Origin of the sequence: Novosphingobium sp. fls2-241-R2A-195 (genome assembly GCF_030209485.1) — a bacterium.
Lineage (GTDB): Bacteria > Pseudomonadota > Alphaproteobacteria > Sphingomonadales > Sphingomonadaceae > Novosphingobium > Novosphingobium resinovorum.
Genome location: NZ_JARVRY010000026.1, coordinates 57,672 through 115,342 on the forward strand (window position 1 = coordinate 57,672; position 57,671 = coordinate 115,342).

General features: G+C 65.8%; 46 protein-coding genes (2 of these 46 cut by a window edge). 26 read left to right on the top strand and 20 right to left on the bottom strand.

Features of this window, described 5'->3' with window-relative positions; all coding sequences use genetic code 11:
• Positions 1-2,895, bottom strand: the 5' portion of a protein-coding gene (locus QRN25_RS19505; protein WP_285020908.1) for an efflux RND transporter permease subunit. 309 nt of this gene lie to the left of the window's left edge; the window shows 2,895 of its 3,204 coding nt (coding positions 1-2,895); it begins with the start codon at positions 2,893-2,895; the stop codon falls past the left edge of the window.
• 307 nt (positions 2,896-3,202) lie between these two features.
• Here QRN25_RS19505 and QRN25_RS19510 point away from each other — a divergent pair, with 307 nt between their 5' ends.
• Complete coding sequence (locus QRN25_RS19510; protein ID WP_285020909.1) at positions 3,203-4,099, top strand: LysR family transcriptional regulator; 897 nt, start codon at positions 3,203-3,205, stop codon at positions 4,097-4,099.
• A gap of 37 nt (positions 4,100-4,136) precedes the next feature.
• On the opposite strand, the gene QRN25_RS19515 is transcribed toward QRN25_RS19510, so the two are convergent.
• Positions 4,137-5,441, bottom strand: a complete 1,305-nt coding sequence (locus QRN25_RS19515) for a replication protein RepA (protein WP_285020963.1) — start codon at positions 5,439-5,441, stop codon at positions 4,137-4,139.
• Between the two features lie 561 nt (positions 5,442-6,002).
• On the opposite strand from QRN25_RS19515, the gene QRN25_RS19520 reads away from it, so the two are divergent.
• A complete protein-coding gene (locus QRN25_RS19520; RefSeq protein ID WP_271184114.1) occupies positions 6,003-7,211 on the top strand; it encodes an AAA family ATPase in 1,209 nt (402 codons plus the stop codon).
• A gap of 168 nt (positions 7,212-7,379) precedes the next feature.
• Positions 7,380-8,357: a ParB/RepB/Spo0J family partition protein gene (locus QRN25_RS19525; RefSeq protein WP_271184113.1), complete on the top strand. Its 978-nt coding sequence runs from the start codon at positions 7,380-7,382 to the stop codon at positions 8,355-8,357.
• A gap of 213 nt (positions 8,358-8,570) precedes the next feature.
• On the opposite strand, the gene QRN25_RS19530 is transcribed toward QRN25_RS19525, so the two are convergent.
• Positions 8,571-9,392, bottom strand: coding sequence for a hypothetical protein (locus QRN25_RS19530; protein ID WP_285020910.1), 822 nt, complete (start codon positions 9,390-9,392; stop codon positions 8,571-8,573).
• A gap of 429 nt (positions 9,393-9,821) precedes the next feature.
• Positions 9,822-10,823 carry a nitrilase-related carbon-nitrogen hydrolase gene (locus tag QRN25_RS19535; protein ID WP_285020912.1) on the bottom strand — a complete coding sequence of 334 codons (1,002 nt, stop codon included), beginning with the start codon at positions 10,821-10,823 and terminating at the stop codon, positions 9,822-9,824.
• A gap of 207 nt (positions 10,824-11,030) precedes the next feature.
• On the opposite strand from QRN25_RS19535, the gene QRN25_RS19540 reads away from it, so the two are divergent.
• Together QRN25_RS19540 and QRN25_RS19545 are read left to right on the top strand one after the other, a co-directional pair.
• Complete coding sequence (locus QRN25_RS19540) at positions 11,031-12,056, top strand: alpha/beta fold hydrolase (protein ID WP_285020913.1); 1,026 nt, start codon at positions 11,031-11,033, stop codon at positions 12,054-12,056.
• 105 nt (positions 12,057-12,161) lie between these two features.
• Positions 12,162-13,118, top strand: coding sequence for a LysR family transcriptional regulator (locus QRN25_RS19545; protein WP_051586947.1), 957 nt, complete (start codon positions 12,162-12,164; stop codon positions 13,116-13,118).
• A gap of 141 nt (positions 13,119-13,259) precedes the next feature.
• On the opposite strand, the gene QRN25_RS19550 is transcribed toward QRN25_RS19545, so the two are convergent.
• From QRN25_RS19550 to QRN25_RS19560, 3 genes are all read right to left on the bottom strand, one after another.
• On the bottom strand, positions 13,260-14,705 hold the full coding sequence (locus QRN25_RS19550; protein WP_285020914.1) for an MFS transporter: 1,446 nt from the start codon (positions 14,703-14,705) through the stop codon (positions 13,260-13,262).
• 233 nt (positions 14,706-14,938) lie between these two features.
• Entirely contained in the window at positions 14,939-15,682 is a 744-nt protein-coding gene (locus QRN25_RS19555; RefSeq protein WP_285020915.1) for a maleate cis-trans isomerase family protein, read from the bottom strand.
• Positions 15,683-15,693: 11 nt separating this feature from the next.
• Positions 15,694-16,617, bottom strand: a complete 924-nt coding sequence (locus QRN25_RS19560) for an alpha/beta fold hydrolase (RefSeq protein WP_285020916.1) — start codon at positions 16,615-16,617, stop codon at positions 15,694-15,696.
• A gap of 290 nt (positions 16,618-16,907) precedes the next feature.
• Between QRN25_RS19560 and QRN25_RS19565 the strand changes: the two genes are divergently transcribed.
• From QRN25_RS19565 to QRN25_RS19575, 3 genes are all read left to right on the top strand, one after another.
• Complete coding sequence (locus QRN25_RS19565; RefSeq protein ID WP_008832654.1) at positions 16,908-17,987, top strand: LLM class flavin-dependent oxidoreductase; 1,080 nt, start codon at positions 16,908-16,910, stop codon at positions 17,985-17,987.
• A complete protein-coding gene (locus QRN25_RS19570) occupies positions 17,987-19,051 on the top strand; it encodes an LLM class flavin-dependent oxidoreductase (protein ID WP_271184106.1) in 1,065 nt (354 codons plus the stop codon). Before QRN25_RS19565 ends, QRN25_RS19570 begins: the two co-directional genes overlap by 1 nt.
• Positions 19,052-19,298: 247 nt before the next feature.
• Positions 19,299-21,602 carry a TonB-dependent receptor gene (locus tag QRN25_RS19575; RefSeq protein ID WP_285020917.1) on the top strand — a complete coding sequence of 768 codons (2,304 nt, stop codon included), beginning with the start codon at positions 19,299-19,301 and terminating at the stop codon, positions 21,600-21,602.
• A 396-nt stretch (positions 21,603-21,998) separates the two neighbouring features.
• On the opposite strand, the gene QRN25_RS19580 is transcribed toward QRN25_RS19575, so the two are convergent.
• The 3 genes from QRN25_RS19580 to QRN25_RS19590 are packed head-to-tail and all read right to left on the bottom strand — an operon-like array spanning position 21,999 to position 24,495.
• Complete coding sequence (locus QRN25_RS19580; RefSeq protein WP_285020918.1) at positions 21,999-22,919, bottom strand: polysaccharide deacetylase family protein; 921 nt, start codon at positions 22,917-22,919, stop codon at positions 21,999-22,001.
• On the bottom strand, positions 22,916-23,812 hold the full coding sequence (locus QRN25_RS19585; RefSeq protein ID WP_285020919.1) for a polysaccharide deacetylase family protein: 897 nt from the start codon (positions 23,810-23,812) through the stop codon (positions 22,916-22,918). Before QRN25_RS19585 ends, QRN25_RS19580 begins: the two co-directional genes overlap by 4 nt.
• Positions 23,812-24,495, bottom strand: coding sequence for an isochorismatase family protein (locus tag QRN25_RS19590; protein WP_285020921.1), 684 nt, complete (start codon positions 24,493-24,495; stop codon positions 23,812-23,814). The genes QRN25_RS19585 and QRN25_RS19590 overlap by 1 nt, the downstream gene beginning before the upstream one ends.
• 165 nt (positions 24,496-24,660) lie before the next feature.
• Here QRN25_RS19590 and QRN25_RS19595 point away from each other — a divergent pair, with 165 nt between their 5' ends.
• From QRN25_RS19595 to QRN25_RS19625, 7 genes are all read left to right on the top strand, one after another.
• Positions 24,661-25,905: a CaiB/BaiF CoA transferase family protein gene (locus tag QRN25_RS19595; RefSeq protein ID WP_285020923.1), complete on the top strand. Its 1,245-nt coding sequence runs from the start codon at positions 24,661-24,663 to the stop codon at positions 25,903-25,905.
• Positions 25,902-27,302 carry a 3-isopropylmalate dehydratase large subunit gene (locus QRN25_RS19600; protein WP_285020925.1) on the top strand — a complete coding sequence of 467 codons (1,401 nt, stop codon included), beginning with the start codon at positions 25,902-25,904 and terminating at the stop codon, positions 27,300-27,302. Before QRN25_RS19595 ends, QRN25_RS19600 begins: the two co-directional genes overlap by 4 nt.
• Positions 27,299-27,913 (top strand): 3-isopropylmalate dehydratase small subunit, encoded by a 615-nt coding sequence (gene leuD / locus QRN25_RS19605; RefSeq protein ID WP_285020927.1) that lies wholly within the window; start codon positions 27,299-27,301, stop codon positions 27,911-27,913. The genes QRN25_RS19600 and leuD overlap by 4 nt, the downstream gene beginning before the upstream one ends.
• 91 nt (positions 27,914-28,004) lie before the next feature.
• Positions 28,005-28,901: a VOC family protein gene (locus QRN25_RS19610; RefSeq protein ID WP_285020928.1), complete on the top strand. Its 897-nt coding sequence runs from the start codon at positions 28,005-28,007 to the stop codon at positions 28,899-28,901.
• Between the two features lie 24 nt (positions 28,902-28,925).
• On the top strand, positions 28,926-29,765 hold the full coding sequence (locus QRN25_RS19615) for an alpha/beta fold hydrolase (RefSeq protein WP_285020930.1): 840 nt from the start codon (positions 28,926-28,928) through the stop codon (positions 29,763-29,765).
• Positions 29,766-29,781: 16 nt separating this feature from the next.
• A complete protein-coding gene (locus tag QRN25_RS19620; protein WP_211150956.1) occupies positions 29,782-30,441 on the top strand; it encodes a hypothetical protein in 660 nt (219 codons plus the stop codon).
• Between the two features lie 25 nt (positions 30,442-30,466).
• Positions 30,467-31,195 carry a DUF3108 domain-containing protein gene (locus QRN25_RS19625; RefSeq protein ID WP_285020931.1) on the top strand — a complete coding sequence of 243 codons (729 nt, stop codon included), beginning with the start codon at positions 30,467-30,469 and terminating at the stop codon, positions 31,193-31,195.
• A gap of 126 nt (positions 31,196-31,321) precedes the next feature.
• On the opposite strand, the gene QRN25_RS19630 is transcribed toward QRN25_RS19625, so the two are convergent.
• The 4 genes from QRN25_RS19630 to QRN25_RS19645 are packed head-to-tail and all read right to left on the bottom strand — an operon-like array spanning position 31,322 to position 36,734.
• Complete coding sequence (locus tag QRN25_RS19630) at positions 31,322-32,143, bottom strand: cupin domain-containing protein (protein ID WP_285020932.1); 822 nt, start codon at positions 32,141-32,143, stop codon at positions 31,322-31,324.
• 7 nt (positions 32,144-32,150) lie between these two features.
• Entirely contained in the window at positions 32,151-33,743 is a 1,593-nt protein-coding gene (locus QRN25_RS19635) for an FAD-binding oxidoreductase (RefSeq protein ID WP_285020933.1), read from the bottom strand.
• A gap of 1 nt (position 33,744) precedes the next feature.
• Positions 33,745-35,073, bottom strand: coding sequence for an MFS transporter (locus QRN25_RS19640; RefSeq protein WP_285020934.1), 1,329 nt, complete (start codon positions 35,071-35,073; stop codon positions 33,745-33,747).
• Positions 35,070-36,734 carry an alpha/beta fold hydrolase gene (locus QRN25_RS19645; RefSeq protein ID WP_285020935.1) on the bottom strand — a complete coding sequence of 555 codons (1,665 nt, stop codon included), beginning with the start codon at positions 36,732-36,734 and terminating at the stop codon, positions 35,070-35,072. The genes QRN25_RS19640 and QRN25_RS19645 overlap by 4 nt, the downstream gene beginning before the upstream one ends.
• Before the next feature lie 91 nt (positions 36,735-36,825).
• Here QRN25_RS19645 and QRN25_RS19650 point away from each other — a divergent pair, with 91 nt between their 5' ends.
• From QRN25_RS19650 to QRN25_RS19670, 5 genes are all read left to right on the top strand, one after another.
• Complete coding sequence (locus tag QRN25_RS19650) at positions 36,826-38,082, top strand: MFS transporter (RefSeq protein ID WP_285020965.1); 1,257 nt, start codon at positions 36,826-36,828, stop codon at positions 38,080-38,082.
• Positions 38,083-38,263: 181 nt separating this feature from the next.
• Positions 38,264-40,519: a TonB-dependent receptor gene (locus QRN25_RS19655; protein WP_285020936.1), complete on the top strand. Its 2,256-nt coding sequence runs from the start codon at positions 38,264-38,266 to the stop codon at positions 40,517-40,519.
• Between the two features lie 353 nt (positions 40,520-40,872).
• Entirely contained in the window at positions 40,873-41,616 is a 744-nt protein-coding gene (locus tag QRN25_RS19660; RefSeq protein WP_285020937.1) for a GntR family transcriptional regulator, read from the top strand.
• 86 nt (positions 41,617-41,702) lie between these two features.
• A complete protein-coding gene (locus tag QRN25_RS19665) occupies positions 41,703-42,719 on the top strand; it encodes a zinc-dependent alcohol dehydrogenase family protein (RefSeq protein WP_285020938.1) in 1,017 nt (338 codons plus the stop codon).
• Positions 42,719-44,095, top strand: coding sequence for an MmgE/PrpD family protein (locus QRN25_RS19670; RefSeq protein WP_285020939.1), 1,377 nt, complete (start codon positions 42,719-42,721; stop codon positions 44,093-44,095). Before QRN25_RS19665 ends, QRN25_RS19670 begins: the two co-directional genes overlap by 1 nt.
• A 144-nt stretch (positions 44,096-44,239) precedes the next feature.
• On the opposite strand, the gene QRN25_RS19675 is transcribed toward QRN25_RS19670, so the two are convergent.
• The gene (locus tag QRN25_RS19675) at positions 44,240-45,064 is read right to left on the bottom strand and encodes an SDR family NAD(P)-dependent oxidoreductase (RefSeq protein WP_285020940.1); all 825 of its coding nucleotides are present in this window, start codon (positions 45,062-45,064) and stop codon (positions 44,240-44,242) included.
• Positions 45,061-45,369: a RedY/HapK family protein gene (locus QRN25_RS19680; RefSeq protein WP_211150948.1), complete on the bottom strand. Its 309-nt coding sequence runs from the start codon at positions 45,367-45,369 to the stop codon at positions 45,061-45,063. The genes QRN25_RS19675 and QRN25_RS19680 overlap by 4 nt, the downstream gene beginning before the upstream one ends.
• A gap of 78 nt (positions 45,370-45,447) precedes the next feature.
• Here QRN25_RS19680 and QRN25_RS19685 point away from each other — a divergent pair, with 78 nt between their 5' ends.
• The 5 genes from QRN25_RS19685 (at position 45,448) to QRN25_RS19705 (ending at position 51,130) form a co-directional block, all read left to right on the top strand.
• A complete protein-coding gene (locus QRN25_RS19685) occupies positions 45,448-46,674 on the top strand; it encodes a class I SAM-dependent methyltransferase (RefSeq protein WP_285020941.1) in 1,227 nt (408 codons plus the stop codon).
• Positions 46,674-47,033, top strand: a complete 360-nt coding sequence (locus QRN25_RS19690; RefSeq protein WP_271183655.1) for a hypothetical protein — start codon at positions 46,674-46,676, stop codon at positions 47,031-47,033. Before QRN25_RS19685 ends, QRN25_RS19690 begins: the two co-directional genes overlap by 1 nt.
• Complete coding sequence (locus QRN25_RS19695; protein WP_271183656.1) at positions 47,030-48,418, top strand: FAD-dependent oxidoreductase; 1,389 nt, start codon at positions 47,030-47,032, stop codon at positions 48,416-48,418. The genes QRN25_RS19690 and QRN25_RS19695 overlap by 4 nt, the downstream gene beginning before the upstream one ends.
• A gap of 88 nt (positions 48,419-48,506) precedes the next feature.
• The gene (locus tag QRN25_RS19700) at positions 48,507-50,126 is read left to right on the top strand and encodes an FAD-binding oxidoreductase (protein ID WP_285020942.1); all 1,620 of its coding nucleotides are present in this window, start codon (positions 48,507-48,509) and stop codon (positions 50,124-50,126) included.
• A complete protein-coding gene (locus tag QRN25_RS19705; RefSeq protein WP_285020943.1) occupies positions 50,126-51,130 on the top strand; it encodes a zinc-binding dehydrogenase in 1,005 nt (334 codons plus the stop codon). The genes QRN25_RS19700 and QRN25_RS19705 overlap by 1 nt, the downstream gene beginning before the upstream one ends.
• 187 nt (positions 51,131-51,317) lie before the next feature.
• Here QRN25_RS19705 and QRN25_RS19710 read toward each other — a convergent pair whose 3' ends face one another.
• Positions 51,318-53,510 carry a TonB-dependent receptor gene (locus QRN25_RS19710; protein ID WP_285020944.1) on the bottom strand — a complete coding sequence of 731 codons (2,193 nt, stop codon included), beginning with the start codon at positions 53,508-53,510 and terminating at the stop codon, positions 51,318-51,320.
• Between the two features lie 126 nt (positions 53,511-53,636).
• Positions 53,637-55,094 (bottom strand): flavin monoamine oxidase family protein, encoded by a 1,458-nt coding sequence (locus QRN25_RS19715; RefSeq protein WP_285020945.1) that lies wholly within the window; start codon positions 55,092-55,094, stop codon positions 53,637-53,639.
• A 229-nt stretch (positions 55,095-55,323) separates the two neighbouring features.
• Between QRN25_RS19715 and QRN25_RS19720 the strand changes: the two genes are divergently transcribed.
• On the top strand, positions 55,324-56,223 hold the full coding sequence (locus QRN25_RS19720) for a LytTR family DNA-binding domain-containing protein (RefSeq protein WP_081799074.1): 900 nt from the start codon (positions 55,324-55,326) through the stop codon (positions 56,221-56,223).
• On the opposite strand, the gene QRN25_RS19725 is transcribed toward QRN25_RS19720, so the two are convergent.
• Positions 56,209-57,462, bottom strand: coding sequence for an MFS transporter (locus QRN25_RS19725; RefSeq protein WP_285020947.1), 1,254 nt, complete (start codon positions 57,460-57,462; stop codon positions 56,209-56,211). The genes QRN25_RS19720 and QRN25_RS19725 overlap by 15 nt on opposite strands.
• On the bottom strand, positions 57,459-57,671 hold the 3' portion of the coding sequence (locus QRN25_RS19730; protein WP_285020948.1) for a c-type cytochrome. The gene runs 138 nt beyond the window's last position; 213 of the gene's 351 nt are visible here — the last part of the coding sequence; the start codon falls outside the window, past its right edge — the gene reads right to left on this strand; its stop codon occupies positions 57,459-57,461. Before QRN25_RS19730 ends, QRN25_RS19725 begins: the two co-directional genes overlap by 4 nt.

Below are 57,671 nucleotides of genomic sequence, written 5' to 3' on the forward strand. Positions count from 1 at the left end.
GCTGACGACGAGGATCGAGTTCGCGGTTGCCACGCCCATGCACATGATCGCGCCGGTAAGGGCAGGCACCGAAAGCGTGGTCCCCGTGGCGAAGAGCATCCATACGATCCCGGCAAGCGCGGCGGGCAGCGCGGTGATGATCACGAAGGGATCGACCCAGCTCTGGAAGTTCACGACAATCAGCAGGTAGATCAGGAAGATCGCCCCCAGCAAGCCGAAGCCGAGGCCGGAGAAAGCGGTGTTCATGGTCTGGTACTGACCGCGGATGGTGACGCTGGAACCCTTGGGCTGTTCCTTCTCGAGCGAATCTATGGCCGACTGTACGGCGGCCGCGACATTGCCGAGATCACGGCCCTGCGTGGTCGCATAGATGTCGATCACGGGCTGGATGTTATAGTGCGAGACCACCGAGGTCGTGCTCGACCGGGTAAGCGAGGCCAGCGCGCCGAGCGGCTGCGTGGGCGTTCCGGCAGTGCCCGAGACCGGGATGTCCGACAGCGCGTTCATCGAACCGACCTGATACTCCGGCGCCTGCGCCACGACCGGATAGGACACGCCGTTTTCCGGATTCACGAAGAACAGAGGGGCGGTCTGCGCCGTGCCGGCCAGCGAACTGGCAAGGCTGGTCGTCACGTCCCTTTCGCTCAGTCCGTACTGACCGATGCGTGCCCGATCGACCTCCACGTCAAGCTGCGGCGAGCGCGCGGGCTGCTGCAGCCGCATGTCGGCGATCCCGGGAATGCGCGAAAGTCTGGTCATCAGCTTGTGCGCGTAGATACGCGCGGCGTCCTGGTCCTTGCCCGCGATCTGGATGTCGATCGGCGAAGGCGAACCGAAGTTGAGGATCTGGCTGGTTATGTCGGCGGGCAGGAAGGCGAACGTGGCGCCGGGGAAACGGCGCGGCATTTCCACACGCAGACGATCGACGAATTGCTCGGTCGGCTGGTGACCTTCCTTGAGAGTGACCAGAACGTCACCATCCTGCGGACCGATCGTTCCGCTGTTCGAATAGATGGTGTTGAGCGGGCTGACCGGCAGGCCGATGTTGTCGGTGACGGTGCCAAGCTGTTCTGCCGGAACGATCCGGCGGATCTCGCTGGTAATCGCCTCGAACCGCGAGGCCGAAGTCTCGATGCGGGTTCCTGCGGGCAACCGCACGTGCATGGCGATCTGCCCGGAATCGACCGCCGGGAAGAAGTTGCTGCCCAGGAATGGCATCAGTCCGAACGAGACGAGCACGATCGCAAGGAAGCCGATCATGAAGCCCTTGCTCGATCCCAACGCCCGGCGCAGCAGGCTGATGTAGACCGCCCTCACCTTTTCGAACCGCGCCTCGAAGCCGCGCTGGAAGCGGACGAACACGTTGCGCGAGCCTGGCTCTCCGGCGTTGTGATGGTTCTCGCCGTGCGGGGCATGCGGCTTGAGCAGGTACATCGCCATGGTCGGCACCAGCGTGCGCGACAGGATGAACGAGGCGATCATCGCGAAGACCACCGACAGCGCCATCGGCACGAAAAGATAGCCCGCGACGCCCGGCAGGAAGAACATCGGCACGAAGACGATGCAGATGCACAGCAGCGAGACGAACGCCGGCGTCACGATCTGCGCCGCGCCGTCGAGGATGGATTCCACGACGCCCTTGCCCTGCTCGAGGTGCCAGTTGATGTTCTCGATCGTCACCGTCGCGTCATCGACGAGGATGCCGACCGCGAGCGCAAGGCCGCCCAGCGTCATCACGTTGAGCGTCTGCCCGAAGATCGCCAGCGCCATGACGGCGGCCAGCACCGCCAGCGGGATCGACAGTGCGATGATCACCGTCGAGCGCCAGGAGCCGAGGAACAGGAGGATCATCAGCGAGGTCAGCGCGGCGGCGATCGCGCCTTCGTGGATGACGCCACTGACCGCCGCCTTCACGAACAGCGACTGGTCGCCCACGATCAGGACCTTGAGCGTGTCGGGCAGCGTCTGCTGGATGGAAGGCATGGCCTCCTTCACCCCGTTAACGATGGCCAGCGTCGAGGCTGCGCCGTTCTTGAGCACGGTCAGCAGTGCCGAGCGGCTGCCATCGACATGCACGATGTTCTGCTGCTGCGCGCTGCCATCGCGCACGTAGGCGACGTCACGCATATAGATGGTGGCGCCGTTGACGACCTTGACCGGGATGTCGTTGAGCGCGTCGATCGTGCTCGGCGAGTTGTTGAGGCGCACGCTGTACTGGGTCGCACCGATCTTCACGAAACCAGCCGGGTTGATCTGGTTCTGTGCGGCAATGGCGTTGCCGACGTCCTGCGCTGAAAGCCCGCGCGCCTGCAGCGCTTGCGGATCGAGGTCGATCTGGACCTGACGCTGCTTGCCGCCGGACGGGAACGGCATGGCAAGGCCGGGCACGGTGACGAGGCGCGGACGAATCTGGTTCTGGCCCAGATCGAAAAGCTGCTGCTCGGTCAGCCCCTTGCCCGATAGCGCAAGCTGCAGGATCGGCACGGTGGAAGCGGAATAGTTGAGGATCAGCGGCGGCGTCGCACCCGGCGGAAGCTGCTTGAGGATCGTCTGCGAGATCGAGGTGACCTGCGCCGTCGCGGTGCGGATATCGACGCCCGGCTGGAAGTAGATCTTGACGATGCCGATGCCTTGGTAGGACTGGCTCTCGACGTGTTCGATGTCGTTGACGGTGGTGGTCAGCACGCGTTCGTAAGGGGTGATCATGCGATCGCCGACGTCCTGCGGCGGCAGGCCCGCATATTGCCAGGCGACCGCGATCACCGGAACCTTGATCTCGGGAAAGATGTCGACCGGCGTTCTGAACGCCGCAAGGATGCCGCCGACGGCAATCAGGATGGCCATGACGATGAACGTCAGCGGGCGGTTCAGGGCAACTTTGACGATACCGATCATCGACTTCTCCATGCGCCGCGAAGGCACGGTCGATCCGCGCCTCACGGCCCCTTCACCGCCATCCTCGTCGCAAGCCGGTCGCACCGCCCTGCCCCGCCGCGACTGAAGCGCAGGACGAAGGCCCGGCCGGTGGCTCCGGCGTCAGGAAACGGATCGGTCACCCGCCTTGTTGTTCGGGAGCGGTGTTGTCCGGCCGCATCGTGAGAGGAACCCCTCACGAAACCGCCGATGCGCGCTTGGATCTTTTCTGTCCAATATATATGGAGGCACGATCAATATCGAAAACCTCTCAATCGGAGCGTGACCTTTGGAGCTGAGGCACTTGCGCTACTTCGTCTGCGTGGCCGAAGAACTTCACTTCGGGGCAGCCGCGCAGCGTCTGGGCATATCGCAGCCTCCCCTCAGCCAGCAGATCCGTGCGCTGGAGGAGGAACTCGACGTGCGCCTGTTCGACCGTACGAGCAGAAGCGTAAAACTGACGCGCGCCGGGCTGCAGTTCCTGCCCCAGGCGCGCGAGACGCTGGCACAAGCCGACCGTGCCGCCCGCATCGCCAAGCTGGCGGATTCGGGAGAAGTCGGCCGCCTGAGTCTGGGCTTCTCGCCTTCTGTGCCGTTCACGCCTTATGTCGTCGACGCGCTCGCGCGGTTTCGGGCGCAGTTCCCGGAAGTGCATGTCGAACTGAGCGAGCTCCCGCGCGAGGAACAGATCAGCCGCGTCGAGCGCGGCACCCTCGACATCGGTATCTTGCGCGCCTTCTCACCGCTGGCGCTGCTGCCGCAGATGCAGGTCCTTCCGCTCCAGTGCGAAGGCATGATGGTGGCGATGCGGCGCGATCACCGCCTTGCGGAGCACGATCGGCCTTTGTCGCTTGCCGACATCGAGGGCGAGCAGCTCATCCTCTTTGGCTCGATGAACGGCGCGGGTTTCAATGAGATGCTGAGCACCCATTGCGAGGAACTCGGCTTCCGTCCGACCGTCGCGCTGGAAGCCGACAGTTTCGGAACCCTGGTCGGGCTGACCGCCGCAGGGCTCGGCATAACGATCTTGTCCCGGTCGCTGGCCCGCCTGAATGTCGACACGCTGACGTTCAGGCCCATCGACATGCCGTTTTCCAGCCAGCTCGTGCTGTTCCATCTGCGCGACGCCTCACCGACGACGCGCAATTTCCGCAGCCTCATAGAACCGGTCGGCGATCGACCATAGCGCAGCCCTGACCGTCAAACGGCTCGGACATCATCGGTCACTCGCCCTCGGCTGCTCCCCTGCGCTTGGCATAACTGATAACGAAAGCATCCCATACGCGCAGCCACTCGGTTTCGCTGCGCTTGCGCGAAATTCCGGGGAACCCGGCGCGGAAGGCGTCGGCCATCTGGTCCACCGACCAGGGGTGTCCCTTGTCGAGGCCGATCTTGCGGTATGCCGCCTCGCGCGTGCCGAAGCTCATGCTGCCGTTCGGGAATTCGAGCAGGGGTCCCTCGTTGGCGGCCTCCTCCTTGCGGGTCTTGGCCTTCGGCATGACCGATGATCTCGGTGCCTCTTTTGCCGCCGGCGCACCCAGCAGCCGCAGATGAGGCCCCACCAGCTTGCGTTCCAGCGGCGCGGGCGAAGGATAGAGCACGACCTTGCGGCCGGACATGTCGATGTTGGCGTTGGGATAGACGGCCGAAACCAGTTGCATCGTCTCGCGCACGGTCTGCCGGAAACGCTTGCTGTCCGCATCGTTGCCTAGGTGGCGCGCCAGCTGATCCCAGGAAATCGTCTGCCCCTTGTCGGCGGCGATGCGCGGCAGACGATAGGCCAGATAAGTATAGAGGTCTAGGGCGGTAGGCGTGCCCTTCAGCTCGCGGATCGCCACTTCGTTGAGCGGCACCGCATGGTCGATGAGGTGCGCATAGAAGCCTTCCGACATCCGGATCTCACGGGCGAAGGCACCGTTCTTCTCGAGCGAACCCGCATATTCGTTGGAAATCTTGACGTCGCGCACGGCGAAGGCGTTGTCGTCGGCCTCGGTGCCATCCCAGCGAATCTGCCATTCGCAGGCGAGAAGCCTGTCGACCTGCTCACGCATGCGGTTGGCCGTACCGCGCGGCCCATAGGACACGGTCTGATACCCGAGTCGGCGCATCCACTCGGTAAAGTTGCGGCCAAGATAGACATCGCGCGAACGCTTCGAGACCGCCTGCGACAAAAGGTAGATCAGCGCGACGCGGGGATAGGCGCCGTAAGGTACGCCAAGGCTCCGCAGGAGCGGCTTGCCATCCACCGTTTGCAGGACCGGCCGCGGGTTGATCGCCAGCGCATACTTGCCGTCTTCGCGCAGGATCGGCTGGGTCTCGTCCTTCGGTCGCTTCGTCGGCAGCGACATGGCACAAAGCGCAGAATGCAGGAACGCCGGCACCGGCTCTTCGTCATGGACGCGCAGAAATGCATCCATCGTCAATTGCGACCCTGCGGCCCGGGCAAGCGAACGCACCCGTTCCTCGCCGCCATCGATCATGGCGAGGGCATACTGGTGCCCAATCGGCTTGCTGCTATCCGAGTTCATATCGCCCTGCTTTGCCCGACTCATGGGGCTGTCATCTGCCGCTTAGACAACAGGTTTCGCCCGGATTGGCAAGGAGCTTGGCAGTTTCGGCAGGAATTAGCGGTTCAAACCTACAACCTCACCGATGATCTCGGTGCGTTTTGCAGGTTCGACTCAATTTCCCATGCTTTTCAATCGAACCGATTCGCGAATCGGATTTTGATTAGGGATTCTTGTATAGGTTTGCGCTCCGAGATCATCGGTCCAAACGGCTCCGAGATCATCGCTGTTACGCACTGAGATCATCGCTGGGCACCGAGATCATCGGTAGCGGGGGAAAACGGCGATCTCAGGACGACAGAAATGCGAATCGGATGGCGCGACAGAGTCATTTCACGGCTCCGGATTCGCTAACGGCACCGAGATCATCGGTCATTCGACTCGTGCATGTGTCTCGTGCGACTCGGAATGGGGCAAAAAGCACGGAGATCATCGGTGGTTTTGTAACACTGGTGGACGGGTCGTTGCTCGAAACTTCCAACGCGGGTAGGGTTGGGCCTCAAACTCACAAGACGGGTATCTATGGCGACGACCCCTGCTCCTTCTGAAATCAGCGGTGACGAACTGCTGGAAGATAGCCTTGGCCTGCTTCATCGCAAGGCTCTCACTATTCTCAAGCGTATCCGCGACGGCGCGCTCGATCCGGAGACGGGGCACAAGGTCGGCCCTTCCTTCCCGATCTCCAAGGCAGCCTCGCTGGTCGGCCGCACTGCGTCCGCCATTCGGGAGGCCGAACGCGATGGACGCCTGCCCGAACGAGACCGCACGGCTTCGGGACACCGCGTGCAATATACGCTGGAGGAACTCGATCATATGCGGGCCGTCTTCGGCACGCGGCCGTGGCGTGCACCGGGCGATACCCCAGCCATCCTCTCGGTGTCGAATTTCAAGGGCGGCGTCGGCAAGTCCACCCTCGCTTTGCACATGGCGCAGCACTTCGCGATCCGCGGCTACCGCGTCCTGTTCATCGACTGCGACAGCCAAGCCAGCTCGACCATGATGTTCGGCTATCGTCCCGACGTGGACCTGGGAGAGGATGACACTCTCTATGGGCACTTCCATAATCCGGAACTGCTGGGCGTCCGCTCGATCATTCGCAAGACGCACTTCTTCGGGCTCGACCTGATCCCGGCCAATCTGAAGCTCTATAATCTGGAGTACGAGATCGCCGGCTACCTGGCTCAGAACCAGAGCTTCGACGTCATCGACATCATTGCCCAGGCCATCGACGAAGTCGTCGACGATTACGACATCGTCGTGATGGACCCGCCGCCGGCGCTCGGCATGGTATCGATGGCGGTGCTCCAGGCTGCCAATGCAATGGTCATTCCGGCGCCGCCGAGCGTCATCGACTTCGCATCGACCGTCTCGTTCATCGACATGGCCCGCACCACCATGAAGCAGCTGGAGCAACTGGGCGGGCGAGTGCGCCCTGCGTACAATTTCATCCGTCTGGTCGCGAGCCGCGTGGATGACAGCAAGTCCATGCACCGCGAGATCCTGGGTATGATGCGGCAGGTATTCGGCGGTTCGATGATCAACTCCGTGCTCAAGGTCAGCGCAGAGATCGACAATGCCAGCTCGCGCATGAAGACGGTCTTTGAACTCGATCGCCCGGTCACGTCGCATGAGGTACACAACCGCTGCGTTCGCTTCCTCAACGATGTCTGCCACGACATCGAACAGGACGTTCTGCGAACCTGGGCGAGCCGGGCAGGCCGGATAGATTGAGCAGTTGCCACGTGGCAACGAGTAGGAAAATCGCCTGAATTCAAGGTGATGTGAGTTTCATCCGGTTGTTGTCTGCATCCGGATCGAGAGTAAAAACGGGAATGTGTGTCGGTGTTGCCACGTGGCAACCGGCACTGGAACAGGCGCTGCGGCGGACGGGAAGTGACTATGGCAAAGGGCAATCGCGGATTTGGGAGCAGCCTCACCGATGGGCTTGATGACGCGGATCTGGACAACTCGGCGCCGTCGGAAAGCATCATGGCCAGCCGGAGCCAGACCCTCGCACGGCTGGCTTCGGGCAAGGTCGTCACTGACCGGACCGAGTGGGTGGACCCGGCACGGTGTCGCCCCTGGCGTCTTCACAACCGCGACCTCGACCACCTCGACGAGGAGAGCTGCCGTGACCTGATCGATGCATTCCTCTCGGCGAAGAAGCAGCGCATCCCGGCGATCGTCCGCAGGCTGACGAACGACCCTGACTACGACTACGAGATCATCGCCGGCGTGCGTCGCTGGTGGACGGTCCAGTGGCTGCGGGCGCACCACCATCCCGAGTACGAATATCTCGTCACCATCCAGCATGTGTCGGACGAAGAGGCGTTCCGCGTCTCCGATATCGAGAACCGGTCGCGCAAGGACATCTCCGACTGGGAGCGTGCCAACGAATATCTTCGCGCGCTCGACGAGTTCTATGACGGCTCGCAGAGCGAGATGGCCGAGCATCTCAAGATTTCCCGCTCGTGGCTCAGCCGCCTGCTCGACGTGGCGCGACTGCCTGCAGAGATCGTCGAGATCTTCGCCGATACCCATGACCTGACGGTACGCGTGGCGCGCGATATCAAACCGCTGACCGGCGATCCGCGCGCACTGGCGCTGATGATCGAAGAGGGCAGGGGCGTGCGCGAAGATCGCGCGGACCTTGGCGTGAAGCTGTCGGGTCCGGAAGTGGCGAAGCGGCTGATTGCGGCGACCGTCGCAAAGACCAAGACGGGCGGCGGCGAACTGGTGGTCAAGGCCGCGAACGGCAAACCGATGCTCCGTTACGCCCGTTCGGCACGCAGCGGACTGACCCTGAAGATCGTTCCGCGCTCCGGCGCATCGACCGATGAACTGATGACCGCGATTCGTGGGCTCATCGAAGGCTGACATATATTCGGGGCCGATGCGCATTGTGTTGGCCCCGAATTTTCGATTTTTGCCCTCAGGGCCTCGTAGGGCGCCGCGGCGACATTTATGACCCGCAGGTTGTCTCCAGATTGTTATGGCGCTGAAAGGCCCATTTCCGGGGAGGTCAAAAACCGGGCAATCCGGTTAAATTGACGCCATTTTGCCGTGGGAAGGTTTTCAGGCGCCGGTCGATCAGGTGGAGCCGTCATCCTGTCGTGCGTCATCGCGACGTGCCAGAAGGCGGTCGATGGCTTCCATCGATGACTCGTAGTCGGCGAGAACCGATGTCGAGAAAGCGGGTGCCTCTGGTCTCGGGGATTGTACTGATGCTCGTTGCATGGTTCGCATTTCCAGCAGGTGCGAACCCGAGATCGTCGTCCGGCTGATCGCACCCGAGGCTTCCCAACTTTCGATCATTCCCGCGACGCCGAGGCGCGACGCGCCAAGCATCGTCTCGATCTGCCGTGAACGTAGCGGTCCGAAGCCGGCCAGCAATTCCATCAGTAAGGGTGCTCTCGAATTGCCGCGACGGCCCGGTGCCGGAGCATGGGCGAAGCGGGCGAGAGCATCGGCGTTCTGCATCATCGTCAGCATCGGGCCGACCGCGCGCTGCATGGCGTCGGCGAAGATGAGCCGCCGCTGCAGGACGTCCGCTTCACTGATAGCGTTGGCTCGGGCGAGGCCGGAAAGGGGGAGGGCGGCGCGCAAGTTCCGCTGCTCGAACAGGCGCCGCGAGAAGGCCAGGTCGATCGCCCAGAGTGGCGCCTTGAGGGACGGGGCCTCGATCTTGAATTGCCGCAGTGGCGTGGCAAGGCGCGAAGGTGTTCGCTCCGGCGGCGCGAAGTCGATGTTGCCGGCAATCGCGGCATGCAGCGCTGCCATGTCGGCAAGGGGGGAGGTCTGCGGTGCCGGCAGGGTGCCGATCAGCAGGCGCGCGGCTTCGAGAATGCGATTGGCTTCCGCGTTCGCGTTCTCGTCGTGGCCCTCCAGTGGCGCGAGCAGGGCGGTCTTCAACTGGCCCGCTGCTGCGGCGATCGCCGTATCACCCCAGTTGGCAAGCTCGGTCAGGATCGCGTTGCACAAGGCGCGGGCGGGGCGGGCGCTTCTCGGGCTGTCTTCGGAGAGCGTGGTCAGCCCTGCGAACCAGGCGTGAAAGCGCATTTCCGTAAAGGCATGCCCCTCCTGCCGAAGCGCCGCGATCAGCGTGTGGCGCAAGGCCTGCCCGGCAAAGACCCGCAGGGTTGCTTCAGGGCAATACGATAAGGCGCCGCACATATGGCCGAACGCCATGAGAGCGTCAGCTTCAAGGGGGGCTGCCGGGGCATCCTCAGGAGCGGAATTCATGCTTGAACTACTCGATAAAATCGCGATTTCACGCGAATTTTCGAGCATATAGGTAGCTAAATATGATTAGCTATGCAATCGCTCGGATGCATAACCCGTTCAGCCCCAGTGCGCGTTCAACTTGCGCCAGGTATCCGCCTCCGTGGCAGCGAGATCCTCGAACGTCGATGGTGCCTGCGCCGGCCATGCGTTGCGGGGCCAATGGAGGTGCGGGTCCGGGTGGATCGTCGTGGCCGGCTGGATCTGGGCGAGGAAATTGGCGGCTGGCGCTCCGCGCCACGCTTCCATTGCGGCGATGTCGATCGTGGCGAGGGTGATCTCGGGCGCACCCTCGACAGGCTCGGCGATCGATGCGCCCTTGTAGTCGAAGATGATCGACGGGGGGGTGTCGGCCGGTCCGGCGATGTTGGCGGTGGCAAGATAGACCATGTTCTCGAAGGCGCGCACGGATCGCACGTGGAGCGCGCCCGGTCGCTGCAGATAGTCGAGGTGCGGCGCCGCTGCTATGGGGTTGAGTACCACTTGGGTGCCGTTGAGTGCCAGTGAGCGGCACACTTCCGGCCAGTGCAATTCGGCCCCGATCACCGCGCCGAGGCGGCCGATCGGCGTGTCGATCACGGGGTGGAATGCCTCCTCGCCGAAGACCTCCACGAACTGTTCATGCACGTCGATCGGGCTGGTGCGCAGCGAAAGGGAATAGCCTTTGCGGTGGACGAGGGCGATGCCGTCGTCAGGACCGACGATGACGCAGGAAAGGAAGTGGCGACCCGGAAAGGCGTCGTGGCGCTCGGGCACCTGGACGGCGATCCATGCGCCGGTGCGGCGGGAGGCTTCGGCGATGCGCTCGATCTCCGCGCCGGGGAGCGCGAAGGCGGCGTCGTGCCAGGCCTCGGGGGAAACCATGGCATAGCCGGTCAGGCCGAACTGCGGGAACACGACCAGCCGCGCCCCGTGATCACCGACCGCCCGCTCGGCCAAGGCGATGGTCTGCGCGATGTTGTGGTCGATCGCGGCGCGGTCCACGGCGCCATTCGCGAACACGCACTGCGGCGCCGAGGCGCACGTGGCGAGGACATAAGGCGGGGGCGGGGCGTGGCGCATCTTGATCTCCCTCTGTCGGTTTGGAGTGTTCGATAGCGCGATTCTCCGCCGCTCATTCTTGGGTCAGGCGCCGTTTGCCCACCTGCTGGAGACATTGGCTCGCGGAGTGTGGCGCCATGCGGTGCGGGTATGGCTCATTGCAATCTACTGATTGGAGCCGCGCCGCGCTCCCCGTCATCATCGGCGTTTCAGCACAGGGGATCATGGATGAGCGTCAGGGATCGGGCCGAAAGCAGTTCCGCAAAGGGCAGCCGCCGGGTGGGCAGGATCGTCGGCGGCGTGGTGGCGGCAGTGGCGCTCGTCGCGGCGGGTACGCTCGGCACTATGCGGCTTGGCTGGTGGAACCCCAGCTATGAGGCTGTGGCGGTCGAGCAGGCGACCGGGCCGTCGAAGTTCGAGATGGTCGGCGACGTCAAGCTGCATGTCCGCGACGAAGGGCAGGGGCCGGTCATCCTGATGCTGCACAGTTCCATGTCGAACCTGCGGATCTGGGACGGCTGGGCCGACCAGCTCAAGGGCTCCTACCGCGTCATCCGCTTCGACTGGCCGCCCTATGGTCTCTCCGTCGATCCGCGTCCCTCGCAGGGGATGCCGAGCGTCGTGGAACTGATCGAGCGTTTCGTGAAGCAGAAGGGCCTTGGCAAGTTCGTCATCGTCGCCAGTTCCAGCGGGGCGACGATCGCGACGATGTACACCGCGCGCCATCCCGAGCAGGTTCGCGCGCTGGCGGTATCCACCCTGCCGCTCAAGGCGCCGCCTCCGACCGAGACTTCGGCTCTCGTTTCATCGGTCCTGTGGGTGCACACGAACCTCGTGCCCAACTACATGCCGGAGTTCTTCTACCGCCATTCGCTGGCCGAACTCTACGGGCGTCCGGAGCGGCTGAAGCCCGAGACGGTCCATTGGTACTACATGACCAACAACATCCCCGGCGGTTTCGCGCGAGTGAAGACCTATTACGAGGCGAACACCAAGGCGGTGTGGAAGTCCGGTGCGGGCGATGCGGCGGCGGCGGTGAAGGTGCCGGTGCTGCTGCAGTGGGGCGACCGAGACATCGTCATCCCCAAGGACCGGGCCGACGACGCGCGGGTGATGTTCGCCAATGCGCCGATGAAGATCATCCACTATCCCGACGTCGGCCACTACCCGATGATCGAACTGCCCGAGCAGACCGGGCGCGACCTCAAGGCATGGATCGACGCACTTCCGGCGGCACCCGCCACAGGGAAATAAGCGCGGGGGATTGTCCGCAGAGCGGGGAGGAAGCGTTAAATTCTGGACCCGGGGGCAGCTCCGGGTTCCCCTTCCTCTTTCCGTCATAAGGCTTGAGGTGGGATCATGGATCTTCGTCAGTTGCGGCACTTCATTGCGGTTGCGGAGCTGGGCAATTTTTCCCGGGCGGCAGAGCGGGTCTTCCTGACGCAGCCCGCGCTTACCCGCAGCATCAAGACCCTCGAGGACGAGATCGATGCGCGGCTGTTCGACCGCCGTTCCAGCGGGGTCGAGCTGACGGCGGCGGGCACCGCGCTGCTCGAGCATGCCCGGCTCATGGTCAACGAGCAGGAGCGGGCGCAGCAGCGCATCGCCCTTGCCAAGCGCGGGCTGGGCGAGGAACTGGTGGCCGCGATCTGCCCCTTGCAGGCACAGATGGGTCTGCGCGCCGTCGTCGCGGAATTCACGCGCGAGCATCCCGACGTATCGCTGCGGATCGTCGAGGGGCATGTGGACGAAACCGTACCTGCGCTGATGGACCGCAAGGTCGACCTCGTCTTCACCACCGTCCCGGCCACGACGATGCAGGAGAAGCTGGCCTATGAGCGGATCCGCAGTTCGTCCTGCTCGATCTATGCCGCGCCCGGGCACCCGCTTGCGCATCGTAGCGGTATCACGCCCGCCGAGCTGACGCGCTGGGCATGGGCGATGCTGGACCAGAAGCACTGGCTGGCAGCCACTCGCAACTACTTCGCGGTCGGCAACGCCGGGATGCCGGCCGCCGGGGTCAGGACCAGCTCGGTTTCGTTCATGAAGTCGCTGGTGCTGGAGGAAGGCATGCTGGGCATGTTGCCCGATGCGCTGATGGAGGGCACCGGCGCGGTCGCGCTGAATGTCGAGCGGATGCCGCGCCCTCTGCGCGCGGGACTGCTGTTCCGGGCGGATGCCGAGATCAAGCGTTCGGCGGAACTCTTCGCCGAAAAGCTGCGCGCCCATGTCGGGCGACCGGACGTGGAGGAAAGCCGGGCGATCCCGCATGTTCCGGTTGCGGTTCTGGTGGAAAAGCGTCCTCACGCGAATTGATCGAAAACACTTCGTCATTGCGAGCGAAGCGAAGCAACCCAGGGCAGCACTACGCCGCTCTGGGTTGCTTCGCTTCGCTCGCAATGACGAGGTTGGAGTAGGGAAAAGCCCCGACTTTAACCGCCGGGGCTGCAATTTCCTTCAGGTCGGTTCGCCCGTGGGATCGACCGCAGGGTCAAGCGCGGGTGCTGCCGTCGTTTCCGCCAGCGCCAGTTCCCCGGCGTCGAGGCGGTAGAAGCACATCGTGATGAAGGCACCGGCCATCGCCAGCGCCGGGATCACGGACTCGCACATCATGATCGCCCATTCCGCGTCGGCACCCTGCGCGCCCGAGGCACCACTGGCCGAGGACACGTAGCCCATCGCCGACAGGAATGCGCCCAGCGCGGCCAGCGAGGCGGCGGACGACAGCTTGTCCAGCAGGGTGGTGATGCCCGCGAACGCGCCTTCGCGTCGCTCGCCGCTGCGGACGAAATCGTAGCGCACGGCATCGGAGAGCAGGGCATAGGCGCACAGGATCATGCCGCCGCCCGCGAAGCCGCCGACGAGGGCGCGGGCGCCGATGCCGAGGGTGCTCTCGCCCGGCCCGGCAAGCAGCCACGTCAGGTGGTTGGCGCCATAGACGGCAAGGGCGATCATGTAGCACGCCTTGCGGCCGAGATGGCGCGACCCGAACACCCACGCCGGCATCGACAGCACCATGGCGACCGTCGAAAGCATGAAATAGGTGCCCAGCGTGGCATCGCCGACTTTCAGCACGACGCGGGTGAAGTAGGCGAGCGTGGCCGACCCGATCACGGTGCCGAACAGCAGGAAGACATGCGCGATGGCGAGGATCTGGAACGGCTTGTTGGCCCAGACCACCACCAGTTGCCGCCACAGTTCGAAGCGGCCGCGCGGCTTGCGGGCGGCGTCGGCACTCGGCGCCGTGCGGGGGGCGTCGCGTAGCAGGCGCACGGCGGCGGTGGTCGCGACGAAGACGATCGCGCCGACCAGGACCGCGAGGATGAGATGGCTCTGGCGGCCCGGCCCGATCATGCCCAGCAGCCACGTCGGCAGCGTCGATCCGAGCAGTGTGCCGACCGCGTTGCCGTAAGTGCGCCATGCCATGAGCCGGGCGCGCTCGTCGGGGTCGGTGGAGCTTTCGACGACCATGGCGAAGCCGGGGATCGTCATCAGCGTATAGCCGGATGCATGGATGATCAGCGCCAGCGTCACGAACGCCTCGGTCAGCAGCACCGATCCCACGTCGGGCGCGCCGAACAGCATGACGACGCCCAGCGGCATCGCCAGTCCGCCCGCGAAGAGGAATGGCAGGCGGCGGCCCCACTTCGACTGGAAGCGATCGCTCCACGCGCCGACGGTGGGGTCGAGAAAGCCGTCGTAGATCTTCACGAGCGCGAAGATGAGCCCCGCGGTCCCGGCGGAGATCGCCAGACTGTCCGTCATGAACCGCAGGCCGAGGACGGTCACGACGTTCTGTCCCGCCGCATGGGCGAGGGGGATCAGCAGCGACCCTATCCTGATCGACCATGCCCTGGAACTTGCGGCGCCTGCATGGGCCGCCCTACCTGATCCTGTTGCCACGCGGTTCTCCGTACTCGTGCTTGAAAAGCAGAACACGGGGGCTCGGGGCGATGGCCTAATGCCGTTTGGTGATATGGCCGCAGGGTGGATTTGCCGGTCGGAAACAGGACGTACCTCAGTTCCAACCATAGCTCGTCATTGCGAGCGTAGCGAAGCAATCCAGGGCAGTCTTGAGCCGCCCTGGATTGCTTCGCTACGCTCGCAATGACGACTTAAGGTGGCCTGTTTCTCTCCTAATGCTCGCTCAACAGACGGCCCAGTCCGGGCAGCCTGTCGGAAATCCTGCAGGCGCGCAGGGCGTGCCAGTAGGTCGCGGTATTGATGGCGATGACCGGCTTGCCGAGAGTGCCTTCGTACTCGGCGGCGAGATCGACCATGGAGAGGTTGGTGCCCACCTGCACGATGGCATCGACGTCGTCTCCGTCGAGCTGCGCGATGACTTCGCGCAGCGTTTCGGGCGTGACTTTGGCGATGTCGGTCCAGCGGCGGCATTGCAGCGCCCGGTCTCGCCTGACGGCAAAGCCGGATTCTTCAAGGAAACGGCGGACCTCGGCGTTCGCCACCGGGTAGTAGGGCGAGACGAAGCTCACCGCCTTCGCGCCCACGGCGGTCAGGGCGGCGGCGACGGCCTCCGCCCCGGTGGTTGCGCCCACCCCGGCTTCCGCCTCGATCCGGGCCTTGAAGCGGCGAGAGCCGTCCACGCCTCCGTAGAAGGTCACCGCCGACATGCCGAGCACCAGATAGTCCGGGCGGCAGGTCATCACCGAGCGCACGGCGTCCAGCGTGTTCTCGGCAATGGCGGTGGTTCCGGCGATGAAGTCCTCGTTCGAGAGCGCCACCGGGTCCTCGACGTGTATGCGTGAGAGATGGTTGGTGACGCCGGGCGGGCGCATGCGCTCCATGTCGGGTTGCACGACGGTGTTGGTCGAGGGTGCGATCACCCCCAGCAGCCTGCGCCAGCCCAGAACGTCGGTCACGAGCGCTGGCCTCAGCGCCGCATCAGGCGGATGGGGAGGGCGTCGGTGATCCCGGCGTCGAGCCGCGCGAGGGCCTTGGCGTTCGCCTTGCCGTTCGCGAAGGCGTCGAGGAACAAGCTCGCCACCGCATTCGCGTGGCTGAGCCCGTCAAGCTGCATCGGACCGGGCTGGCTGAAATCGCAGATCGCGCCGCCGAAGTAGTGGTTCACGCCCTCCAGCACGAGGCCGTAGCGGTGCCCGCCCGGCTTGGCGGCGTCGAACGCGGCGAGGTGCGCGCGCCATCCTTCCGCATCGCTCGGCGTCATACCGGGGAGCAGGTCGATGGTGCCGGTCTGGATCAGCGCGGGCACGGCGAGGGCGCCGTACCCTTCCGCCGTCATCATCACCGGGATCGTCGGCGGAGGCGAGAACGCCACCACGCTCGTCGCGAGCCGCGGCACGAGCGGGCCTTCCATCCCTTCGGGTATGACGCCCGCCGCGCCGCCGAGGACTGTGGCGATCAGGCCGCCGTAGCTGTGCCCCATGGCGATGAACGGCGTGTCGCCGATATGCGCGATGAGGGTGCGCATGTCCTCGATGCGGCAGCGCCAGCTGGCAAGGCCCTTGTACTCGGCCGTGTGCGGGTGCTGCGCGGAATCGACGTGGAGCGGCGCGAGCACGCGGTAGCCCGAGGCCAGCAGCGGCTGGAGGATGCGGTCGTAGAACCAGGGCGCGGACAGGGCGCCGTGCGAGAACAGGATCGTCCCGCGCTTGCCGCTGGTGCCCGCCCACTCGCTGATCGAGATGGTGCGTCCGCCCGGACCGGCAAGGTCGAAAGTGCGGCGTTCCGGCATCGGTGCCGCGACGACGCTGCGCGATGCGCCGCTCGCACAGGCGGCGGTGGCGCCGAGCAGGGCGCTTGCAAGAAGGGTACGGCGGGAAAGGGAGGTCGACATGCGCATCGTTCCGCTAGGTCAGAGATCGGAATGACCTCGATCATGCGGGCATGCAATGCGCTTGGCGTGCAGGACACAACCGTCCGAGGAAGGCATGTCCGCTCTGTGGAGTTGATCGCTGCAAGATTGCTTCTGCAGGGGGCATGAGTCCGCCGCATCATCCTATGCGTTCTTCGCCGCAAACGCGCCGATTGCGGGGATTCTAACCGTCATGCGGAGATATGCGCCCGGCTGCTGAGGCCATGCATGGAGGCGCACATAGGCTTTGCGCAGATTCCAGGGGAACGCGCATGCCGATAGAAATCAACGGTCTCATCAATCACAACATGGCCTCCGAACTGTCGCCGGTGCCGGTGTCGCACTACGACATCGACGCCATCGTGAAGCTGGCCAAAGTGCAGGAGGCGGCGGGCTACGACCGCGTGCTGATCGCCAATGCCGCGACGATGCCGGACAACTTCACCACCGCCGCCTATGTCGGCGCCGTCACCGAGCGTCTGGGCGTCATGCTCGCCCATCGACCCGGCTTCATCGCGCCGACCATGGCCGCGCGGATGCTGGCGACGCTCGACCGGCTGCTCGGCGGGCGGCTGGGCGTCCACGTCATCACCGGTGCCAGCGATATCGAGATGCAGTGCGACGGCGACTTCCACACCAAGGAGGAACGCTACGACCGCAGCCTCGAATACATCGACATCCTGCGCCGCATCTGGGCGAGCGAGACCCCGGTGGACCACGACGGCAAGTGGTATCGCTTCAACGGCGGCTATGCCGAGATCAAGCCGCTGAACGGCACGATCCCGGTGTTCTTCGGCGGCATGTCGCCGATGGCGATCGCCACCGGCGCGGCCTGCGCCGACGTCTTCGCCACGCTCAGCGATACCGTGGCGGGCATGACCGAGGTGGTGCAGAAAGTCACCGCCGCTGCGCAGCCGCTGGGCCGCAAGCCCGACTTCCTCGTCTCGCTGCGCCTCGTCGTGGGGGAAAGTGAAGACAAGGCGTGGGCGCAGGCGGCGGACCTCAAGAGCCGCATCGCCGCGCTCGAAAGCAAGGCGGAGAAGAACAAGGTCGCCGCCAGCGCCGCCGGATTCGCGCGCACGGCCGAACTCGCAGGCAAGGGCGAGCGGCTGGAGAAGTGCTTCTGGAACGGCATCAACGAGATCCGCGGCGCGCACAGCAACAGCGGCACCCTTGTCGGCGATCCTGACCAGCTCGTCGACGCGATCATGGATTACTGGGACGCGGGCGTGCACAAGTTCATCCTGCGCGGCTACGACCCGATCGGGGACGCGGAGATCATCGGTCGCGACATCATTCCCGCCCTGCGCCGCAAGGTGGCCGAGCGGGAAGCCGCGATGGAGGTGCGGTGATGGCCTTCGAAGTCGTCGGCCTCCACTTCTTCGCGGATTCGTCCGAGGCCCATCCGGTGCGCGGGGTCTACGACCCGCAGTTCCTGCGCGATTATGCCGTGGCGCACGAGGAGGCGGGTTTCGACCGTGTCCTCGTCGGGCAGACGGCGACCTGGCCCGATCCGCTTTCGACCGCCGCGCATATCGCGGCGGTGACGAAGACGCTGAAGTTCATGGTCGCGCACCGCCCCGGCTTCATCGCACCGACCATGGCCGCGCGCATGTTCGCGACGCTCGACCGGGCGAGTGGCGGGCGTGCGGGCGTCCACATCATCACCGGCGCCAGCGACGTCGAGACTCAGGCGGACGGCGACTACCTGACCAAAGAGCAACGCTACCACCGCAGCCGCGAATACGTGGAGATCCTGCGCCGCATGTGGTCGAGCGAGGTTCCCTTCGACCACGCGGGCGAATGGTATCGCTTCAACGGCGCCTTCGCGCTGGTGAAGCCGGTACAGGAGCAAATCCCGGTTTTCTGGGCGGGCAACTCCGACGCGGCGGTGCAGATGGGCGCGCAAGTCTGCGACGTCTATGCGATCGGCCCCGCGACGCTTGCCGATACCCGGGCGACGATCGCACGCTTCAAGCAGGAAGCGGCGCTGCACGGACGCAATCCAGACGTGTCGATGTCGATGCGGGTCATCGTCGCCGATACCGAGGACGCGGCATGGGAGAAGGCGGAGCGCTTGCTCGGCACGGTCATGGATCATCTGGCGAGCGGCAGGCAGATCGGCCGCGACAAGGGCGACAACGATCCCGGCACCCTGGCGTTGAAGCGGCAGGCGGCGATGGGTGATCGGCTGGACGAACGCCTGTGGACCGGCATGACCCGCGCCACCGAGGGACGGCTCCATGCAACCGCGCTGGTCGGCACGCCGGACCAGGTCGCGGCGGCGCTGGAGCAGTATCACGCCATCGGCGTCAACCGGTTCCTGCTGAATGGCTTCTACACGATCGAGGACGTGCGCCTGTTCGGCGAGGGGCTGGTCCCGGTCCTGCGCAAGCGCATCGGCGCAGCGGGTTGAGGTGTGGGTCGGCGCTGCGCTGCCGGCCCATGCCCATCACTATTCGTCAAGATAAAGTTTTATTTATACCTGATAAGATTTGAATAATACTCGCAGGGCGGACATTAAATCACAAATTGTTGTCGAGAAATCGACATGACTTAGCTTGGAGTTCTCTCAAGCGCATATCGATAAAATCAAACACATCAAGGGGAAGTTGGTAATGATGAGGACTGTTTCATCTTCTGTTGGTATTGCAGTAATCGCCATGATGTTCTGCAGTACGTCGGCACTGGCGCAAGTCGCCGCCGATGAAGACGTCTCTTCCAATGCGATCATCGTGACGGCCAAGAGCCGCAAGGAAACGCTGCAGGAAGTTCCGCTCGCCATTACCGCCCTCACCAGCGACGATCTTGCCAGCGCGCAGATCCGCGACGTGCGCGATCTTCAGAAGGTGACGCCGAACCTCAGTCTTTTCGCGGGCTCGGGTCGCAACGATCCTTCCGCCTATTCGCTGCGCGGTCTTGCGCCCAATACTTCGGACGAACGCTATCAGGGCATCTCGGTGTTCATCGACGGCGTCGCGCTGTCGGGCCAGCTCGCCTCGCTCGATCTTGAGAACCTGCAGCGCGTCGAAGTCATCAAGGGGCCGCAGAGCGCCAACTTCGGCCGCGCCACGTACAGCGGCGCGATCAACTACGTCACCGTCGATCCTTCGGGCGACGAGGTCACCGGCTTCGTCAAGGCGCGCGGCAGCCTGATGAATTCCGCGCCGGATGCCAGCTACTACTTCGGCGGCACGGTCACCGCGCCGCTGGTGAAGGACGCACTCTGGGCCTCGGTCGCGGGTTCGGTCTTCCAGAACGGCGCCATCGCCAAGTCGCGCGACGGCGGCGCGCCGATCGGACGCGAGCGCACGCAGGCGGTGTCCGGCACGCTCTACTTCAAGCCCGACGACATGTTCTCGATCAAGCTGCGCGGCATGTACCAGCATGACCGGGACTCGGTGGCCGCACAAGTCGTCGAGCAGCCGCGCGAATGGGTGCAGTCGGGCATCGCCACCGCGCCCTTCGCACGCGGCAACGGGTCGATCTTCCCCAAGTACCTGCCCGATCCCGACATCGACAACATCGGCACCAGCGGCGCGGACGGCTATGCGCGCGACCGCTACTTCGCCAGCGCCGTCGTCACCAAGATGTTCGGCGACTACGAACTGAGCTATCGCGGCGGCTACGTGAATGAATCGCGCACCGCCGACGCGCCGAATGCCCCGCGCGCCAGCGGCGTGGGCCAGGACAAGGTCTTCGGCGAGGCGCTTGCCAACAACGAAGTGACCCTGCGCGCCGCCTCGCTCGGCACCTTCCCGTCCTACGAGAAGTTCACCAATACCAGCCACCAGCTGATGCTGCTTTCGCCCGGCGACAAGCCGCTGCGCTGGCGCGTGGGCGCCTACTATTTCTGGGAACGCGACGACACCGGCTTCACGTCCTTCGCCACCACGGCCAACCCGGCGGGCCGCACCCGCGACGACCGGCTGGAGAACCGCGCGATCTTCGGCGGTCTCGACTGGGACTTTACCCAGCAGCTGACGCTCAGCCTCGAAGGCCGCTATGCGCGTGAGCGGATCTTCGCGCCGAGCTGCCCGACTTGCGCCTTCTATCCGACCACGAGCGACTATTCGCAGGTGTCGAAGGACTTCTCGCCCCGCGTGACCGTCAGCTACAAGGCGACGCCGCAGAACATGCTCTATGCGCTGTTCTCCAAGGGCGTGAAGAGCGCGCGCGCCGGTTACGTGACGGTGGGCGGTGTCACCCAGCCGGTCTATGCCGATCCGGAAAAGCTCTACAACTACGAGATCGGCAGCAAGAACAGCTTCTTCGGCGGTGCGCTGACGCTGAACCTTGCCGCCTTCTATGACGAGGTGAAGGACCAGCAGCTGGTCAGCACGCTGGAGCGCACCGTATCCGGCCAGACCGTAACCGTTTCGGCGGTAGGCAACGTCGGTTCCTCGCGCATCGTCGGCTTCGAGGCGGAGAGCAACTGGCGCGTGACCCCGCAGCTGACGCTGCGCGGCTCGGTCGGCTATGCCAAGCAGGAGTTCACCAATCCGAACCCGATCCTGATCAGCTCCGGCTCGACGGCGGGTTTCCCGGTGACGACGAACGGTTCGGTGGTGCTCGACGGGCTGACCCAGGCCAATGTGCCTTACTGGAACGGCTTCGTCGGCGGCGAGTACCAGCTTCCCGAAGTCGGCGGCTTCCTGCCCTCGCTGCGTGTCGACGGCAGCTATCGCGGCAGCTACTTCGCCACGTTGTCGAACACCGTGAAGGTGCGTTCGGCCTGGACGGTCGATGCGCGGCTCAACCTGACCAGCGACATGATCGACCTTGCGCTGTTCGGCCGCAACATCCTCAACAACCAGCGCGCGACCGGTTCGGGCCTGGCGGGGGCGACCGCGAGTTGCATGTTCATCGAGCGCGACACCGCGACGTATGGCACGAACCAGCAGTGCCTCTACGCCTCGGCGCCGCGTCCGCCGGAGTTCGGCATGGAAGCGACGCTGCGCTTCTGATCTGATCCTGGAGGGGAGGGAAAGGCCGGGCGAGCAATCGCCCGGCCTTTTTCGTGCCGAATCCCAGGGTGGGAGCACAAAGTCCGCAGCAGTGCCACGCCGTCACCCTGAACTTGTTTCAGGGTCCATCGGGCAGTTGGTGCCGGAGTGCAGAACAGCAAATGGCACCGGCGGTTTATTGGTCCCGACGCAGCGTTTGCGGCGCAATCGACCCTGAAACAAGTTCAGGGTGACGAGGTGTTGGGGCGCGAGGTAGCCGCAAAAAATCCTCCCTGTCGCGAAGCGATGGAGAGGTGGCAGCCCGTTAGGGCTGACGGAGGGGGCTTGCTTATCCCCCTCCACCACCGCCTGCGGCGGCGGTCCCCCTCCCCGAGACAAGCTCGGGGAGGATTTTGCTTACGCCTTCCAGCTACCCAGAATCTCACCACCCGTCGCGAACCACACGTCGGCACGCGCCGCCAGCGTTTCCAGCAGTGTCTCCAGCGAACCGATGCGATAGGGCAGGGCCATGATGTAGGGCGTCAGCTGCAGCGGCAGCATGCGCCCGCCGCCTTCGCGCGCCGCTTCCGCCGTCAGCCAGTCGGCGGCATCGAGCATCTGCTCTACGTAGCTGTCGGCCGAGTGCTGCTGCACCGTGATGATCTGGCGATCCGACAACTCGTGATTGAGCGGAATGTTGACCAGTTCGCCTGCCTCGGTCGTCATGACGTAGGGCAGTTCGTCGTTCACCCAGTCGCAGCAGTAGGCGACGCCCGCCTCGGCGAGCAGGCGCGGAGTGGCGAAGCTTTGCGAACGGGCAATCGAGTGCCAGCCGCGCGGGCGGGTGCCGGTCGCCTTCTCCAGCGCATCGAGCGACTTCGCGATCAGCGCGCGCTCCTCGTCCTCAGGCAGGCCCGAGGCGATGGTGCCGTTCATGTCGGTCGAGTGCGCGATGATCTCGTGTCCGGCCGTGACCACGTCCGCCACCAGCGAGGGGTAGCGCTCGGCAATCGCGGCGTTGGTGGCGAAGGACGCCTTCACGCCCGCCTTGGCGAAGGCATCGAGCAGGCGGTAGACGCCGACGCGCGAACCGTACTCGCGCGAGGTGTAGTGGCGATAATCCGGGTAGGCCGTCTGCATGTGCCCGGGCGCGCGGAACGGCTTGTCATTCGGCGTGATCGGGAACCACTCGAGGCTGACGACCGGCCACACCGCCAGCGTCTTGCCCTCGGGCCATGCCACGGGCGGACGCTCGCGCATCGGCGACCAGGTGTAGAGATCGTGGTCGTAGCCTTCGCGGCGGCGCGGATATTCGAGGTAGGCGGGGTCGAGGCTCATGCGGCGTCTCCCACATTGGAAATCCAGTGATCTGCAATGTCGCCCGAGCGGGTGATCCACGCGCGGTCGTCTGCGGCGATGTGGCGCAGCACTTCCTCGAAGGGGCCGATGCGGTGCGGCTGGCCGATCAGGTACGAGTGCAGCGGAATGCACATGACCGTGCCCGAAGGCTCGGCGGCAAGGCGCTCGTACTGGCGGATCAGCGTGTCGGCGTATTCGCGCGGGCTCATGTTGTAGACGAAGAAGCCGTAGTGATCGTTGACCTCGAGGCTGTAGGGCATCGAGATCAGCTGACCGCTCGCGGTGTTCACCGGCATCGGCTGGTCGTCGTGGTAGAGATCGCAGGTATAAGTCAGGCCATACTCGGCGATCAGGTCCAGCGTGCGCGGCGTGTGGGTGAGGGCGGGGGCGAGCCAGCCCTTGATCGTCTGCCCCGTGGCGTCGCGCACGGTGCGGATCGAGTCCTCGATGATCGCGCGCTCCTGCGCCTCGTCCATGCCGTAGGAATAGCGGGTGTTGTAGATACCGTGGCTGAAGAACTCCCAGCCGCGCTGGTTGGCGTCCTCGACCACGCGCGGGTGGTGCTGGCACAGCGCTACCGACAGCGAGACCGAGCCCGGGAAGCCGTGCTTGGTCATCACGTCGGCCATGCGCCAGTGGCTGACGCGGTTGGCGTGGTCGCGGTGGGAATAGCCGACGACGTCCGGATGCGGCTTGGCCCACGACTTGCGGTGCGGGTTGGCCGGCGGATCAAGTTCATAGAACTCGAGGTTGGGAGAGACCCAGACCGCCACCTTCTTGCGGCCCGGCCAGGCGAAGGGCTTGCGCCCGCGATAGGGGACGTAGTCGTAGAGGCCCGGATCGCCCGTACGTTCGGCTTCGCCCTCGCGCATCAGCGGGCCTCCAGCCAGTCGATGACGGTCTGCACTGGCTCGACATCGGCGTACTTGAGCTGCAGGTCGGTCAGGTTGGCGAAGTGGTAGCTCTCGTGCTTGTCCGCGCAAGTCTCGATCGGGACGATGGTGCGGTAGCCGCGGCTGAGCGAATCCACCGCCGTCGCGCGGATGCAGCCCGAGGTGGAGCCGCCGGTGATCACCACGGTATCGACCTTGTGCCAGATCAGCAGGCTCTGCAGCGGCGTCTCGAAAAAGGCCGAAGGCATGCGCTTCGTATAGATCATGTCTGCCGGGTCGATGGCGCAGCGGTCGTCGAAGGCGTGGCGGCGGCTCTCGTACTTGATGTTCTGGAGCGAGTCCGGCGTGTTGGTGCGGGTGCCCCAGACGCCGGCGTCGCTGGCATCCTCGGCATAGGCCACGTGGGTCCAGATCACCGGCATGCCCTTGGAGCGGGCGAGGGCGGAGATCGTGTTGGTGTACTCGATCTGGCGCGGGTCGGTTTCGTAGGCGGTCTTGAACTCGTCGATCCGGGTATAGGCGTTCTGGAAGTCGACGTTGACGATCGCCAGCTTCTCGCCGAAGCCGAACTTGGTGCGGGCGGGGTTGGCCATCACCTGCTCGAAGAGTTCGCGCGCGGTCTTGTCCTCGCGGATCATGCGCGTGCCGACGATCTCACTCATTCTCGTGCTCCATTACCTGGTTACATGGCCCCACGGGGGGAGAGGTGCGCCCGATCGGGTCGCTGCCATAGGAGGGCCGGGCCGATTGTTCGCGACGCGAACACTGCCGCGCTCTCGCCCCCAGCGGGCCTTGCGATTGCTGATTTGTACTGTAGATATACCAAAATGACAGTCAAGACGGAACGCGACATGATTCAGGAAGGCGGCCTTCCTCTCTCGGGTATCAAGGTGGTTGAGTTCTCCCACATGGTGATGGGACCCTCCACAGGTGTCGTTATGGCCGACCTGGGTGCCGTTGTGGTCAAGGTCGAGCCCATCGGCGGCGACCGTACCCGCAAGCTGCTCGGCTCGGGCGCGGGCTACTTCCCGATGTACAACCGGAACAAGCAGAGCATCGCCATCGACCTCAAGTCGCCCGAGGGCGTCGCGGCGGCAAAGCGGCTGGTCGACCAGGCCGACGTGCTGATCGAGAACTTCCGCCCCGGCGCGCTTGCCAAGCTGGGCCTCGGTCCGGACGACTTTGCGCAAAGCAATCCCGGCCTCATCTACTACTCCGCCAAGGGCTTCCTGACCGGCCCTTACGAGAACCGCGCCGCGCTGGACGAAGTGGCGCAGATGATGGGCGGCCTCGCCTACATGACCGGCCCCAGCGGCCGTCCCTTGCGCGCGGGCGCCTCGGTGATCGACGTGACCGGCGGCATGTTCGGCGTGATCGGCATCCTCGCCGCGCTGGAGCAGCGCCACCGTACCGGCAAGGGGGCGGTCGTGCGTTCCTCACTTTACGAGACCACCGCGTTCCTCGTCGGCCAGCACATCGCGCAGCTTGCCGTCACCGGCAACGCCGCGCGCCCGATGCCGGAGCGTATCTCGGCCTGGGCGATCTACGACGTGTTCGAGACGGCGCGGCCCGAGGAGCAGGTCTTCATCGGCGTCGTCAGCGACGGCCAGTGGCAGGCTTTCACGAAGACGTTCGGGCTCGACGATCTCGCCGCAGACCCGGCGCTGGCGGAGAACAATGCCCGTGTGCTCGCCCGCGAAGCCCTGCTGCCGCGAGTGCGCGAACTGGCGAAGGGCTTCACGCGTGAGGACCTGCTGGCGAAGCTGGAGGAAAGCGGCGTCGCCTTCGCGCCGATCGCCCGCCCGCAGGATCTGCTGGAAGACGCGCACCTCAACGCCAACGGCGCGCTGGTGGACCTGACGCTGACCGATGGCCGCTCGGTGCGCCTGCCCGCGCTGCCGGTCGAGATCGACGGTGTGCTCCCCGGCGTGCGCCATGACCTGCGCTCGCCCGGTGAAGACAGTGAGGACGTGCTCGGCGGCTGGGGCTTCGGCGCGGACGAGATCGAAGCGCTGCTCGCCTCGGGTGCGATCGAGGGGCTTCGCGAACCGGCGGATAGCGCGGCGAAATGACTGAAGGGCCGCTCACGCTCGCCGAGAAGATCTGGAGCGCGCACCGCGTCATGACGCTGGAAAGCGGCGCGGAAGTGATCGCCATCGACCGCCTGCTGCTGCACGAGCGGACCGGCGGCGTCGCGCTGAAATCGCTGGAGGAAGCGGGCCGCACGGTCATGCATCCCTCGCGCGTGTTCGCGACGATGGACCACATCGTCGATACGTTCCCCGGTCGCACCGACAAGACGCTGATGCCGACCGGCACCGCGTTCATCGTCTCCACGCGCGAGAGCGCGAAGCGCCACGGCATCACCCTGTTCGACATCGACGACCCGCGGCAGGGCATCGTCCATGTCGTCTCGCCCGAGCAAGGGATCATCCTGCCCGGCGCGATCCTTGTCTGCCCGGACAGCCATACCTGCACGCAAGGGGCCTTCGGGGGCCTCGCATGGGGCATCGGTTCGTCGGAGGCGGAGCATGTGCTGGCGACGATGACGCTGCGCATGAACCGCCCGCCGGACATGCGCGTGACCATCGACGGTGTGCTGGGGGAGGGCGTCACCGCCAAGGATCTCGCGCTGCACCTGATTGCCGCGCTCGGCTCGAACGGGGCGAAGGGGCATATCATCGAGTTCGCAGGGAGCGCGGTGCGTGCGCTGGACATGGAAGCGCGCATGACGCTGTGCAACATGGCGACCGAGATGGCTTGCGCGGGCGCGGTGATCGCGCCGGATGACAAGACGTTCGACTGGCTCGAAGGCCGGCCTTATGCGCCCAGGGATGAGGTTCGCGAGCAGGCGATCGCCGCATGGCGCGCGCTTTACAGCGACGACGGTGCGGTCTTCGCGACCGAGCATCGCTTCGATGCCGCCGAAGTCCGCCCGATGGTGACATGGGGGAACAGCCCGCAGCACGCCGCGCCGCTGGGCGCGCCGGTTCCGGCCGATGCCTTGAGCAAGGCAGACCAGCAGCGCGCGGTCGAGTACATGGCGGTGACGCCGGGCCAACCCGTCGCGGGCCTGCCGATCGACGCGGCGTTCATCGGATCGTGTACCAACAGCCGCATTTCCGACCTGCGCCGCGCCGCCGCGATCCTCAAGGGACGTAAGGTCGCCGAGGGCGTCAAGGCGATCTGCGTGCCGGGCTCCACCCAGGTCAAGGCTGCCGCCGAGGCCGAGGGACTGCACGAAGTCTTCCTCGAAGCCGGGTTCGAATGGCGCGAGGCGGGCTGCTCTATGTGCTTCTTCGCGGGCGGCGAGAGCTTTGCCCCGGAAGCGCGCGTGATCAGTTCCACCAACCGCAATTTCGAGAGCCGACAGGGGCCGAACACGCGCACCCATCTGGCCTCGCCCGAGACGGTGGCGGCCTCGGCCATCGCCGGGCGCATCGCTCTGATTTCGGAGATCGCGGCATGACCCCGCTCGTCACGCTTGAATCCAGGGCGGTGCCGCTGCTGCGCGACAACATCGACACCGACGCGATCATCCCCTCGCGCGAGATGCGCTCGGTGTCGAAGGACGGCCTTGCCGACGGGCTCTTTGCGGGCTGGCGTTACACCGCCATCGGCGGGCGGGAGATCGATCCGGCTTTCGTGCTCAACCAGCCGGAGGGCAAGGGCGCGCAAATCCTGCTCGGCGGCTCCAACTTCGGCTGCGGCTCCAGCCGCGAGCATGCGGTATGGGCGCTGGCCGAGTACGGCTTCCGCGTCGTCATCGCGCCGTCGTTCAGTCCGATCTTCCAAGGCAACTGCATCCGCAACGGCATCGCCCCCATCGTCCTCCCGCGCGAGGCGGTGGAGCAGATCGCGGCAGGCTTCGCGGACGGCACGCCGGTCACGATCGACATGCCGTCATGCGAAGTTCGCATGGGCCTTGCGGTGTTCCCGTTCTCCATGGAGGACGAGGCGCGCACGATGCTGATCGAGGGCGCTGACGCAATCGAACTCACCCTGCGCCACCGCGCCGAGATCGAGGGCTTCTTCGCCCGCGACGCCGCCGTGCGCCCGTGGATATATCTGGCCGACTGACGGTCAGCCACGATTTCCGCTTGCTAATTGATATAATACTATATCAATATCAGCAAAAGAGCCCTCCGGGGCCTATCAGGATCGAGGGCTCATGACACTCCTGCGCTGCGCCACCCATACCGTCAGCAACGTCGCCGAAGTGGCGGAGCGCTATGCACGCTGGCTCGACTACGCGGTGGTCGAGCAGGGCGTCGTCAGCGAAGACCTCGCCGCGCTGTGGCAGGCACCTGCCAGCGCGGGCAAAGCCTACGTGCTGATGCGCCCGGCTTCGGGTTCGGACGTGTTCCTGCGCTTCGTCGAAGGTGACGCGGTGCCGGACTATGCGCCGATCCGCACTTACGGCTGGGCCGCGATCGAGATCTGCGTCACCGACGTCGAGGCCGTCAACGAGCGCATGCTGGCCTCGCCCGACTTCGAGGTGATCGGCCCGCCCAAGCCGCTCGACGGCTTCCCCACGGTCAAGCCGATGCAGGTGCGCGGACCGGACCTCGAGACGGTCTACCTCACCGAAATCCGCGTCAATGGTGCGGAACACGGGTTGCCGAAGCCGCGCTCGCTGGTTGATCGGCCGTTCATCCTCGTGCTTGCCTGCTCGGACCTGCAGGACTCGATCGACTGGGTACGCGACGTGCTGGGCTTCGACATGATCGACCCGGTCTCGATCCACTATTCGATGATCTCGCTCGCCTTCGACCTGCCGGAAGGCGAGAAGGTGGCGCTGGTCACCGCGAAGTACGAGGGCGAGACCTTCCTCGAACTCGACCAGTATCCGCAGGCCGCGACGCCGCGTCCGCAAGTGGAAGGCGCGCTGCCGCCGGGCGTATCGATCTGCACCATCAACGTGCCCGACTTCGCCCGTCTCGAAGGCCACTGGGCCGTGCGTCCCAAGGTCCGCGAAGGGGCGCTGTACAACGGCGCGAAAGTCGGCCTGCTGCGTATGCCCGATGGCGCGCTGTTGGAGGTGATCGAAGGCGGCCGCGTCCTCTGACGCCCAAATCCTGAGGGGAATGCCATGACGATCGTGAAGCGCGGGTTCGCCGATGTTGCGCACGGCCAGATCCACTACCGCCATGCGGGCGCAAGCGAAGACCTGCCGCTCGTCATGCTCCACGCCTCGCCGGGCAGCTCGCGCCAGCTGGTGCGGCTGATCGAGGACCTTGGCGCCACGCGCCGGGTCATCGCCCCCGACACGCCAGGTAATGGTGATAGCCCTACCCTGGCCCGCGAGGAGACCACCGTAGTCCGGCTGGCCGAGGCTATGCTCGGCTTCCTTGACGCGATGGGGCTGGAGCGGGTGGACCTTTACGGTTCGCATACCGGCGCCTGCATCGCGACCGAGCTGGCGATCCTCGCACCCGACCGTGTACGCGGCGTGGTGCTCGACGGGGTCAGCACCTTCACGGCCGAGGAACTGGAAGACATCCTCGCCAACTACGCCTTCCCGTTCGAGCCGGACATCAACGGCGCCTATCTGGTCAACCTGTTCCAGTTCTGCCGCGACCAGTATATGTTCTTCCCGTGGTACAACCGCACCCGCGCCGGTCGCCGCGACAACGGCATGGGTGCGCCCGCCGACCTCCACGCCTGGGCGACCGAGGTGATGAAGGCGCACGATACCTACCACTTCAACTACCGCGCCGCGTTCCGCTGGAACGGCTTCGACCGCCTGCCCCTACTGACGCGCCCTGCGCTGTTGCTGGCGGGTGAGAACGACCCGCTGATCGACCAGACCCGCGACTTGTCCGCCGTGGTGCCCACCGGCAGCTACGTCGAATTGGCGCGCTTCGACGATCCCGCCTTCGCCTCCGGTCGCCTCAGCGCGATGCAGGCCTTCTTCGCATCCGCCCAATAAGAGAGAGAACAACACCGTGATCGGCGCATCGCTTCTTGTCCTGCTGCACGTCCTCATTCCGGTCTACTGGCTCGGGGGTGACCTTGGCGCCTTCTACGGTTCGACTTTCATGGTCGATCCCAAGCGCTCCGTGGCCGAGCGGATGATGGCGCTCAAAATCCTCAACAACATCGACATGGCGCCGCGCACCGCACTGATCATGGCCTTCCCCACCGGATTCACGCTGGTCTGGCAGCGCGGCTGGGTGGAGATCGCCGACGCATGGGTGATCGCGGCCTGGGTCGTGGGCCTCGCCTGGCTGGCGCTGGCGTGGATCGTCCATCTCAAGCACGGCCCGGCTGGTGCGACCTACAAGAAAATCGACCTCGCGATCCGTTACGTCGTCGTCTTCGCGCTCTGGGCCACGGCGATGCTGGCGCTTTCCAAGGAGATCGAACTGCCGCTGTTCATCGCGCTCAAATGCCTCGTGCTCGGCACCTGCGTCGCGCTCGGCCTGCTGGTTCGGCGCCAGCTGGTGCCGCTCTTCGGTGCCATCGTGCAGATGCGCGACCACGGTCCGACGCCCGAAAGCGACCGCGTGATCGCGCAAGTCAACGGCCGCGCGCGGATCAGCGTCATCACCATCTGGGTGCTGGTCCTGACCGCCAGCTTCCTCGGCATCGCCACCCCTGTTTAAGGCCCCCCTTCAAGGAGAGAGACTCATGCAGCAGCACCGGAGAATCACCGGCAAGATCCTCTACACCTCGCGCAAACCCGGGCGCGAAGGGCAGGAGCGCGGGCGCGAGGACTTCGTGTTCACCGTCCATAGCGATGGCAAGCGCTCCATGCGCGCGATCTGCGAGATCGACGAGCCGGCACCCACCGTGCTTCGCGACATCACGTATTCGCTCGACGAAAACGACATGCCGATGGACTGCTTCGTGCGCCTGACCATCGGCGACGCGTTCATGGGCTCGGGCCTGTTCATGATCCGCGACGGCTATGTCGAGTGCGAGAGCTACGGCCCCTCGATCGGCCGCCTGTCGCAGAAGGTGAAGATCGAAGGCGAATTCGACGGCTTCGGCACCCACCCGATCGCGGGCGATGCCTATATCACTAAGAAGATGGACCGCTCGCGCGGGCCGCACACCCGTTCGTTCCGCACGTTCCTGCCCTCGCCCGACCACCGCGGCGCGACGCCGCCGATGGTCTCGGAGGTCAACATCCACCTCGCTTACGTGGGCGAGGAGACGGTGACGGTGAAGGCGGGCACCTTCGACTGCTTCCACTACAAGTTTACCGATCCGGACGGCGGCATGGCCACGACCAACGGCGGCCACCCCGACTACGACGTGTGGGTGACGGCGGACGACGACGCGATCTTCGTGCAGGGCGGCGTCGGCGGCTACATGCAGACGTGGTACGAACTGGTCGAGTTCGAGCGCAGCTGATTGGGTGTGGGGCGCGGCGGCTGATGTCGCCGCGCCACGCCGCCGGGGGCTTCGACAAGCTCAGCCTGAGCGGGGATCAAACCTCTCAACTCCGCTCAGGCTGAGCTTGTCGAAGCCCCATCGGCCTTAATACACCGGAGCGTCATCCAGCGGGCGCAGCCATTCGGCGGGTATTCCCTCCGGCACCACGGGCGCATAGGCCGCCCCGATCGGCAGCGGCTTGAGATCGTCCGACCACTGGTTCACCACCCGGTTCGAGCCCGGCGAGCGCATGATCTGCAGGAACCCGGTTTCCGAGACGTGCGGTCCGTGGACGATCCCCGGCGGGCGGAAGAAGTAGGCCCCCTGCTGCATGCGGCCTTCGGGCGCCCACATCTCGCCCTGCAGCATGAAGGCTTCCTCGCAGTGGTGGTGCGTCTCGGTGGGGAGATGGGATTCCTCCGGCACGCCGTGCGGCAGACCGGTGAGCAGGAAGGTGCGCCCACTGTCGTTCGGGCCGAGCCGCAGCACCTTGCGGGCAAGCCGCAGGTGCCCGAGTTTCGGATCGTAGGTAGAGGTATCCCAAGGCATCCGCGCCGTATCGATGGCGATCGCCTCGGCACATTCCGCGAGAGCATTCGGATCGTCGAGCGCGTGCCGGAAGACCAGCAGCGTCGCGCCATGCCCCGATGACATGGCCCCGAGACCGCTGCCTTGCGGGATGAAGCCGTAGGCATGTCGCGCGCAGGGCCGTTCATCCACCGTCACGGCGCCGTCCAGCACGAAGTATTCGAAGCCGGGCTCCCCTGCCGTGCGCGGCCCGGGCACGAAACCGGGCGGCAGTCGCACGATCAGGGTGGCGTCGGTGCTCAGCGGATCGTGGCTGAGCCGCTTCTCCAGAACGCCGTCCGACCGCTCGCGCCAGTCGACGTTCTGGGTCTGGATGAACTCGATGTGCGGCCGGGCCATCAGCGTCTCAGCCCAGTTCCAGCGCGCCGGGGTTCATGCGCATGTCCGGGTCGAGCGTGCGTTTCACCCCTTCCAGCAACGCCCGCGATTCCGGCCGCAGGATCGAGGCATAAGGATATGTCCGCCCGATCTGGTTCGAGGCTGCACCATGGCGCGCGAACACCGCGACGATCTCCTGCCGCAGCCGCATGACCAGCGCCCGCGTCGCTCCGTTGGCAGGAGGGCGGGGCAGATCGCGCAGGGCCTTGGCGCTCAGGGTCGCCTCGTGCATCGGCAGCCATTCGTCGTGCCAGTTGAATACCGGCTCGTAGCTGAAGGCATGGTTGCCCATGATCGTGATCAGGCGTGAGACGACCACGCCGCTCTCGCGCAGCGCATCGGCATTATCTGCCAGCAACTGCTCCAGATCGTCCACCAGAGCCTTGGCCTGGCTGTGCGGCACCTTGCCGTTGAGCGCGACCCAGCGGTCTCCCGTCGCCCCCAGCACCGCGTCGAGGGGCGAGAACATCTCCGCCCGCCCGGCCTTGGGGATGGAGTTGGGCAGTTCCCTGCCGCCCAGCTTCGCCGCGATCTGGCGAGCGGCGCCCATATCCTCGTCCACGCTCGCGCGGCTGCGACCGGCAAGGACGAGGTGCAGCGAGAAGCAGCCCTCCTCAATGAAGTCGCGCCCTGCCAGCGCCAGCTTGGCGCCCGCTTTGAGGCCGCGCAGCAAGCCCTGTTCCTGCGCCACGACCTTGCCCAGCGTCTTTACGTCGCGGATCAGGTCGGACGGGGCGGCGAGTGCTTGCCGCGTCTTGTCCGGGTCCATGACATAGGCGTCCTCGGCCAGTTCAGCGCGCCCGATCTCGCAGATCGCGGCGACGGCGGCGTCACGGTCGGGGAAGCCGAACGAGAGGAAGTCGGTATGCGCGGGCTTGCGGATCATGCGCAGGCTGGCCTTGCACTTGATGCCCAGCGCGCCCGCGTCGTGGATGAACAGCCCGGTGGTGTCCGGGCCGAAACTGCGCAGGAAGGGCTTGGGCGCATTCGCCACTGCCTTCTGCCCGGTATGGACGACTGTGCCGTCCGCCGTGACGACCTCCAGCCCCAGCACGATGTCCGCCGAAGTCCCGTAGCGCGCGGTGCCGAGGAACAGCGCGCCGTTGGAGAGCCCACCGCCCACTGTCGCGCCCCGGCCGGAGAACGTGCCGAAGAACGGCAGGCGCAGGCCCTTCTCCTGCAGCGCCTCGTATAGCTGCAGCCATGTCACGCCCGGCTCGACGGTGACGACCATGTCTTCCTCGTCGATGGAAAGGATGCGGTTCATGCGCCGCAGGTCCACCGCGACCCAGTCGGCCCCGCTCCCGACGTAGCCACCGACATAAGTGAGGCCGCCGCCGCGCGGCATCAGCGGCATTCCGGTCGGCGCGATGCGGCGCACGGCTTCGACGAGCTGATCCTGATTGTCCGGCCGGATCACCAGACAGCACCGCCCGGCGCGTCTGAGCAGGTCGGAGGAGTGCAACTCGATCGATGCTTCGTCGGTCAGCAGTCCCTCGGGGCCGAGGATCGCGGAAAGGTCACGCTCCAGCGCGTCGTCGATCGTGCTTGCGGAGGCCATTCTATTCCCTTTCATTCGCGATCACGGCCTTGCGGAAGGCGGGGCGTCCCACGGCCAGCGTGATCGCGGCGGCGGTGCCGCATCCGAAGAAGACGATGCCGAGCGCCCAGGCGATGCCGCCCGGCCCGGTGAAGACGGTGTCGGACAGGAACCCGACGATGAAGTTGCCCGCCGTCAGCGCGATCAGGCCCGAGCAGATCGTGTGGATCGCCATGACCTGCCCGCGCAGCCGGTTGGGCGTCATCGCGGAGATGCCCGAATAGACGCCCGAGATGTTCCAGTTCAGGAACAGCGCATTGAGCGCGTAGAACACCAGCGCCATCCAGCCTGACGGCACGAGGCAGGCGGCGGTGCCGAACAGCACCATCGAGGCCGCGCAGCCCATCGCCGCCAGTACCGGCGCGTCGCGGTGGCCGCGCTTCAGCAGCCACGCGATCACCCAGCCGCTGTTCACGGCTGCAAAGGCGCTTACCGGAAAGCCCACGGCGCCCAGTGCATAGCCGGTATGCGCCGCGTCCCAGCCGTGCGCGCGGATGAACAGTGCGGGGAACCACCCGACGATGGCATAGACGCAGACAAGGTTCATCACCGTGCCGATCAGGAAGCAGCCGTAGGCTACCGGGCGCTGTGCAAACAGGCTCAGGATCGGCCGCAGGCTGATGCTGGTGACTTGCGTATCGAGGCCCTTGCGCGAAGGTTCGCGCACGCTCGCCAGGATGATGAGGGCGAGGACGAGACCGGGCAATCCACAAAGGATGAAGACGATCTGCCAGGGCATGTGCGACCCGAACAGCGAAGGCAGCCCCGCGATGATTGCGTCGGCCCAGCGGATGAACAACCCGCTGAGCGCCATCGCCGCCGCCGTGCCGATCGAACTGCCCACCACGAACACGCCGTAAGCACGCGGGCGCTCGGTCGGCGCAAAGTAGTCGGCGATGAGCGAGGTCGCGACCGGCACCAGCGCCGCCTCCCCTACGCCGACCATCATGCGGGCAAGGAACAGTTGCTCGAAGTTGGAGGCGAAGGAGCAGCAGATCGTCGCGAGGCTCCACACCGCGAGGCCCCCGACCAGCACCGGCACGCGGCGTGAACGGTCGCAGAGCATGCCCAGTGGCAGACCGAGCAGGCTGTAGACCATGCTGAAGGCCATGCCCTGCAGCAGACCGAACTGCGTGTCGCTGAGGTGGAGGCTGCGCTCCAGCGGCTCGATCAGAAGGGCGATGGAGACGCGGTCGAGGATCGCCAGCGCATAGGCCAGCGTCAGCAGCGCGATCACGTACCAGGCGTACCCCCGTGCCGGCCAGACGTCCTGCGGCGCTCCTGGCGTCACGCCGCGTTCTCCGTTTCGGCGGTCGCCGGGGTGAGGAACTGGGCGACCACTACGGCGGCTTCGGTGATGGTATCGGGGCGGTCGGTCGTCGCATGGCCGAGGCGCGGTGCGGCGGCGTAGAACGGGTCGTGCTCGCGCGTGAACACCAGCATCGGGCATCGGGTGACGGGCGGGGTGTCGGCAATCGACAGCGCGGCGTTCATGGCGTCGCCGTAGTGCGCGGGCTGCTTGATCACGCCCAGCAACGCGCCGTGTAGCGCCTCGCCGCCCAAGGTTGGCTCGGTCTTGCGCTGCGCTGCGATCGTGCCCGAATGCCAAGGCCACTGCACTTGCCCGTCGCGCAGCATGTGCCAGGCGCGGTGGAGGTGTCCTCCGGCCATGTCGAAGGCCAGCGGCGGGCACAGGGCTGCGGGATCGGCGGGCCTTTCGGGCGCACCGTCGAGGATCAGCTGCCCGACCATGTCCGGCCGCGCCTCGGCAAAGGCGAGCGCGAGGTAGGAGGCGGGGCCGACCGCCAGCACGTCCACCTTGCCGCCGAGTTGGGCGGCAAGCGTCGTCAGCGCCGCGAGGTAGCCGGCCGTCGAGGGATCATCCAGCGCCTCGGATTCGCCGAAACCGGGCAGGTCGGGGACTACGGTATCGTGGGTGGCGCAAAGCGCTTCCTGCCACTGCATAGCGGACAGCGTGGAGGATGCTTCAAGGATGAGCACAGGACGGCCACCCTCCGGTCCATGGCGCCGGACATGGATCTGGCTCTCTTCGTGCTCGACATAGCCGGTGGAGGAAGGCGCGGTGACAGGCACATCCGATGCCGACGCATCAGTAAGGCGGGCCAGCAGCCATTCGCCCCATGCCGTCCGGTCGCTTTCGAGGCGTTCGATGCTGAGGGCCGGGTTCTCCGTCACCGGAATGCGGTCGAGGTAGCCGTAGAGCACGTCGTCGCGGCGCGCGGCCACCAAGGTCGGCACCGTGATCGCCCGGAGGGCCGGGCCGCAATCGTAGCGCATCGCGGCGGCATAGGCGCCGGAGTAGTTCGGCCCGGCGCTGAACAGGTCGATGGTGTACTGCTCGATCCACTCGGGCGAGGGCGTTTCCATCGCCATGCGGCTGGCGGCAGTCGTGGCGAACCACGGGAACCAGCGCAGCATGTCGCGCGTGCGGGTCCACTCCGCGGCAATGTAGGCGCCATGCGCGTCGATGGTGAAGGGGCGCATGTAGGCATCGACGAAGGCAGCCGGGGCCAGCGTTTCCGGGAACGACAGTCCGTCGAGGATCAATGCGGGCGGACGCCCCGAAGAGGCCGCATATTCCAGCGCGATCTTGGCGCTGGTATGGGTCGCGTAGATCGGCGCATCGGCAAGGCCAAGGACCTTCAGCGCATCGCCCAGCGCCGCCGCGAAGTCGCCGATCGTGGGCGTATCGACGCCGAGGGGCTCCGAATTGCCATAGCCCGGCGTGTCGAGCGCGAAGACCCGGAAATGCGGCGCCAGCAGCCGCATCGTACCCAGATGCAGGCGCGAGGATCGCGGCGAATCGTGCAGCAGGACGACAGGCTTGCCTTGCCCTGCCTCGCGCAGATGAACGCGCCGTCCCTGGACGTCGACGTAGCGCCGGGCGATCCTCAAGGATGGGGCGGCGGCGATAGGTTGCCGGGAGGACATGACGCTGCGACCCTCATTTTGATATAGACATATATCTATTCGTGATCGATAAAAATCGGGTTGTCCAGCCCGGAGATCGAACCGAGTGAAGATGCGCCAGAGTGACTTTTCGCGGCCTGCCCCCCGACCCGACGACCCGCGAGGGTGGGCGGTGGTGGTCGCCGCGATGGTCGGGGTGGCGCTGGGGCTGAGCCCAATCCCGTTCTACACGATCGGCATGCTCGCCCCGCAGCTTTCCGCCGAATTCGGCTGGAGTTTCGCGGCGCTGATGGCCAGCATCACGGTGCAGTCGGGCGTCGTCATGATCGCCAGCCCGCTCGCCGGGATCGCCATCGACCGGTTCGGCGCGCGGCCCGTGGCGCTCGTCTCGCTGCCGCTGTTCGGGCTCTCTTTCATGAGCCTCGCACTCAGCAACGGGTCGCTGACTTTGTACTATGCGCAATGGGTAATCATGGCGGTGCTGGGCGTCGGCACCCTGTCCGCGACGTGGACGCGGGTGGTGACGCAGTGGTTCGACAAGTGGCGCGGCATGGCGCTGGGCCTTGCGAGTTGCGGCACCGGCATCACCGGATTCATCATCAAGCCGCTCTGCGCCCACCTGATCGAGACGCATGGCTGGCGCACGGCCGTGGTGGTGGTCGGCTGCTTGCCCATCGTCGTCGGCGTGCCCGTGGTGGCGCTGCTTTTCCGCGAGATGGCGCGCGGCGACGCGGCTCCGGACAAGCCGCTCGAAGCCGCGGAGGAGGTCGTCCAGTCCGGCCTGACACTGGCCGAGGCGGCGCGCGACCGGCGGCTGTGGATCATGGCGGGGGCCTTCCTGTTCATCGCCTTCGCCCTCACCGCGCCGACGCCCAACCTTGAGAACATCCTCAAGACCCGCGCTTTCACGCTCCCGCAGATCGGCGAGATCACCGCCGCCTTCGGGCTTTCGGTCATCGCCGGGAGACTGATCGGCGGCTGGCTGCTCGACCGTTTCTGGGCGCCGCTGATCGCCCTCGTCATCCTCGCGTTCCCGGCGCTGGGCTGCTGGCTGCTGACGAGTTCGGCGCTGTCGCCGCTTATCGCGACGCTGGCCGTGATCTCGCTCGGGTTCGGTGCGGGGTTCGAATTCGACCTGCTCGCCTACCTGATCAGCCGCTTCTTCGGGCAGCGTCACTACGGGGCGATCTATGGATGCTTCTATGCCGTCATCGCTTTCGCGGGCGGTATGGGGCCGGTCGTCTTTGGATATGTCTTCGACAGGATTGGCGATTACACGATTGCCCTGAGGTCGGGCTCGGCCTGTCTGGTTGTCGGCGCCGTACTGCTCCTCGCCATGGGCGCTTATCCAAAACTGTCAGAAAAATAACGATATTATCGGCGCCTGTGACTTCCGTGCCCCAGCGCCGAGGTAAATCGACACGAGATCGATTTGGCGGGTTGACACAAAGTGCAATCTATTATGTCATCAATACATAACAAATAAAGATCGCAGCGGCGGCGGCAGGATGCGCCCGCGTTCCAAGGTTTCAGGACAATGAGGAGTCGTCATGCTTGATTCGACGAGGTGTATTCGTGCGCGCGCTCTGGGTGCAGTCGCACTGCTGGCCATCACCGCCACCACGGCCCATGCACAGGACGCGCAGGCCACTGATGCGCCGCAGGCAAGTGGAAATCTCGGCAGCGACATCATTGTCACCGCGCAGCGCCGTCCCGAGCGTCTGCAGGACGTCCCGGTCGCCGTCACCGCCTTCAGCGAAGAGATGATCCGCAATCTCAACCTGAACGACGCGATCAAGACCGCGCAGATGGTGCCGGGCATGATCGCCACGCACAACGCAGGGCTGGGCACCGCCAACGCCTACTACCTGCGCGGCCTCGGCAACAGCCAGTCGGTCGCGACTTTCGATCCGCCGGTCGGCACGTATGTCGACAACGTCTACGTCGCGCGCCAGAACGCCAACAACTACCAGTTCTTCGACGTCGATCGCGTGGAAGTGCTGCGCGGACCGCAGGGAACACTGTTCGGCCGCAACACCACCGGCGGCGCCGTCTCGGTGATCATGAAGAAGCCGTCGGACCGGATGGGCGCCAAGTTCGAGGCGACCTACGGCTCCTATGACCGCGTCACCGCCAAGACCACCGTGGACCTGCCGGTGAGCGAGCGCGTGCTGACGAAGTGGTCCGCCTACTACGTCTATGACAAGGGCTACCTCAAGAACGTCACCACCGGCGACCGCCTCAACGGCGAGCGCAACTACGGCTTCCGCGGCGACGTGCGCTTCCTGCCGACCGACGACCTGACCATCGACCTTTCGGGCGAATATACCCGCAACACCGGCACCTACCTTGGCGTCTACGCCGCGCCAGGCGCGTCGGATCGCTACAAGACGACGACCACGCCGGATTTCTACAACACCCGCAATGCCCTGCCCGAAGGCAACTGCAAGGGCGACCCGGTCAACATCCTGCTGACCACGGTGACCGGCAACTGCTCGCTGACCGACAGCTACGCGACGACCGCTGACGTCAACTGGAACACCGATGCCGGCAACCTCGAACTGATCGCGGGCTATCGCGAGCAGGAGCAGGGCTACATCAACAATTACAACGGCACGACCACCAACGTCTACGCCGCCTACATCCTGGCCGACAAGATCAGGAACCATCAGGTTTCGACCGAACTGAAGTGGACCGGCGAAGCATTCGACGACAAGCTGAAGTACGTTGCCGGCGTGTTCTACCTGCGCGAAGTGAACCATCTCGCTTCGGCCGACTTCCAGGGTTCGGCGACGGCTACCGCGTTCAATCTCCTGCAGGATCGCCATTTCCGCCAGCAGGTGGAGACCGTCGCCGGCTACCTCCAGGGCGACTACGAGGTCGTGCCCGATCTGACCGTGACCGTGGGTGCGCGCTACACCTACGAGAAGAAGAGCATCGAGTACTTCGATTCCGAACGTTTCCCCGGCTTCGGCTTCAACAGCGCCGACGTGCGCGCGGCAGGCATTCCGCTCAAGTTGACGCAGAACCGCGTGACCCCGCGCTTCGCGATCAACTACAAGCTCTCGCCGTCGGTCATGCTCTATGCTTCGGCGACGAACGGCTTCAAGTCGGGCGGCTGGAACGGCAACGCCGCCGTCGCGACGCGCGTGCTGGCGTTCGAGCCGGAAGTGACGTGGTCGTATGAAGGCGGCGTGAAGTCGGAACTGTTCGATCGCAAGGTGCGCATAAACCTCAACGGCTATTATGCCCGCACCAAGAACCTGCAGATCACTTCGGGCATCGTCCCGCCGGGTGAGACGGTGATCGTCAGCCTCGCGCGCAATGCCGGTACGCTGGTCGATTACGGTCTGGAGTTCGAGACGGTCTTCGCGCCGGTGCGCAACTTCGAGTTCTTCGCCAACGGCTCGCTGTCGCATGGCGAGTATTCGTCGGTCGTGATCCTGCCGGGCGTGTCCCAGGCACTGCAGATATCCACCGACACCCGACCGGTGCGCACGCCGACCTTCCAGTTCACCGGCGGCGCTACGTACACGATCCCGGTCGACGCGCTGGACGGCGACATCAAGCTGATCGGCTCGTACCGGCACAATTCCTCGTACTATATCGCCGTGCTGAACACGGCGGCGGCCCCGCGCGAGGACTTCGTGGACCTCAAGGTCTCGTACGAGAAGACCGACGGCAGCTTCGGCGCGTCGTTCGGCGTGACCAACCTGACCAAGCAGGAGACGATCACGGCGAACTTCCTCTCGCTGTTCCCCGGCGATCCGCGTCGGTTCACCGGCAGCGTCTGGTTTAAGTTCTGAGGAGAGTCCTTAGGGAAAATGCCCTGAGGGGCATTTTCCTGGCGGCACCGGTCCAAGCCCCTTTTCAGAGGGTCGGTCATCATTGCGAGCGTAGCGAAGCAATCCACGAACGGCCCACGGAACTGGATTGCTTCGCTACGCTCGCAATGACGAAGTATGGTTCAATCTGCCTTTCCCGCAGTCCAGACGATCTCGGTGATAAGCAGGGGGCGCTTCGGTGCCCCTTTTTCGTGCCCGACTTTTTCGCCTACCGAATTTGCCGTTGCGCGGGCAATTGACTTATCTACGCGAGGTTTGACGATCAGGCTCGCGCAGTCCGCGCGGTGCCGTATTGAATGTTCGGGAGTATCGGGGTGGTCGATCGCGACGCTGCAGTGCCGCTCTATTATCAGATCTACCTGCAACTGCGTGACGAGATCCTGAGCGGTCAGCGCCCTTTCGGCAGTGCCATGCCGACCGAGCACGAACTGGCCGAACTCTTCGGCGTGTCGCGGATCACCGCACGCAGGGTGCTCAACGAACTGGCTGAGCAGCGCTATGTCGAGCGCAAGCGGCGGCTGGGCACCACGGTGATCTTCAAGTCGCCCGCAAAGCCGATCGAGGCGGACATCGATCAGGCGATGGACTCGCTGATGGCGCTGGGCAGCGGCACCACCGTCAACGTGATCGAGGTCAACCGCGAGAAGCCCAACCCCACCATCGCCGCAGCCCTGCAGGTCGATGCGGGGCAGGATGTCATCCGTGCGGTGCGCATCCGCTATCTAGACGGGATGCCGATCGGCTACGTGGTCAGCTACGTGCCGGGCGATCTGGCGCCGCTGATCACGCCGGGCAATCTTGCTAAGGGGCCGATCCTGCAATTGCTGGCCAATGCCGGATACAAGGCGGTCCATGCGGACCAGACCATCGGCGCGCTGCAGGCCGACCCGCAACTGGCGCAGGCGCTGGAGATCGCCCCGCTTGCCGCGCTGCTGCGGATCAGCCGCACCAGCTACGATGCGAACGAGCGGCCCTTCCTGCTGACTTTCGCGCATTACCGCTCGGACAAGTTCACGATCCGGCTCGATCTTCACGGAACCCGCTACGCGGTCAATTGAGCGACCCAATTCGGTCATAGCGCGCTTGCGCACCGATATTGTTATAGTTACGATACAAAAAGCATCATTCAACGCTTGGGGGTATCGTGAAGGCCTATACGATCGGTTCGCAGCAGGGCATCGCCTCGCTGACCGCAGTGACCAGGGACGTGCCGCAGCCCGGCCCCGGTCAGGTTCTCGTCAAGGTGCGCGCGGTGTCGCTCAATCATCGCGACCTGCTCATCGTTTCCAGCAAGTACGGCGCGCCGCGTCCCGAAGACCGCGTGCCGGTGTCGGACGGTGTCGGTGAAGTGGCGGTTCTTGGCGAGGGTGTGTCGGGTATCGACGTCGGCCAGCGCGTCACCGCGCCGCATTTCGTCAGCTGGACCGACGGTCCGTTCTCGCCCGCCTACTTCGGCCACGACCTTGGCGTGACGCATGACGGCTGGCTGGCCGAATACGTGCTGGTCCCGGCCCATGCGCTGGTGAAGGTGCCGGATTCGCTGACCGACCGCCAGGTCGCGGCGCTGTCCGGCGCGGCGCTGACCGCGTGGAATGCGATCGTCGAGGTCGGCAAGGTCAAGGCGGGCGACAGCGTGCTCGCGCTCGGCACCGGCGGCGTTTCGATCATGGCGCTGCAGATCGCCCGCATGTGCGGCGCGCGCGTCGCCATCACCTCGTCCAGCGACGAGAAGCTGGAGCAGGCCCGCGCGCTGGGTGCCGACGTGACGGTGAACTATCGTAGCGATGGGGACTGGGACAAGACTGTGTTCGCCGCGCTCGGCAACGGCGCGGACATCGTCGTCGAGACCGGCGGCCTAGCCACCCTGCGCCAGTCGATCGCGGCAGCGGCGCCCAACGGCCGCATCGCCATCATTGGCGCGCTGGGCGGGACCGTGAGCGATCCGCTGCCCAACTTCGGCACCATCATCGGCAAGAACCTCGCCATTCACGGTATCGCTGCGGGCGGCCGCGCGATGCTGCAGCGCCTGGTCAACGCGATCGCGATCAACGGCATGGAGCCGGTGGTCAACAAGGTGTTCGGCTTCGACGAGGCCGCCGATGCCTACGCCTACCTCCACTCGGGCGATCACTTCGGCAAGGTGATGATCCAGGTCGCCTGATGACTCCAGCGACCATGGCCGACCCCGCCGCCCGCCTCGCCGATCACGCGCTGTCCGTCGAGTGGGCGGCGCTGCCTCCCTCGGCGCAGGCGGCGGCGCGTGCTTTCCTGTTCGACAGCCTTGCGGTGGGCGTGGCGGGGTATTCCGCCATCTACGCCGAAGAAATCCGCAAGGCCGCGCAGATCTGGACCGGCGGGGCTGCGGGCGAGGGCATGGTGCTGGGCGCACCGGACCTGCGCCTGCCCGCGCCTTATGCGGCCTACGTCAACGCCTACCAGATCCACTCGCAGGAATACGACTGCGTGCATGAGCCGGCGGTCGCCCACCCGATGGCGACTGTCTGCGCGGCGCTGCTGGCCGAAGCCGGGCGTGCTCCGGCGAGCGGCGCGGATTTCCTCGCCGCCGTAATCGCCGGGATCGACGTGGTGGCGACGCTGGGCGTGGCGGTGAAGGGGCCGCTCAAGTTCTTCCGCCCGGCGACGGCGGGGATCTTCGGCTGCGTCGCCGCGCTGTCGCGCCTGCGCCGGGTAGAGCCGGAAGTCGCCTATCGTGCCTTCGGCCACGCCCTCGCACTGGCGAGCGGGACGATGCAGTCGCATATCGAGGGCAAGCCGACGCTGGCGCTGCAGGTCGCGGGCGCGGCGCGCTCGGCGGTCGAGGCGTTCGACCTTGCCTGCGCCGGAGTACCCTCGCCTGCAGGCGCGATCGGGGGGCCGTTCGGCTACATGGCGCTTTTCGAGAACGACCCGGTGCTGGAGCCCGAACTCGACAAGCTGGGCAAAATCTGGCGCGTCGAGGAAGTCAGCTGGAAACCGTTCCCCACCGGCCGCGCGGCGCAAGGGGCAATCGTCGCGCTCAAGACGCTGATGGCCGGGCATGGCGTGACGGCGGACAATCTGGAAGCGCTGGAATACCACGCGCCGCCTTTGATTCACCGGCTGGTCGGGCGCCGTCCGCAGGCGGACATGACGGTGGCCTATGCGCGGCTGTGCTTCGCGTGGCTCGGCGCGGTGGTTCTGACCGAGGGTGACGTGGGCCTCGATGCCTTTACGCCCGCGCGGCTGGGCGATCCGGTTTTGACGGCGATTGCGGAGAAAATCATCGTCGTTGCGGACGATAACCCCGATCTTGCGGCTTTCGTACCGGCTTTTGCGCATGTGCGGCTGGTGGACGGGCGGTCTTTCCGCGTCGATGTCGCCCGGCAACTCGGCGCGCCGGAGTGGCCTTTGACGCTGGAGCAGCAACTGGAGAAGGCGGGCAAGTGCTTCGCGTTCGGCGGGCTGGATGCGGCGCTGGTGCCACAGCTGCACGCGCTGGTCGGGCAGCTTGATGCGGCCGAGGATGTGATTGCCACACTATCCGAAGTTCTCGACTGACCACTACTTTCGTCATTGCGAGCGTAGCGAAGCAATCCAGGGCGGCGCTGAACTGCCCTGGATTGCTTCGCTACGCTCGCAATGACGAACGGAAGATGAGCAAGGGGGAAGCCCTCTCCGCCGGGCGAAGAGGGCCTCATATCATCAATGCGGCTCCTCACCGCCCGAGACGTTCATGCTCTCGCCGGTGATGTAGATCGCCTCGTCCGAGCACAGGAACGCCACCGCAGCGGCGGTGTCCTCGGGCATGCCGGGGCGGCCCATCGGGATGCGCGCGGCCATGTTGGCGAGGTATTCCTCCACCGAGATGCCCTGCACCTCAGCGAAGTGCTCGTTCTGCCACTTGCCGAGCCCGGTGGTGACGTGGTTCGGGCACACGTTGTTAACGGTGATGCCGTGCGCGCCCAGCTCGATCGAGGCCGAGCGCACCAGCCCGACGAGGCCGTGCTTCGAGGCGGTGTAAGCCTGCGCATGCATGAAGCCGGACTTCGCCGCCTGGCTGGCGATGTTGACGACGCGGCCGCCTCTCCCCTGCGCGATCATGATCTCCGCCGCTGCCTGCAGGCCGTACCATGCACCGGTCAGGTTGACGTCGATCACCGCGCGCCATTCGTCGGCGGAGACCTCCATCATCGGCTTCATGATATAGCCGATCCCTGCGTTGTTCACCCAGATGTCGAGCGAGCCGTGGGTGTCCACCGCATGGCGGGCCAGCGCGCGAACCTGTTCGTGATTGCGCACGTCGCAGGGGAAGGTCGAAGCCTTCGGCAGCGATGCGGCGATGGCGTCCATCTCGGCGCTGGACCCGGTCATCGAACCCGGCGTCGCCGCGTCGGCGGGGGCGCCGATGTCGGAGATCACCACCGTCGCGCCCTCGGCGGCGAGGCGGCGAGCGATGCCCTCACCAAGCCCGCCCGCACGGCCCGAGCCGGTTACGACCGCGACCTTGCCGTCGAAGCGGCCGCTCATGAGCCCAGCTTCTCGGTCATGATGAAGATCGGGTCGGCCCAGTCCTGGAACTCGGCGGCGACCTTGCCCATGGCCTCGGTCGAGGTTTCCTCGCCGAACAGGTCCATGTCGGCCACGTCGATGATCTCGACGTACTGGTAGGGCGCGGTGCCGCCGCCCAGCAGGCCCGCCGTGCGCAGCACCTCGAAATTGGAGACGGACTTCAGGCCGTTCACGGTCGGCAGATCGGTAGTCTCCGCCCAGCGTTCATAATCGGCGACGCTCTTTCCGGCCTTGAGGTTCAGCAGCACGATGATGCGAGTCACGGGTAATCTCCTCCTTGAGGTGAGCCAAGCTACCTGTTATTTGATATAGAAGCATGACATATAACGCGAGGGTTGACCATGTCCAGAAATGACCCGCCAAAGAACGACCCCGGCGCCGATTACGATGGCCCGCCCGACTACCGTGTCATCGGCCGTCACGCGCTGTTTCCGCAGACCAGTCATGACGAGATCGAGCGGATCAACTTCCTCGCGCAGATGAATCGCCACCTGGCGGCCAATGTCGTGCCCGGCGTCAAGCAGGCTTACGAGAAGCGGGTCGTGCCTGCGTTCGAAGCCGCCGAAGGCCGCCCGATCGCCAACCGCCACGAAGCGCGCAAGGCACTGCTGGCGGACCCCGCGTTCCAGACCTGGTCGGCGATGCGCCGCATGACGATGGAGCAGCGCCAGCAGGCCGGTCGCTGGACCGCGCTGCGCCAGTCCGAGCAACTGGCCGAGAAGGCCCGCGAACTGACCGAGGGCGACGATCGGCTCAAGCTCGATCCGGCATTGCAGCAGCCGCGTTACGTCTCGGCGGTCGATCATCACTGCATGCCGGGCAGTTATCACACCGAATACTTCCCCGGCGACGTGACCAATGGCGCGAACTACGATCACGCCGGGTTCGTCACCACCAGCGGGTTGCTCGGCAAGTATTCGGACGGCGGCGGCCATGCCGTCGCGCGCTGGGTGAAGCGCAACCTGCCGGACTTCCAGCCCAGGCAGATTCTGGAGATCGGCGGCACCGTGGGCCATTCCAGCCTGCCGCTGGCGCAGGCTTTCCCCGAGGCGGAGATGACCATCGTGGACCTTGGCGCACCGGTGCTGCGTTATGGTCTGGGCCGCGCCAAGTCGCTCGGCGTCGACAACGTGCGCTTCGTGCAGGCGAGTGGCGAGGACCTTTCGATCTTCCCCGACGCCAGCTTCGACTGGATCCAGACGACGATGTTCCTGCACGAACTGTCCACCGGATCGCTGCGCCGGATCATGGCCGAGACGCGCCGCCTGCTGAAGCCGGGCGGCATCGTCCTGCACGTCGAGCAGCCGCAGTACGCGCCCGAGATGCCCCTGTTCGAGCAGGCCATGCGCGACTGGGACGCCTACTACAACAACGAGCCGTTCTGGAGCCGGATGCACGAAATGGACCTCGACGCCGAGATGATCGCGGCCGGGTTCGCGCGTGACCAGCTGATCCACGGCGGGGTGACGGCGGTGGTCGACCGCGACCTGTTCCCCGACGCCGCCGACGACGACAAGGAAGACTACGGCCGCAAGGCGGCCTGGCACGTGATCGGAGCAACCGTCTGATGTCCATCGCCGATGCCCTGCGCGGCGCGGGCGCCAAGCCTGCCGGCAAGCGCCCCTATTTCCTCGACGCCGAAGTCGAGCGTGTCCTCGCCATCACTATGTCGATCGCTCAGGAACTGGCGGTAAGCCGCCAGCGCACCGACACGCTCGAACGGCTGCTGCTGGAGAAGGGCGTGCTCTCGCAAGGCGAGATCGACGCCTTCGTGCCCGACCGCGCCGCCGCCACCGAGCGTGCGCTGTGGAATCAGGAGTACATCGCCCGCATCCTGCGCATCGTGCAGCAGGAGAATGAGGCGGTCGGGCGCCCGGACGACATCGCTTCGGAAGACGTGGCGGTAGAGGTTGGCGCAGAATCGTGATCGGGACGGAATTTGAATTCACCGTAGATGTCCTCGTCATGGGCGGCGGAGCCTGCGGTGCTACCGCCGCGCTTGCGGCCAGCGATGCGGGCGCCGAAGTGCTACTCGTCGAAGCCGACGCGCGGCCGATGGGCACCACCGGCATGTCGATGGGCGTGTTCTGTGCGGCCGGCACGAAGCAGCAGGCCGCGGCGGGCGAGCAGGATGACGGCGACACTTTCTTCGCCGACATTCTCGCCAAGACGAAAGGCCAGACCGACCCCGAGATCGCGCATGCTTTGGCCTATGGCTCCGGCCCGACGCTGGACTGGCTGGTCGGGATTCATGGCGTGCCGCTCGAACTCGATACCGGCTTCCGTCCGGCCTACGGCAACACCCGGATGCGCGTCCACGGCTGGCCGGGCCATGCCGGGCAGGACCTGCTGGAACTGCTGCACCAGAAGGTCGCCGACGCCGGGGTGATGGTGCTCAACCCGGCCAAAGTGGTCGACGTGATCGCCGACGACGAGGGCCGCGTGCTCGGCGTCGAGATCGAACGGCCCGGCGGTGAGCGCGAGCGGGTGGGGTGCAAGGCGCTCGTCATCGCCAGCGGCGGCTTCGCCGGAAACCACGCAATGCTGCGCCAGTACATACCCGAGATGGCTGATGCCCGGAACAACGGTCACGAGGGCAGCCGGGGCGACGGTATCCGCCTTGGAGTGTCGCTAGGTGCCGCTGTGGGCGACTTGAGTGCCTTTCAGGGCTATGCGATGCTGACTGAACCGCAAGGTATCAGTGTACCGCCAGGCTTTGTCATCGACGGTGCGATCCTAGTCAATATCAACGGCTTGCGCTTTGTGGACGAGAAGGAGGACATCGCCGGGATGGTCCACCCCGTCATGGCGCAGCCCGGCGGCCACGTCTGGGTGATTTTCGACGAAGAGATCGAGCGCCGCAACGCCTACCAGCCCGACACCAAGGCGCTGACCGAACTCAATGCCGCCCGGCGCGGGGAGAGCGTAGAGGCTCTGGCGCAGCGCATCGGCGTCGATCCGCAGGCGCTGGCCGCCTCGCTCGAAGAGGCCCGTCAGGCGCAGGCCGAAGGGCGCCCCGATGCGCAGGGCCGCGTCTGGGGGGACGAGCTTCCGCCCTCGGGCGCGCTGGGTGCATTCAAGGTCGTCGGCGCGATCTATCATACGCAGGGGGGCTTGCAAATCGACCGTAATGCGCGGGTTCTGCGCGAGGACGGCTCGGCTTTGCCCAACCTTTTCGCGGGCGGCGGCGCGGCGCGAAGCGTCTCGGGGCCGTCGTCATGGGGCTACCTCCCGGCGATGGGCCTGTGCACCGCCGTGACCCTCGGCAGGCTGTCCGGGGAGGGCGCAGCAGCGATCGCAGCGGGCCGATGATCGCAGAGCGGAGGGTCGTCCTGCGGCTCTTTGCGTGATCAATCCAACCTGACAGCAGTAAATCAAGATTAATCACCGGAGCACGACGATGGACCCGCTGAGCGCAACGCTTTCCGAACCGACCGCAACCTCGGCACTGGCCGAACGCCTCGCCGCGATCGTCGGGGCCGACAACGTCACTATCGACGAGGCGAAGCGCAAGCTGCACAGCGAGGACGTCTGGTCGCGCGCGGACGACGTCGTCGCGCTGATCGTCGCTCCGGCCACCACCGAGGAACTGGCCGAGGTCGTCCAGGTCATCGGCGATGCGGGCTGCTCGGCCGCGCCGCGCGGTGCAGGGATGAGCTACACTTCGGCCTATGTCCCCGCCAACGACCGCACCGTCTCTATCGACACGCTGCGGATGAACCGCGTGATCGAGGTCAATCGCGGCGACATGACGGTGACGGTGCAGGCGGGCGTCAGCTGGATCCAGCTGAACGAGGCGCTGGCGAAGGAAGGTCTGCGCACGCCATTCTGGGGGCCGATGTCGGGCCTGATCTCGACCATCGGCGGCGGGCTTTCACAGCTCAACGCTATGTTCGGTGCCAGCCAGTACGGCACCAGCAGCGAGAGCGTCGTCGCGCTCACCGTCGTCACCGGCACCGGCGAGGTGATCCGCACCGGCGCACGCGGCCAAGGCGGCGAGCATCCGTTCTACCGCCACTTCGGCCCCGATCTGGCGGGCATCTTCTTCGGCGATTGTGGCACGCTGGGCATCAAGGCCGAAGTCACCTTCCGCCTGATCACCGCCCCCGCGCATGAGGATTACGCTTCGTTCTCCTTCCCCAGCGGCGAGAAACTGCTGGAAGCGATGGGCGAGATGGCGCGCGCGGGCATCAGTTGCGAAATGTGCGCCTTTGACCCCGGCCTTACCGAAGTGCGCATGAAGCGCATGTCGCTGCTGTCGGACGTGAAGACGCTGGGCGCGGTGATCGGCAAGGAGAAGTCGCTGGGCAAGGGCCTGCTCTCGGCCGCCAAGGTGGCGCTCGGCGGGCGCAACTTCATCCCCAAGGGCGACTATCCGCTCCACGTCATTGCCGAGGGACGCTCGAAGGACGCGGTGGCGTTCGACATGGCCGAGGCGCGCCGCATCGCCCGCCAGTTCGAGGGCACGGAGATCGAGAACTCGATCGCGAAGATCATCCGCGCCAACCCGTTCCCGCCGCTGAACTCGATGGTCGGCCCGACGGGAGAGGCGTGGATTCCGGTGCACGGCGTCTGCCCGCTGTCCACCGCGCCGCAGATCTTCACCGAAATCCAGAAGTTCTACGCCGAGAACGCCGCGCTCTTCACCGAGCACGAGATCCACACTGGCTTCCTGTTCACGGCGATGGCCAGCAACGCGCTGATCATCGAGCCGGTGTTCTTCTGGCCGACCGGCTGGCGCCCGATTCACGAACAGTCGATGGAAGCCTCGCACGTCGCGCGGCTGACGCAGCGGCCGGAGAACCCGGCGGCGACCGAGGCGGTGAAGTTCCTGCGCAAAGGCGTGGTCGAAATCTGCGCGCGCTACGGCACCGGGCACTTCCAGATCGGCCGTACTTATCCTTACCGCGAGAGCCGCGATCCGGCGTTCACCGCGCTGCTCGACAATCTCAAGGCGCACCTTGACCCCAAGGGCCTGTTCAACCCCGGCGTGCTGGGTTTCCCGGAAGGCCGGGCCTGATGGCGACCTATCAGGCGGTCCAGCTCGCGCAGTTCGGCGAGAGTTTCCGCGAGGCGGCGCGCATCGTCGACCTCGACTTGCGCGATCCGGCGCCGGGCGAATTACGTGTGCGCAATCGGTACGCGGGCGTGAACGGTATCTTCGATACGCAAATTGCCCGCAACGCGGTGGACTACGTGAAGATCGGCCTGCCGACTCTGACCGGCGTGGAGGCGCTGGGCGTGGTCGAGGCAGTGGGCGAGGGCGTGACCGACTTCGCCCCCGGCGACGCCGTGGTGACCACGCGCTTTCCCGGCGGTTATCGCCAGTACAACATCGCGCCGCAGGGCCACTTCGTGAAAGTGGCGGATGACAGCCCCGAATGGCTGGCGCTCGCCTCCACCGGCGTGTCGGCGTGGATGGCGCTGTTCCATGTGGGGCAGGCGAAGCCGGGCGACGTGGTGGCGATCTCGGCCGCTGCGGGCGGTCTCGGCCACCTGATCGTTCAGCTTGCGGCGCTCAAGGGCTGCGAGGTCGTGGCGGTCTGCGGCGGGCCGGTGAAATCCGAATTCGCGCGCAGCCTCGGCGCGGCGCGGGTGATCGACTATCATTCGGAGTCGGTGCCGGAAGTGCTGGCGCGCGAATATCCCAATCGGCTGGATGTGGCGATCGACACGGTTTCGGGCGAAATCTTCGACGCCTTCCTCGACAATGTCGCGCCGCATGGGCGCGTGGTCGTCGGCGGCGCGGCCTCCGACCTCGAAGGGAGGCCGGAGATCGTCACCGCCCCGCGCATCGCGCACAAGCTCTACTACAAGGGGGCTTCGGTGCGCGGCTTCATGAACGGACTGCTGGCCGAGTTCTGGCCGCCCGCGCGCGACGACGTGTTCGCGCTTTACAACGAGGGCAAGCTGAAGGTGTGCTTCGACGAGGAGCGTTTCCTCGGCCTGCCCGGCGTGTTCGATGCCGTGGAGCGCCTGCTTTCGGGCCGCTCGATGGGCAAGGTCATCGTGGACTTGCGATAGCACTTCGTCATTGCGAGCGTAGCGAAGCAATCCAGGGCGGCTTACGCGGCTCTGGATTGCTTCGCTACGCTCGCAATGACGAGCAAGGGCCGGGCCGACCTTTCCTCGCGAGACGCGGGTATCTCTCTAGAGGGCCGGTCGACCCGGCTTTCCCGGACCGGCGCTCGGCCGATCCGGGTGATCCTTCTCAGTACTTCAGCGATAGCCGCAGGCCGACCTGTCGGCGGTTGGGCAGCTGCACGATGAAGCTGCGCGCGTAATTGGTCGGGTTCACGTATGCGCGGGCCGATTGCACCGCCTTGTCGTCCAGCAGGTTGTTCACATAGAGCGAGGCGCGGATGCCGGGGCGGCGCAGGCCGACCTGTACGTCCACCGTGGTCTTCGAGCCGGTCTCCGCCAGGTTCGCCTCGGTGGCGTACGTGGTGCTGCGGTAGCTGACGTCGCCCTGCAGGAACAGGGTGCCCACGTCCTCCAGTTCGATGTTGTGGATCACGCCCGCATTGCCGGTCCAGTCGGGACTGCCCGCGAGCTGGTCCTTGCCGTCGGTCGTGATCCCGGCATTGCGCACGCGGGTATCCACGTAGTCGAGAATGCGGATCGGCGCGTAGCCGAGGCCGCCGTAGACTTCCCAGCCCGGGTTGGGCTGGAAGTGGAAGTCCATCTCGGCGCCGGTGCCGCGCGCCTTGCCGCCGTTGAGCGTGATGCCCACCGGATAGCCGTTGACGGTGACTTGCGAATTGACCTGGATGTCCGACCATTCGAGGTGGAAGACCGAGGCGTTGAAGGTCAGCTTGCGATCGAACCAGGCGGTCTTGAAGCCCGCTTCGTAGCTCCACATCTGCTCTTCATCATAGGCGATGTACTCGTCCGGCACGGCGCTGAAGCCGGTGCCCGCCGCGTTGTTGAAGCCGCCCGGCTTGTTGCCCTTGGCGACGCTGGCGTAGAGCATGTGGTCGGGCGTCGCCTGCCACTCGACGATGGTGCGCGGCAGCCAGTTCCTGAATGTCGCGCCGAAGGAACCTGCGGTCATCGCCGCGCGCGGCTGCGAGGTTTCGAAGATCTTGTCCTGCGAATAGCGCAGTTCCTGCGAAACCGTCAGGCCGGGCGTGATCTCGTAGCTGAGCGAGCCGAACACGCCGTAAGTCTTCGTATCGCGCGTGAGTACGTTGGGCGTCGGGGCCAGCACACTGGACGAGCCTTGCGCGGCGGTCGGGGAGTAGTCGTCGCTGGAGTAGTTTTCCTTGCGGAAGTAGGCGCCGATCAGCCACTTGAACGGGCCGGTGCCCGATGACTGCAGGCGCAGTTCCTGGCTGAAATCCTCGACATGGACGTCGAGCGCGCTGCGGAAGTTGCCGAGCAGGGTCGAGCCCGAAATCAGGTCGGGGTTGGCGGTGAAGTCGGAGTCCACGTCCTGCAGCTGGTGGCTGCGGTTGTAGGCGGAGATCGACGAGAACGTAGCGCCGCCGAAGTCGTAGTTGAAGTGCGCGGCGGCGCGGTAATACTTGAGGTCGATGTTGCCGTAATCGGCGGCGTTGCTGCCCAGCTTGTCGGGATCGCCCTTCAGCGTGCCGACGTACCAGCGCTGGCTGGCGAGCGTGCCGGTCTGGGTGTTGGTCGCCACCTGATGCCAGGCGGGCTGGCCGATGTGTTCGTCGCTGTAGGCGAGGCGGACGTAGAGTTCGGCCTGCTTCTCGGCACCGAACTGCGCGCGGATGCCGCCGACCACGGCGGTGCTGTCCGAATTGCCCATGTCGTCGCCGGTGTTGGCGTCGTTATAGAAACCGTCGAAGCTGCGGCGCTGCGCGGCGAGCGAGAACGCCAGGCCATCCGCGACCGGGCCGCTGACGCGGCTTTCCACGCGGTACAGGCCGTATTCCGCGATCTCGCCGCCGAATTCGGCCTCGATCTTGTCGAGGTTGGGGCGGCGCGAGACGTAGTTGATCGCGCCGGCCAGCACGCCGCGCCCGAACTGGGTGCTCTGCGGGCCGCGCACGACTTCGATGCGCTCGACGTCGAAGGACTGCAGGCTGATGCCGCCCGCGTTGCCGGTGTCGACGCCGTCGATGAACAGGCCGACCGAGGCGTTGCTGCCGGTGCGCGGCGCGCCGATGCCGCGGATCACCGGGACACCGCCGAACATGCCGAGGTTGTTGGAGAAGGTAAAGTTCGGCGTGCGCTTGGCGATGTCCTCGAGGTCGGAAATGTCGTAGCGCGCGATCATGTCCTGGTCGAAGGCGGCGACCGAGATCGGCACTTCCTGCAGCGTTTCCTTTTCCTTGCGCGCGGTGACGACGATGTCCTCGACTTGCGCATGGGCCACGGCCGGGACGAGCGTGGCGAGCGATACTCCTGCGGCTAGCAGGATCCTGGCATTCATCATGGTACTTCCCCCTTGGTGCTGAACCTTGTTCCGTCTGCGTCGTTTTCTGGCCGGGTTCTGGCGCCCGGCGCGTGTGTCTTTCCGCCGCCCTTGCGGACGGTCGGAAATTCGGTCTGTCGGTCGGCTTCAGATGCGGTCGAGGATTTCGAGCGCGGCGCGCTCTCCGGTTTCCATGGCCGATTCCATGCCCACTTCCATCAGGCGGGTGTGCTCGCCCGCGAAGTGCATCCGGGCGTGCGGCTGGGCCATCGTCGGGCGGAAGGCCTTCATCTGGCCCGGATGATAGCCGTGGCGGCAGCCGTGGATCAGCGGGTCGAGCTTCCACGAGAAGACGCCGAGCACTTCCAGCTTGCCCTTGGTCGAGGGCCGCATCCGCGCCAGCTCGGAGAGGACATATTCGCCGCGCTCCTTGGCCGGGATGCGGTCGAGCGCGTCGCCCTTGACGCCGCTGGTGATGGCGACGGCGCTGTCGCGTGAGCCGTCGGGCGCGATCGACTGGCGCAGCAGGCTGACCGGGCCGTCGGTCCACATCGAGCCCTCGATGCCGTCCTGCTCCCAGTAAGGCGCCTTGACGCGCAGCCAGACCTGGTTCTGGCCGCTGTAGGGCATGAGTTTGACCGCGTCCGCCTGCCCGCCGGTGAGCGCAGGCGTGACCGCGACCTTGCGCAGTGCGGTGAAGGGCAGGGCAGAGACAACGTAGTCCGCCTTGTAGCTGGAGCCGTCGCCGCACGTGACCGTCGCGCCGGTGTCCGTCATGTCGATGGCGGTGACCTGCTTGCCGGTCAGCACCGCGCCCTTGAGGGCATCGGCCATGGCATCGGTCAGGCGCGAGGAGCCGCCGAGGATGCGGTAGGACAGGAACGAGGCCTGCTGGAACCGGTCCTGCTTGGCCGAGGTCGGCACGCCGTTCCCCTCGAACTTGGCGCGGCCCATTTCCTGCATGAGCGTCAGGGCGGAAATCGCATCGAGGTCGCCGTCGCCATAGCCGCGCGCGACGAGGTCGAGCGCGGCGGGCGATGCGCCCACGCGGCGCAGGTAGTCGGCCTCGGACACGTCGTAGTTCGCCAGAGCCTCGGGTGAGGCCCAGCCGTCCATCGTGTTCCACGGGTAGGTCTTGGCGAGGTAGTAGCTGCCGAGCGCGAAAGGCACGACGCCGCGCTCCGCGCCGACCGTCCTGTTCAGCGGGTGGTTCTCCCACTGCCCCGGTCGGATCAACTGTCCGTCGAGGGAGATCGCATAGTTGTCGTAGATGTTGGAGCCTTGTGCCAGCTTTACCCCCAGCGCTTCGCAGCGGTCGAGGACGCGGGCATAGGAACGGCCGATCTGCGAGGCGCCGTGCTCGGGATGGCCCTCGATCTCGGTCGAGGTGAAGACGCGGCCGCCGATGCGCCTCCCGGCTTCGAGCACCGTCACACGGCAGCCATTTTCGGTGAGTAGCAGCGCCGCATTGAGCCCGGCGAGACCGGCGCCGATGACCACGACGTCGGTCTTCTCGGCGGCGAAGGCCATGCGGGGCAAGTAGGCGGCGGCCGCAGCCACCATGCCGGTGGCGAGCAGGGTCCGACGGGAAAGTTCGCGTGTCAAAGGGGGCCTCCCTGGCCGTGTCATGGGACGGTGTTCTGGCAGGCAGGGTGATGGGCCGGGCGGGCACCGTGCAATCAAGCGTTCCCGGCAGGCGATCAAAATTCCTGAACGCCATTGATGCGCGGACGGGCCTTCACGAACGTCATTCGTGTTGCACGAACGGAGTCGAGGCCCGCAAATCCACGGGATCGGCCGTTTCTGCAGTGAGGCAGCGATACGGGGATTCGGCATGGCAGGTCACCGCATGTTCACGAGGGGTTTCTGGCTTTCGGACGAGCCGCTGCTGCTCGGCCTCAATCCGCGCCAGCTCTGCGTCCACTTCATCGGGGTGCCGGTGTTCCTCGGCTTCGTCGCCGGATGGCCTCAAGCGGGGCGCACGGTCGCCTGGCCCAAGGAACATGCGATCGCGTTCTGGATCGGCCTGTCGATGTGCGGCTGGTGGGCGAACGACATCGTTACCCGCGCGCTGGCCCGGCCGCTGCGCGGCGCGGGGATGCCGCTCTGGGCGACGCTGATGGTCGGAGTGGTGGTGGCTTCGCTGCCGTCCGACATGGCACTCAAGCTATGGGTGCACGCTTATCTCGGCATGTTCCCGGACTTGCCGATGACGCGCCCGATGCCGCAGATCCGGCTGGATGCGGTGCTGTTCTTCAAGACGCACATCTATGGCTATATCGAGTGGCCGCTGATCAACCTGATGCTCTTCCACTTCTGGAAGATGCCCTGCTACGGCTACCGGCCGAGCATCGAGACGGGCCACGCACCCAGCAGCGTCGAGAGCGTGCTGCCGTTCATGACGAAAGTGCCGGTGACCCTGCGCGGCGAAGTGCTCGCGCTCTCGGCCGAGCAGCATTACCTGCGCGTCCACACCAGCGCGGGCAATGCGCTGATCCTCTATCGCCTGTCGCAGGCGGTCAGCGAACTGGGCGGGAGGGGCCTGCAGGTCCACCGCAGCTTCTGGGTGGCCTCGGGCGCGGTGGTCCGGGTGGCAGGCAGTGCAGGCGCGCCCCGGCTGGTGCTGCGGGACGGGCTGGAAGTGCCGGTCAGCCGGTCGTTTCGCCAGACGGTGCAGCAGGCAGGCTTCCTGCAGGCTGCACCATCAGGGCTCGTTCCTTCAGGGGCGTTCTGACGCCTCGAACGTGCGGTAGGGGCCGAGCAACAGCAGCGATCCGGCGCAGGTCAGCAAGGCTATCGCCGAACAGCTCAGCGACAGGACGTAACTGCCGTTGACGTCGAAATCGTGCCCGAACACCGGCGCGGCGAACCCGGCGCCGATCGCGAAGGGGATGTAGAGCCAGCCGTAGATCGTGCCGTAGTGCTTCATCCCGAAATAGCGGGCGACGATGAAGGCGATGAAATCGTACTCGATGCCCAGCGCGAAGCCGATCAGGAAGATCGAGATGCCTGCCGCCTGCGGGTCGATGGTCCCGCCCATGAGGCTCCAGTAGGACAGGCCGGGCAGGGCGAGCAGGATGGTGCCGATCATCGGCGCCCAGAAGCGGTCGAGCAGCCAGCCGCCGACGAGCCGTCCGATGATCGCGGAAAGGCCGATGAGCGGCGTGAGCGAGGCGATCGTGCCGCTATCCAGCTTCCCGGCGCGCAGGATGCCTTCCATGTTGGGGACCGCACCGCCGAGCGCGAAGGAGATCGGCACCAGCGCCACGGCCAGCAGCCAGAAGCGCCAGTCGCGCACCGCTTGCGCGGTCGTCATGCCGCCCATCGCGACGGGAGGCGCGGCGGGTTCATCCACGCGGGATTTGGGCGCGCGGAACCAGATGAAGGCGGCGGGCAGGGCCAGAACCAGCGGCAGCAGGCCGAGCCCGACGAAGGCGCCGCGCCAGCCCCACTGTTCGATCAGCCAGCGCACATAGGGCTTGGCGAAGATGCCGAACAGCCCCGAGCCCATCATGGCAAGGCCGAGGGCAAGGCCCTTGTTGCGCTGGAAGTGCTCGTTGACGAGGCGGGTCCAGGTGATCGGCAGCGTTCCCGCGCCGCCCAGCGCGATGAAGCCCCAGGTGAGGTAGAAGCCGAGGATCGACCCGGAGGACAGCGCCAGCGACAGCACGCCGAGGCCGAACAATACCACCGAGCACAGCGCGACGTTGCGCGCGCCGAACCGGTTGGTGAGCGCCCCGGTCAGCGGCGCGGAAAGCACGACGGTGAGGGTCGTGACGGACATGACGCCCATGACCTCCGCGATCGACCACCCGAAGGCGGCTGAAAGCTGGGGGGCCAGCATCCCCAGGGTGTAGACCGGCATGGGGGAAAGGCCGAGGCCGACACCAAGGGTGGCGGCCAGCACGATCTTCCATCCCCGGGCGAATTCGCCGTCGCGGGCGTCGGCCGCCGGCCTCACCGCCTCGCTCACTTCGTCGCGGTCTTGAGCCAGGCGATCAGGGCGGCGCGATCTTCCGGCTTGGCGATGCCGGGGAAAGCCATGGTGGTGCCGGGAACCAGCTTGCTCGGCCGTTCAAGCCAGGCGTTGAGCGACTTGTCGTCCCACTTGACGCTGCTCTTGGTCAGAGCAGGCGAATAGCGGAAGCCGGGGCGGCTCGCAGCCTTCTTGCCGATGAAACC

Excerpts from the sequence above, each read along its gene's own strand:
- QRN25_RS19515 (WP_285020963.1), bottom strand. The coding sequence starts at position 5,441 with ATGAACTCGGATAGCAGCAAGCCGATTGGGCACCAGTATGCCCTCGCC.
- QRN25_RS19520 (WP_271184114.1), top strand. The coding sequence starts at position 6,003 with ATGGCGACGACCCCTGCTCCTTCTGAAATCAGCGGTGACGAACTGCTG.
- QRN25_RS19525 (WP_271184113.1), top strand. The coding sequence starts at position 7,380 with ATGGCAAAGGGCAATCGCGGATTTGGGAGCAGCCTCACCGATGGGCTT.
- QRN25_RS19535 (WP_285020912.1), bottom strand. The coding sequence starts at position 10,823 with ATGCGCCACGCCCCGCCCCCGCCTTATGTCCTCGCCACGTGCGCCTCG.
- QRN25_RS19540 (WP_285020913.1), top strand. The coding sequence starts at position 11,031 with ATGAGCGTCAGGGATCGGGCCGAAAGCAGTTCCGCAAAGGGCAGCCGC.
- QRN25_RS19545 (WP_051586947.1), top strand. The coding sequence starts at position 12,162 with ATGGATCTTCGTCAGTTGCGGCACTTCATTGCGGTTGCGGAGCTGGGC.
- QRN25_RS19560 (WP_285020916.1), bottom strand. The coding sequence starts at position 16,617 with ATGTCGACCTCCCTTTCCCGCCGTACCCTTCTTGCAAGCGCCCTGCTC.
- QRN25_RS19565 (WP_008832654.1), top strand. The coding sequence starts at position 16,908 with ATGCCGATAGAAATCAACGGTCTCATCAATCACAACATGGCCTCCGAA.
- QRN25_RS19570 (WP_271184106.1), top strand. The coding sequence starts at position 17,987 with ATGGCCTTCGAAGTCGTCGGCCTCCACTTCTTCGCGGATTCGTCCGAG.
- QRN25_RS19575 (WP_285020917.1), top strand. The coding sequence starts at position 19,299 with ATGATGTTCTGCAGTACGTCGGCACTGGCGCAAGTCGCCGCCGATGAA.
- QRN25_RS19580 (WP_285020918.1), bottom strand. The coding sequence starts at position 22,919 with ATGAGCCTCGACCCCGCCTACCTCGAATATCCGCGCCGCCGCGAAGGC.
- QRN25_RS19585 (WP_285020919.1), bottom strand. The coding sequence starts at position 23,812 with ATGCGCGAGGGCGAAGCCGAACGTACGGGCGATCCGGGCCTCTACGAC.
- QRN25_RS19590 (WP_285020921.1), bottom strand. The coding sequence starts at position 24,495 with ATGAGTGAGATCGTCGGCACGCGCATGATCCGCGAGGACAAGACCGCG.
- QRN25_RS19595 (WP_285020923.1), top strand. The coding sequence starts at position 24,661 with ATGACAGTCAAGACGGAACGCGACATGATTCAGGAAGGCGGCCTTCCT.
- QRN25_RS19600 (WP_285020925.1), top strand. The coding sequence starts at position 25,902 with ATGACTGAAGGGCCGCTCACGCTCGCCGAGAAGATCTGGAGCGCGCAC.
- leuD (WP_285020927.1), top strand. The coding sequence starts at position 27,299 with ATGACCCCGCTCGTCACGCTTGAATCCAGGGCGGTGCCGCTGCTGCGC.
- QRN25_RS19610 (WP_285020928.1), top strand. The coding sequence starts at position 28,005 with ATGACACTCCTGCGCTGCGCCACCCATACCGTCAGCAACGTCGCCGAA.
- QRN25_RS19615 (WP_285020930.1), top strand. The coding sequence starts at position 28,926 with ATGACGATCGTGAAGCGCGGGTTCGCCGATGTTGCGCACGGCCAGATC.
- QRN25_RS19625 (WP_285020931.1), top strand. The coding sequence starts at position 30,467 with ATGCAGCAGCACCGGAGAATCACCGGCAAGATCCTCTACACCTCGCGC.
- QRN25_RS19630 (WP_285020932.1), bottom strand. The coding sequence starts at position 32,143 with ATGGCCCGGCCGCACATCGAGTTCATCCAGACCCAGAACGTCGACTGG.
- QRN25_RS19635 (WP_285020933.1), bottom strand. The coding sequence starts at position 33,743 with ATGGCCTCCGCAAGCACGATCGACGACGCGCTGGAGCGTGACCTTTCC.
- QRN25_RS19645 (WP_285020935.1), bottom strand. The coding sequence starts at position 36,734 with ATGTCCTCCCGGCAACCTATCGCCGCCGCCCCATCCTTGAGGATCGCC.
- QRN25_RS19650 (WP_285020965.1), top strand. The coding sequence starts at position 36,826 with ATGCGCCAGAGTGACTTTTCGCGGCCTGCCCCCCGACCCGACGACCCG.
- QRN25_RS19655 (WP_285020936.1), top strand. The coding sequence starts at position 38,264 with ATGCTTGATTCGACGAGGTGTATTCGTGCGCGCGCTCTGGGTGCAGTC.
- QRN25_RS19670 (WP_285020939.1), top strand. The coding sequence starts at position 42,719 with ATGACTCCAGCGACCATGGCCGACCCCGCCGCCCGCCTCGCCGATCAC.
- QRN25_RS19675 (WP_285020940.1), bottom strand. The coding sequence starts at position 45,064 with ATGAGCGGCCGCTTCGACGGCAAGGTCGCGGTCGTAACCGGCTCGGGC.
- QRN25_RS19685 (WP_285020941.1), top strand. The coding sequence starts at position 45,448 with ATGTCCAGAAATGACCCGCCAAAGAACGACCCCGGCGCCGATTACGAT.
- QRN25_RS19690 (WP_271183655.1), top strand. The coding sequence starts at position 46,674 with ATGTCCATCGCCGATGCCCTGCGCGGCGCGGGCGCCAAGCCTGCCGGC.
- QRN25_RS19700 (WP_285020942.1), top strand. The coding sequence starts at position 48,507 with ATGGACCCGCTGAGCGCAACGCTTTCCGAACCGACCGCAACCTCGGCA.
- QRN25_RS19705 (WP_285020943.1), top strand. The coding sequence starts at position 50,126 with ATGGCGACCTATCAGGCGGTCCAGCTCGCGCAGTTCGGCGAGAGTTTC.
- QRN25_RS19710 (WP_285020944.1), bottom strand. The coding sequence starts at position 53,510 with ATGATGAATGCCAGGATCCTGCTAGCCGCAGGAGTATCGCTCGCCACG.
- QRN25_RS19720 (WP_081799074.1), top strand. The coding sequence starts at position 55,324 with ATGGCAGGTCACCGCATGTTCACGAGGGGTTTCTGGCTTTCGGACGAG.